At 68.2% G+C, this 55,264-nt stretch carries 55 protein-coding genes (2 of these 55 cut by a window edge); 24 read left to right on the forward strand and 31 right to left on the reverse strand.

What is annotated here, in order from left to right; all coding sequences use genetic code 11:
* A protein-coding gene (locus tag RTA_RS13990) for an MFS transporter (RefSeq protein WP_013902069.1) crosses the window boundary here: on the reverse strand, positions 1 to 182 show its beginning. 1,045 nt of this gene lie to the left of the window's left edge; only the first 182 of its 1,227 coding nucleotides appear in the window; it begins with the start codon at positions 180 to 182; the stop codon falls past the left edge of the window.
* Between the two features lie 88 nt (positions 183 to 270).
* Here RTA_RS13990 and RTA_RS13995 point away from each other — a divergent pair, with 88 nt between their 5' ends.
* Positions 271 to 1,002, forward strand: coding sequence for an ArsR/SmtB family transcription factor (locus RTA_RS13995; protein ID WP_013902070.1), 732 nt, complete (start codon positions 271 to 273; stop codon positions 1,000 to 1,002).
* Here the strand turns inward: RTA_RS13995 and RTA_RS14000 are convergent.
* The 6 genes from RTA_RS14000 to RTA_RS14025 form a co-directional block, all read right to left on the reverse strand.
* Positions 989 to 1,297, reverse strand: coding sequence for a hypothetical protein (locus RTA_RS14000; protein WP_041675594.1), 309 nt, complete (start codon positions 1,295 to 1,297; stop codon positions 989 to 991). The two genes, RTA_RS13995 and RTA_RS14000, sit on opposite strands and share 14 nt — an antisense overlap.
* Before the next feature lie 7 nt (positions 1,298 to 1,304).
* Complete coding sequence (locus RTA_RS14005) at positions 1,305 to 2,489, reverse strand: aminotransferase class V-fold PLP-dependent enzyme (RefSeq protein ID WP_013902071.1); 1,185 nt, start codon at positions 2,487 to 2,489, stop codon at positions 1,305 to 1,307.
* A gap of 72 nt (positions 2,490 to 2,561) precedes the next feature.
* On the reverse strand, positions 2,562 to 3,434 hold the full coding sequence (gene bla, locus RTA_RS14010) for a class A beta-lactamase (RefSeq protein ID WP_013902072.1): 873 nt from the start codon (positions 3,432 to 3,434) through the stop codon (positions 2,562 to 2,564).
* A 2-nt stretch (positions 3,435 to 3,436) separates the two neighbouring features.
* On the reverse strand, positions 3,437 to 3,691 hold the full coding sequence (locus RTA_RS14015; protein ID WP_041675595.1) for a DUF3297 family protein: 255 nt from the start codon (positions 3,689 to 3,691) through the stop codon (positions 3,437 to 3,439).
* Between the two features lie 73 nt (positions 3,692 to 3,764).
* Positions 3,765 to 4,190: a VOC family protein gene (locus RTA_RS14020; protein WP_013902074.1), complete on the reverse strand. Its 426-nt coding sequence runs from the start codon at positions 4,188 to 4,190 to the stop codon at positions 3,765 to 3,767.
* Between the two features lie 95 nt (positions 4,191 to 4,285).
* The gene (locus RTA_RS14025; RefSeq protein WP_013902075.1) at positions 4,286 to 5,284 is read right to left on the reverse strand and encodes a YcjF family protein; all 999 of its coding nucleotides are present in this window, start codon (positions 5,282 to 5,284) and stop codon (positions 4,286 to 4,288) included.
* Between the two features lie 157 nt (positions 5,285 to 5,441).
* Here RTA_RS14025 and RTA_RS14030 point away from each other — a divergent pair, with 157 nt between their 5' ends.
* The 4 genes from RTA_RS14030 (at position 5,442) to RTA_RS14045 (ending at position 9,024) form a co-directional block, all read left to right on the forward strand.
* On the forward strand, positions 5,442 to 6,020 hold the full coding sequence (locus RTA_RS14030) for a transcriptional regulator (protein WP_226986077.1): 579 nt from the start codon (positions 5,442 to 5,444) through the stop codon (positions 6,018 to 6,020).
* A complete protein-coding gene (locus tag RTA_RS14035; protein WP_013902077.1) occupies positions 6,013 to 6,420 on the forward strand; it encodes a hypothetical protein in 408 nt (135 codons plus the stop codon). The genes RTA_RS14030 and RTA_RS14035 overlap by 8 nt, the downstream gene beginning before the upstream one ends.
* Positions 6,421 to 6,902: 482 nt before the next feature.
* Positions 6,903 to 7,874, forward strand: coding sequence for a CvpA family protein (locus RTA_RS14040; protein WP_013902078.1), 972 nt, complete (start codon positions 6,903 to 6,905; stop codon positions 7,872 to 7,874).
* A 103-nt stretch (positions 7,875 to 7,977) separates the two neighbouring features.
* The gene (locus RTA_RS14045) at positions 7,978 to 9,024 is read left to right on the forward strand and encodes an SDR family oxidoreductase (RefSeq protein WP_013902079.1); all 1,047 of its coding nucleotides are present in this window, start codon (positions 7,978 to 7,980) and stop codon (positions 9,022 to 9,024) included.
* Here RTA_RS14045 and RTA_RS14050 read toward each other — a convergent pair.
* Positions 9,021 to 9,623, reverse strand: coding sequence for a carboxymuconolactone decarboxylase family protein (locus tag RTA_RS14050; protein WP_013902080.1), 603 nt, complete (start codon positions 9,621 to 9,623; stop codon positions 9,021 to 9,023). The genes RTA_RS14045 and RTA_RS14050 overlap by 4 nt on opposite strands.
* Positions 9,624 to 9,703: 80 nt before the next feature.
* On the opposite strand from RTA_RS14050, the gene RTA_RS14055 reads away from it, so the two are divergent.
* Together RTA_RS14055 and RTA_RS14060 are read left to right on the forward strand one after the other, a co-directional pair.
* Positions 9,704 to 10,078 (forward strand): hypothetical protein, encoded by a 375-nt coding sequence (locus tag RTA_RS14055; RefSeq protein ID WP_013902081.1) that lies wholly within the window; start codon positions 9,704 to 9,706, stop codon positions 10,076 to 10,078.
* 91 nt (positions 10,079 to 10,169) lie between these two features.
* Positions 10,170 to 10,388, forward strand: coding sequence for a hypothetical protein (locus RTA_RS14060; protein WP_041675597.1), 219 nt, complete (start codon positions 10,170 to 10,172; stop codon positions 10,386 to 10,388).
* Here RTA_RS14060 and RTA_RS14065 read toward each other — a convergent pair.
* Complete coding sequence (locus tag RTA_RS14065; RefSeq protein WP_013902082.1) at positions 10,349 to 11,092, reverse strand: potassium channel family protein; 744 nt, start codon at positions 11,090 to 11,092, stop codon at positions 10,349 to 10,351. The genes RTA_RS14060 and RTA_RS14065 overlap by 40 nt on opposite strands.
* An 88-nt stretch (positions 11,093 to 11,180) precedes the next feature.
* Here RTA_RS14065 and RTA_RS14070 point away from each other — a divergent pair, with 88 nt between their 5' ends.
* From RTA_RS14070 to RTA_RS14085, 4 genes are all read left to right on the forward strand, one after another.
* A complete protein-coding gene (locus RTA_RS14070) occupies positions 11,181 to 12,017 on the forward strand; it encodes an AraC family transcriptional regulator (RefSeq protein WP_013902083.1) in 837 nt (278 codons plus the stop codon).
* 40 nt (positions 12,018 to 12,057) lie between these two features.
* Positions 12,058 to 12,756: a B3/B4 domain-containing protein gene (locus tag RTA_RS14075; RefSeq protein WP_013902084.1), complete on the forward strand. Its 699-nt coding sequence runs from the start codon at positions 12,058 to 12,060 to the stop codon at positions 12,754 to 12,756.
* Positions 12,757 to 12,887: 131 nt separating this feature from the next.
* Positions 12,888 to 13,541, forward strand: a complete 654-nt coding sequence (locus RTA_RS14080) for a hypothetical protein (RefSeq protein ID WP_041675598.1) — start codon at positions 12,888 to 12,890, stop codon at positions 13,539 to 13,541.
* A gap of 31 nt (positions 13,542 to 13,572) precedes the next feature.
* Positions 13,573 to 14,436, forward strand: a complete 864-nt coding sequence (locus tag RTA_RS14085) for an SAM-dependent methyltransferase (RefSeq protein ID WP_013902086.1) — start codon at positions 13,573 to 13,575, stop codon at positions 14,434 to 14,436.
* On the opposite strand, the gene RTA_RS14090 is transcribed toward RTA_RS14085, so the two are convergent.
* Positions 14,426 to 14,824, reverse strand: coding sequence for a TspO/MBR family protein (locus RTA_RS14090; RefSeq protein ID WP_013902087.1), 399 nt, complete (start codon positions 14,822 to 14,824; stop codon positions 14,426 to 14,428). The genes RTA_RS14085 and RTA_RS14090 overlap by 11 nt on opposite strands.
* A 58-nt stretch (positions 14,825 to 14,882) precedes the next feature.
* Between RTA_RS14090 and RTA_RS14095 the strand changes: the two genes are divergently transcribed.
* The 4 genes from RTA_RS14095 (at position 14,883) to RTA_RS14110 (ending at position 17,356) form a co-directional block, all read left to right on the forward strand.
* A complete protein-coding gene (locus RTA_RS14095; protein ID WP_041675599.1) occupies positions 14,883 to 15,446 on the forward strand; it encodes a hypothetical protein in 564 nt (187 codons plus the stop codon).
* Positions 15,447 to 16,050: 604 nt separating this feature from the next.
* Positions 16,051 to 16,374, forward strand: a complete 324-nt coding sequence (locus RTA_RS14100; protein ID WP_013902089.1) for a hypothetical protein — start codon at positions 16,051 to 16,053, stop codon at positions 16,372 to 16,374.
* 139 nt (positions 16,375 to 16,513) lie between these two features.
* Positions 16,514 to 16,807, forward strand: coding sequence for a hypothetical protein (locus RTA_RS14105; RefSeq protein ID WP_013902090.1), 294 nt, complete (start codon positions 16,514 to 16,516; stop codon positions 16,805 to 16,807).
* A gap of 132 nt (positions 16,808 to 16,939) precedes the next feature.
* Positions 16,940 to 17,356 carry an RcnB family protein gene (locus RTA_RS14110; RefSeq protein ID WP_013902091.1) on the forward strand — a complete coding sequence of 139 codons (417 nt, stop codon included), beginning with the start codon at positions 16,940 to 16,942 and terminating at the stop codon, positions 17,354 to 17,356.
* A gap of 26 nt (positions 17,357 to 17,382) precedes the next feature.
* On the opposite strand, the gene gshA is transcribed toward RTA_RS14110, so the two are convergent.
* The 3 genes from gshA to RTA_RS14125 all read right to left on the reverse strand — a co-directional run bounded on the left by gshA (position 17,383) and on the right by RTA_RS14125 (position 20,225).
* Positions 17,383 to 18,936 (reverse strand): glutamate--cysteine ligase, encoded by a 1,554-nt coding sequence (gshA, locus tag RTA_RS14115; RefSeq protein WP_013902092.1) that lies wholly within the window; start codon positions 18,934 to 18,936, stop codon positions 17,383 to 17,385.
* Between the two features lie 139 nt (positions 18,937 to 19,075).
* Positions 19,076 to 19,321 (reverse strand): translation initiation factor IF-1, encoded by a 246-nt coding sequence (gene infA / locus RTA_RS14120; protein WP_013902093.1) that lies wholly within the window; start codon positions 19,319 to 19,321, stop codon positions 19,076 to 19,078.
* A gap of 232 nt (positions 19,322 to 19,553) precedes the next feature.
* The gene (locus RTA_RS14125) at positions 19,554 to 20,225 is read right to left on the reverse strand and encodes an alpha/beta hydrolase (RefSeq protein WP_013902094.1); all 672 of its coding nucleotides are present in this window, start codon (positions 20,223 to 20,225) and stop codon (positions 19,554 to 19,556) included.
* A 101-nt stretch (positions 20,226 to 20,326) separates the two neighbouring features.
* On the opposite strand from RTA_RS14125, the gene RTA_RS14130 reads away from it, so the two are divergent.
* Both RTA_RS14130 and RTA_RS14135 read left to right on the forward strand, forming a co-directional pair.
* Complete coding sequence (locus RTA_RS14130; RefSeq protein ID WP_041676442.1) at positions 20,327 to 20,686, forward strand: HPF/RaiA family ribosome-associated protein; 360 nt, start codon at positions 20,327 to 20,329, stop codon at positions 20,684 to 20,686.
* A 92-nt stretch (positions 20,687 to 20,778) separates the two neighbouring features.
* Positions 20,779 to 21,591 carry a TIGR00266 family protein gene (locus RTA_RS14135; RefSeq protein ID WP_013902096.1) on the forward strand — a complete coding sequence of 271 codons (813 nt, stop codon included), beginning with the start codon at positions 20,779 to 20,781 and terminating at the stop codon, positions 21,589 to 21,591.
* 16 nt (positions 21,592 to 21,607) lie between these two features.
* Here RTA_RS14135 and RTA_RS21020 read toward each other — a convergent pair whose 3' ends face one another.
* The gene (locus RTA_RS21020) at positions 21,608 to 21,775 is read right to left on the reverse strand and encodes a hypothetical protein (RefSeq protein WP_158307839.1); all 168 of its coding nucleotides are present in this window, start codon (positions 21,773 to 21,775) and stop codon (positions 21,608 to 21,610) included.
* 386 nt (positions 21,776 to 22,161) lie between these two features.
* Here RTA_RS21020 and RTA_RS14140 point away from each other — a divergent pair, with 386 nt between their 5' ends.
* Both RTA_RS14140 and RTA_RS19840 read left to right on the forward strand, forming a co-directional pair.
* On the forward strand, positions 22,162 to 22,602 hold the full coding sequence (locus RTA_RS14140) for a DUF4864 domain-containing protein (protein ID WP_013902097.1): 441 nt from the start codon (positions 22,162 to 22,164) through the stop codon (positions 22,600 to 22,602).
* 93 nt (positions 22,603 to 22,695) lie between these two features.
* Positions 22,696 to 23,292 (forward strand): hypothetical protein, encoded by a 597-nt coding sequence (locus RTA_RS19840; protein ID WP_013902098.1) that lies wholly within the window; start codon positions 22,696 to 22,698, stop codon positions 23,290 to 23,292.
* Positions 23,293 to 23,383: 91 nt separating this feature from the next.
* Here the strand turns inward: RTA_RS19840 and RTA_RS14150 are convergent, their stop codons facing one another.
* The 4 genes from RTA_RS14150 to RTA_RS14165 all read right to left on the reverse strand — a co-directional run bounded on the left by RTA_RS14150 (position 23,384) and on the right by RTA_RS14165 (position 26,310).
* A complete protein-coding gene (locus tag RTA_RS14150; RefSeq protein ID WP_013902099.1) occupies positions 23,384 to 24,007 on the reverse strand; it encodes a L,D-transpeptidase in 624 nt (207 codons plus the stop codon).
* Positions 24,008 to 24,148: 141 nt separating this feature from the next.
* Complete coding sequence (locus tag RTA_RS14155; RefSeq protein WP_226986078.1) at positions 24,149 to 24,940, reverse strand: hypothetical protein; 792 nt, start codon at positions 24,938 to 24,940, stop codon at positions 24,149 to 24,151.
* A gap of 107 nt (positions 24,941 to 25,047) precedes the next feature.
* The gene (locus RTA_RS14160; RefSeq protein WP_013902101.1) at positions 25,048 to 25,299 is read right to left on the reverse strand and encodes a hypothetical protein; all 252 of its coding nucleotides are present in this window, start codon (positions 25,297 to 25,299) and stop codon (positions 25,048 to 25,050) included.
* Positions 25,300 to 25,392: 93 nt separating this feature from the next.
* Positions 25,393 to 26,310, reverse strand: coding sequence for a DUF808 domain-containing protein (locus tag RTA_RS14165; RefSeq protein WP_041675601.1), 918 nt, complete (start codon positions 26,308 to 26,310; stop codon positions 25,393 to 25,395).
* A 63-nt stretch (positions 26,311 to 26,373) separates the two neighbouring features.
* Here RTA_RS14165 and RTA_RS14170 point away from each other — a divergent pair, with 63 nt between their 5' ends.
* Positions 26,374 to 26,697, forward strand: coding sequence for a 2Fe-2S iron-sulfur cluster-binding protein (locus RTA_RS14170; RefSeq protein WP_013902103.1), 324 nt, complete (start codon positions 26,374 to 26,376; stop codon positions 26,695 to 26,697).
* Here the strand turns inward: RTA_RS14170 and RTA_RS14175 are convergent.
* Positions 26,676 to 26,861 (reverse strand): hypothetical protein, encoded by a 186-nt coding sequence (locus RTA_RS14175; RefSeq protein ID WP_041675602.1) that lies wholly within the window; start codon positions 26,859 to 26,861, stop codon positions 26,676 to 26,678. The genes RTA_RS14170 and RTA_RS14175 overlap by 22 nt on opposite strands.
* Before the next feature lie 99 nt (positions 26,862 to 26,960).
* On the opposite strand from RTA_RS14175, the gene RTA_RS14180 reads away from it, so the two are divergent.
* Positions 26,961 to 27,677 carry a c-type cytochrome gene (locus tag RTA_RS14180; protein WP_013902104.1) on the forward strand — a complete coding sequence of 239 codons (717 nt, stop codon included), beginning with the start codon at positions 26,961 to 26,963 and terminating at the stop codon, positions 27,675 to 27,677.
* Positions 27,674 to 28,948, forward strand: a complete 1,275-nt coding sequence (locus RTA_RS14185; RefSeq protein ID WP_013902105.1) for a cytochrome c — start codon at positions 27,674 to 27,676, stop codon at positions 28,946 to 28,948. The genes RTA_RS14180 and RTA_RS14185 overlap by 4 nt, the downstream gene beginning before the upstream one ends.
* A 42-nt stretch (positions 28,949 to 28,990) precedes the next feature.
* On the opposite strand, the gene RTA_RS21370 is transcribed toward RTA_RS14185, so the two are convergent.
* The 10 genes from RTA_RS21370 to hda form a co-directional block, all read right to left on the reverse strand.
* On the reverse strand, positions 28,991 to 41,365 hold the full coding sequence (locus RTA_RS21370; RefSeq protein WP_158307840.1) for a calcium-binding protein: 12,375 nt from the start codon (positions 41,363 to 41,365) through the stop codon (positions 28,991 to 28,993).
* 581 nt (positions 41,366 to 41,946) lie between these two features.
* Entirely contained in the window at positions 41,947 to 42,735 is a 789-nt protein-coding gene (locus RTA_RS20785; protein WP_143762983.1) for a hypothetical protein, read from the reverse strand.
* A 20-nt stretch (positions 42,736 to 42,755) separates the two neighbouring features.
* Complete coding sequence (locus RTA_RS14205; protein ID WP_013902107.1) at positions 42,756 to 44,120, reverse strand: HlyD family type I secretion periplasmic adaptor subunit; 1,365 nt, start codon at positions 44,118 to 44,120, stop codon at positions 42,756 to 42,758.
* Complete coding sequence (locus RTA_RS14210) at positions 44,117 to 45,997, reverse strand: peptidase domain-containing ABC transporter (RefSeq protein WP_438865682.1); 1,881 nt, start codon at positions 45,995 to 45,997, stop codon at positions 44,117 to 44,119. The genes RTA_RS14205 and RTA_RS14210 overlap by 4 nt, the downstream gene beginning before the upstream one ends.
* Positions 45,998 to 46,273: 276 nt before the next feature.
* Positions 46,274 to 47,524, reverse strand: coding sequence for a glycosyltransferase family 4 protein (locus RTA_RS14215; RefSeq protein WP_041675605.1), 1,251 nt, complete (start codon positions 47,522 to 47,524; stop codon positions 46,274 to 46,276).
* Between the two features lie 180 nt (positions 47,525 to 47,704).
* Positions 47,705 to 47,947, reverse strand: a complete 243-nt coding sequence (atpE, locus tag RTA_RS14220; RefSeq protein WP_013902110.1) for a F0F1 ATP synthase subunit C — start codon at positions 47,945 to 47,947, stop codon at positions 47,705 to 47,707.
* A gap of 41 nt (positions 47,948 to 47,988) precedes the next feature.
* A complete protein-coding gene (gene folK / locus RTA_RS14225) occupies positions 47,989 to 48,483 on the reverse strand; it encodes a 2-amino-4-hydroxy-6-hydroxymethyldihydropteridine diphosphokinase (protein ID WP_013902111.1) in 495 nt (164 codons plus the stop codon).
* Positions 48,484 to 48,487: 4 nt separating this feature from the next.
* On the reverse strand, positions 48,488 to 50,071 hold the full coding sequence (pcnB, locus tag RTA_RS14230) for a polynucleotide adenylyltransferase PcnB (protein WP_013902112.1): 1,584 nt from the start codon (positions 50,069 to 50,071) through the stop codon (positions 48,488 to 48,490).
* Complete coding sequence (locus tag RTA_RS14235) at positions 50,068 to 50,745, reverse strand: histidinol-phosphatase (protein ID WP_013902113.1); 678 nt, start codon at positions 50,743 to 50,745, stop codon at positions 50,068 to 50,070. The genes pcnB and RTA_RS14235 overlap by 4 nt, the downstream gene beginning before the upstream one ends.
* A complete protein-coding gene (gene hda, locus RTA_RS14240; protein WP_041675606.1) occupies positions 50,742 to 51,416 on the reverse strand; it encodes a DnaA regulatory inactivator Hda in 675 nt (224 codons plus the stop codon). The genes RTA_RS14235 and hda overlap by 4 nt, the downstream gene beginning before the upstream one ends.
* A 78-nt stretch (positions 51,417 to 51,494) precedes the next feature.
* Here hda and purM point away from each other — a divergent pair, with 78 nt between their 5' ends.
* Entirely contained in the window at positions 51,495 to 52,529 is a 1,035-nt protein-coding gene (purM, locus tag RTA_RS14245; protein ID WP_013902115.1) for a phosphoribosylformylglycinamidine cyclo-ligase, read from the forward strand.
* A 124-nt stretch (positions 52,530 to 52,653) separates the two neighbouring features.
* The gene (locus RTA_RS14250) at positions 52,654 to 53,496 is read left to right on the forward strand and encodes a nucleotide-binding protein (protein WP_013902116.1); all 843 of its coding nucleotides are present in this window, start codon (positions 52,654 to 52,656) and stop codon (positions 53,494 to 53,496) included.
* A 20-nt stretch (positions 53,497 to 53,516) separates the two neighbouring features.
* Here RTA_RS14250 and RTA_RS14255 read toward each other — a convergent pair whose 3' ends face one another.
* Positions 53,517 to 54,368: a SirB1 family protein gene (locus tag RTA_RS14255; protein ID WP_013902117.1), complete on the reverse strand. Its 852-nt coding sequence runs from the start codon at positions 54,366 to 54,368 to the stop codon at positions 53,517 to 53,519.
* Between the two features lie 56 nt (positions 54,369 to 54,424).
* On the reverse strand, positions 54,425 to 55,264 hold the 3' portion of the coding sequence (gene murJ / locus RTA_RS14260) for a murein biosynthesis integral membrane protein MurJ (protein ID WP_013902118.1). The gene runs 726 nt beyond the window's last position; the window shows 840 of its 1,566 coding nt (coding positions 727–1,566); the start codon falls outside the window, past its right edge; the stop codon is at positions 54,425 to 54,427.

The raw sequence follows: 55,264 nt of genomic DNA on the forward strand, positions 1-55,264 counted from the left end.
GTGACGGCCGCGGACACCAGCTGCATCGACCAGCCGGTCTGCACCGCCACCGCATGCAGGAAGACGGGCGGCCCGTAGAAGCCCACGCCCCAGCCGAAGACGGCGATGACGAACGCCGCCGGCACGATGCGGCCACGCTGCGAAGCGGGTGCGGTGGTGGCGGGATGCGGTGCGGCGGCCATGGCGCAATGATCGGCCCGCCCCGGGGCCCGATGGTTCGCTGCGCAGCGAAGTGCCAGGCGTGCGGCTGCGGCACACTCGCCCCTGCCCATGAACACCAACCAGATCGCCCGCATCGCCGCCCTGGTGGGCGAGCCCGCGCGCACCGGCATGCTGCTGGCGCTGATGGACGGGCGCGCGCTCACGGCGCACGAGCTGGCCGCCGCCGGGCACGTCACGCCGGCTACCGCCAGCCGGCACCTGGCGCTGCTGGTCGAGGCCGGCCTGCTGCGCCTGGAGCGGCAGGGCCGGCACCGCTATCACCGCCTGGCCTCGGCCGAGGTGGCCCGCGTGCTGGAGGGCATCATGCAGCTGGCCGCGCAGGCGGCGCCCGCGCCCCGGCGGGTGGCCACGGGTCCGCGCGATGCCGCCCTGCGGCTGGCGCGCACCTGCTACGACCACCTGGCCGGCGCCATCGCGGTGGCGATGGCCGAGAGGCTGGTCGAGGATGGCGCGGTGGTGATCGACGGCGATGCCGCGCACGTCACCGATCGGGCGGCCACCGCGCTGGCCCGGCTGGGGCTGGCGTCCGAGGCGGTGAATGCCGGCGGCCCGGGCAAGCGCCCGCACTGCCGCCCCTGCCTGGACTGGGGCGAGCGCAGGATGCACCTGGCCGGGCGGCTGGGCGCCCTGCTGTGCTCGCACTGCCTGCAGCAAGGCTGGCTGCTGCCTCAGGCCGGCAGCCGGACGCTGGCGGTCACGCCCCGCGGCGCGACGGCGCTGCGCGACTGGCTCGGCACGGCGCGCTGGGACGCCCTGCTCGATCCGGTCAGAGCAGCGTGATGGCCTGGGCCCGCACCACCAGTTCCTGCTGCGCGAAGCGGCGGCACAGCGCCTGGCGGTAGCCGGCCCACCAGGGCGCGTCCAGCCCGTCCACCATCACCTCGTAGACCACGATGTCGTCGCGGCTCACCTGGCCCTGGTCTTGCGACCACAGCCCGGTGGCCGGGGCACGGCTGTAGGCGGTGAGGCCGCCGAATTTGTCCACCAGCTCCTGTCGCACGGGGTCGAACAGCTCGCGCCCGAAAGCCCGGCCCCGGTTGTCGTACACCGGCAGCAGGATCTGCACCAGGTGCATGGCGGGCTCAGGTCAGGACGGTGCTGGCGGTGGTCGCCGCTTTCGCCGGGGTGGCCGGCGCGCGCAGGCCGATCCGGTCCAGCGCGGCCTCGAGCTGTGCCACGGTGCGCTCCACCTGGTGCCACTTCTCCAGCCCGAACAGGCCGATGCGGAAGGTCCGGAAGTCGGCGCCCTCGTCGCACTGCAGCGGCACGCCGGCGGCGGCCTGCAGGCCCTGCTCGATGAACTTCCGGCCGGACTGGATCTCGGGGTCGCTGGTGTAGCTGACCACCACGCCGGGGGCCTTGAAGCCCTCGGCGGCCACGCTGGGCAGGCCGCGCGACTCGAACAGGGCGCGCACCCGGCGGCCCAGCTCCTGCTGCTCGGTGCGCACCTGGGCGAAGCCGTAGGCCTGGGTCTCCTTCATGGTGTCGCGCAGGCGGGTGAGCGGGTCGGTAGGCAGGGTGGCGTGGTACATGTGGCTGCCGCCCTCGTAGGCCTCCATCACCTGCAGCCACTTCTTCAGGTCGCAGGCGAAGCTGCTGCTGGCGGTGCCGTCGATCGCCTGGCGCGCCCGCTCCCCCAGCATCACCATCGCGCAGCAGGGCGAGCTGCTCCAGCCCTTCTGCGGCGCGGAGATCAGCACGTCCACGCCGGTGGCCTGCATGTCCACCCACATCGCGCCCGAGGCGACGCAGTCCAGCACGAACAGGCCGCCCACCGCGTGCACCGCCTCGGCCACGGCCTGGAGGTAGTCGTCCGGCAGGATCATCCCGCTGGCCGTCTCCACGTGCGGCGCGAAGACCACCGCCGGCTTCTTCTCGCGGATGGCGGCGGTCACTTCGGCGATGGGCGCCGGGACCCAGGGGGCGGTGGCGCCGCCGCCCTGCTGGCGCGCCTTGAGCACCGCGTGCGAGGCGGGGATGTTCCCCATCTCGAAGATCTGCGTCCAGCGATAGCTGAACCAGCCGTTGCGCAGGACCAGCACGTCCCGGCCGCCGGCGAACTGGCGCGCCACCGCCTCCATGCCGAAGGTGCCGCTGCCCGGCACCAGCACGGCCGAACGGGCGCGGTACACCTCCTTGAGCATGGAAGAGATGTCGGTCATCACGCCCTGGAAGCGGCGCGACATGTGGTTGAGCGCACGGTCGGTGTAGACCACCGAGAACTCGAGCAGGCCGTCGGGGTCGATCTGGGGCAGCAGTCCGGGCATGGTGGTGGGCAGGGCTGGAGAGGGCAGGCCAGCTTAGCACCGGCCGCCGCCGGCCGGGGGTGCTCGTGCGGACTAGCCGCCGCGGGTGAGCTGCCGGGCCACGCCGGCGATGACCGCGTTGCGCGCGCCGTCGGGCGCCTGGGTCTCGGTCAGGTACACGGCCGCGATGACGGGCGGGCGGCCCGGTGGCCAGAAGATGCCGACGTCGTTGGTGGTGCCGCGCGCGCCGCTGCCGGTCTTGCTGCCCATGCGCCAGCCCGCGGGCAGGCCGGCGCGCAGGCGCTGGCCGTTGGTGACCGTGGCTTCCATCCAGCGGCCCAGCTGCTCGCGGCTGCGCGGGGACAGGGCCTCGCCCACCAGTGCGGCACGCAGCGCCCCGGCCATGGCGCGCGGGGTGGTGGTGTCGCGCGGGTCGCCGGGCGTGGCCTCGTTGAGCTCGGGCTCCCAGCGGTCCAGCCGGGTCATTGTGTCGCCCAGGCCGCGGACATAACCCGTCAGCGCCGCGGGGCCGCCGAAGCTGCGCAGGATCAGGTTCGCGGCGGCGTTGTCGCTGGTGGCGATGGTGGCCTCGCACAGCGCCGCCAGGGTCATGCCCTCCTGGCTCCCGGCGTGCTCCCCGGTGACCGGTGAATGAGGCAGCAGGACCTCGCGGCCGAAGCGGATGCGGCGGTCCAGCCGCTCCTGCCCGGCATCCACGCGGTGCAGCACCAGCGCCCCGGCCAGCCACTTGAAGGTGCTGCACATCGGGAAGCGCTCATCCAGCCGGTGGCCGTCCAGCCGGCCGTCGGCGGTGTCGAGCACGGCCACGCCCAGACGGCCGCCGACCGTGGCTTCCAGGTCGCGCCAACCGGCCTGCGCCTTCGCGGTCCGGGCGCAGGCCGGCAGCGCACCGGCGGCGACAGCGAGGATGGCGGCCAGCTCCAGGCCGAAACGGCGGCGCTCCATGCTTACTTGTAGAACGCCTCGACCTGGCCCTTGAGGGTGATCAGCAGCGGCCGGCCCTTGCGGTCCAGCGTCTTGCCGGCGGGCACCTTGATCCAGCCCTCACTGAGGCAGTACTCCTCCACGTCGAAGCGCTCCTTGCCGTTGAAGCGGATGCCGATGTCGCGCTCGAACACGGCGGCCACGTGGTGCGGGCTGCGCGGATCGACGGACAGGCGGTCGGGCAAGGCGGGCGGGGTCGGCGTCGGTGCGTCGGTCATGGGGCAAGAGGGGGAGGCGAACAACGGCCACCATTGTCCCGCATGTGGCCGCCCGGGCCGCGCTCCGCGTGCCCTACAAGGCCGGCGACTGCAGGCTTCCCACCATCCAGGGGGTGCCGAAACGGTCCGTCAGCATGCCGAAACCGTCGGCCCAGAAAGTCTTGCCGAAGGGCATGGTGACCTGGCCGCCTTCGGCCAGGGCGTCGAATGTCTTGCGTGCTTCCGGCGCCGTGGCGTAGTTGAGCGAAACCGAGAAGCCGGCCATGGGCTGGTGCGGCATGCCGGGCGGCAGGTCCGAGGCCATCAGCCGGCGGCCGTCGAGCAGCAGGCTGGCATGCATGATCAGGTGCTTGTTGCGCTCGTTCGTGCCCGGCATGGGGTCGGGCGACTGGCCGAAGGTCATCATCGTCTCCAGCTGGGCGCCCAGCGTGCGCTCGTAGAAGCGCATCGCATCGGCGCAGTTGCCATTGAAGAACAGGTAGCTGTCGAGCTGAGGCATGGCGGTCTCCGGTGGGTTGAGGTAGGGGCGGACGTCCCGTCCCTACCCTACGACGGACGCAGCTGCCTGGAATCGACAACAACCCGATGCGGACCCTAGCGCCCACGCACCATGGCCATCACCTTGCCCACGTCCAGGGTGCGGGCCTGCTGCTGCATGGCCGGCAGGTAGCGGCCCTGGATCTGCTGGGCCTCGTTGGTGATGCTGGCATAGGTCTCCTTGAGCATCTGCGTGGAGAGCTGGCGGCCGCCGGCGTAGTAGCGCTTGGCCACATGGCCCAGGGCGTAGGTGGCGGCGAAGCTCATGCCGCTGCTCACCGCCTGCCTTCCCAGGCCGCCCAGCAGACCGCCGCCGGCGCGGCCCAGCAGGCCGCCCAGCAGCTTGCGGCCGGCCTGCTCCAGGTACTGCGAGGTCAGGCCCACGCCCACCGTGGCCAGGAAGTCCTTGATGTGGCCCTTGTCCAGTTCGTAGCCGTAGGCCTGGCCGATCCGCCACACCAGCCGCATCTGCAGCGGGATGATGGCCATGGTGGACAAGGTCTCGGGCAGCAGCTCCAGCGCGCCGTTGGTGATGGCGGCGTTCAGGATGGCCTGGTCCAGCTCGGTCTCGTTCACGGCGGGCTGCCTGACCGTCGTGGAGGTGGCCGCAGCGGCAGCCACCGCGGGTGTGACCACCGGCGTGGAGGTGCTCACCGGTGCCGGCAGGGGCCCGCCCAATGGCGCCTCGGCCAGGGCTTCGGCGTCCTCGGTGAAGTGCTGGGCCACCCCCTGGTCCAGGCCCAGCGCGCGGCGCACCTCGGCCAGAAACCGCTGCTCGGGGACGGACTGCGCGCCGTCGGCGTCGCACACGCACACGGCCATCTCGTAGGCCAGCAGGCGCGAATCGGGGCTGGTCAGCTGCGCCGCCACGCCGGGGACGTCGATGCGTTTCATCAGCACGTCCTGCACCAGCGTGGGCAGGTGCACGCCGTCGGACTGCGACAGCGCCTCGGCGATGCGCCTGACCTCGGCGCGCTCGCGCTCGTGCTTGTCGCCGTCGACGAAGGCGGCCAGCAGGCTGAGGGAGACGATGGCTCGGGTTTCGGTCTCGGTCACGGCGTGTCCTTTCTCTGGCGATGCAAACGGGAGCGCCGACAATTGGGTGAGGTGCTTCGACAAAGGTTCCGCTGACCACACCTCCTCAACGAAACCCATACTGGGTATCATCAACCCCGAAATGGGTACAAAAAAATCCGCCTCCACTTCCATCAACTTGGCCGACGCACTCTTTCCCAAGGTGCGGCAACGCGTCCTGGGTCTCCTTTACGGCAATCCCTCCCGCAGTTTCTTTGCCAACGAGGTGATTGCGCTGGCGCAGTCGGGCACGGGTGCCGTCCAGCGGGAGTTGGCCGACCTGTCGGCCGCAGGCCTTCTCAGGGTCACCGCCATCGGCAATCAAAAGCACTACCAAGCCAATGCGGAAGCGCCCGTCTTCGCCGAGCTGCGTGGGCTAGTGCTCAAGACATCCGGATTGGCTGATGTACTACGGAATGCATTGGTGCCTTTAGCGGGGCAGATCCACGCCGCATTCGTCTACGGATCCATTGCCAAACAGCAGGACACCGCCACCAGCGACGTGGATGTGATGATCATCAGCGACAGTCTTGGTTATGGAGAGCTCTTCGGCATTCTGGAGGGCACGGCCGGCGGATTGGGCCGCAAGATCAACCCAACCTTGTACAGCCAGGCGGAGCTGTCCAAACGCATCGAGCAGGACAACAGCTTCGTCACGCGCGTGCTCAAGCAGCCCAAGCTGTGGCTGCTGGGATCTGAGGAGACTCTGAATGGCTGATCCACTGAGCAATTTGGCAGGCCCTGGCAAATCGCTTCGAACCGAGCCGCCCGATGAAAAGGAAATTGCGGGCCTGCAGCGCACCGGGCGGGCACGGCTGAATGATGCGCGCAATCCCGTGCTGGCTCTGGAAAGCCGCTTCGACCTGGCGTACAACGCGGCGCACGCGCTGAGCCTTGCGGCATTGAGGCGCAAGGGCTTCCGGCCAGCCAACAGGTACATCGTCTTCCAGGTACTGCCTCATACCCTGGGTCTTGGTGTCGAAGTCTGGCGTGTCCTGGACAAGTGCCACGGCATGCGCAACTCGGGCGAGTACGAAGGTGAACTCGATATCGATGAGCGGCTTGTGATTGACCTCATCAAGGCAGCCGAAGCTGTGGCAAACGCCTTGCCACAATAGCAGAGGCTCTTACCGGCCGAGAGGAAAGTATTTTTAGGGAATCATTCCTCGTCATACGGGACGAGCGCGCCCCTGTTCGCGGAGAAAGTCTCCCTTCGGTAAGACTCTTACCAAACCTAAGGAGGAGCGCGCTTCCCCTCGTTCGCGAGAAAGTCTCCCCCGGGAGCCGGCTCCCCGGCTCGGGTCGTGAGCGTGCTTCCCCCGTTCGCGGGGGGAAGTCTTCCAAGCACAAATCTGGGAGACTCTCCCCACAGAGCGTGCGCCCCCATCGTTCGGGAAGACGGTCTTATTCGGGAAGACTGTCTTCCGGGGGACAGTGTCCCCCGCTGTTTCTTTGTGGGAGGACGTCTCCTCATTCGGGAAGACTGTCTTCCAAACCTAGAGCGTACGCTCCATCGTTCGGGGAGACGTCTCCCCGCAGCGCTCGCCCTGGGTTCCGGTCCTACGCCCGCGCCCAGCACGGCTGTCGATACTCGGCGGCCATGGACTGGACCATCCTCAACCCCATCGACTGGGGCCTGCTGGCCGTGGTGCTGCTCAGCGCCGTCGGCGGCTGGCGCTGGGGCTTCATCACCTCCACCCTGCACCTGCTCACCCTGGCGGCCAGCCTGGTGATCGCCTTCCTGGCCTACCCCTGGCCGGCGGCCTGGATGCAGGCGCACTGGCCGGCGCTGGACGTCTGGCTGCAGCCCATCAGCTTCGTGCTGTGCTTCGTGCTGGCGCACCTGGCGCTGGGCGCCGGGGTGGTGCGGATCGCCCGCGCGCTTCCGCCGCAGGCGCACCGGCACGGCCTCAACCGGCTGCTGGGCCTGCTGCCCGGCACGGCAAACGGGCTCATCAACGCCACGGTGGTTGCGCTGCTGCTGCTCACGCTGCCGCTGATGGAGGGCCTGAGCCGCATGGCGCGCGAGAGCGCGTTCGCCAACCTGCTGTCGGAACCGGCGCAGGCGATCGAGGCGCGCCTGTCGCCCATCTTCGACCCGGCGATCCGCCGCAGCCTGCAATCGGTGACCGTGGACCCGGCGACGCGGCAGCGGGTCGACCTGCCGTTCCGCGTGACCGACGCGCGGCCGCGGCCCGACCTGGAGGCGCGCATGCTGGAGATGGTCAACGCCGAGCGCGCCGCGCACGGGCTGACGCCGCTCAAGGCCGACCCGGAAGTGGTCGGCGTCGCGCGCGACCACAGCCGCGACATGTTCGGGCGCGGCTACTTCTCGCATGTCACGCCCGAGGGCGCGACGGTGGGCGACCGCATGCGCCGCGCGAACGTGCGCTACCTGCTGGCCGGCGAGAACCTGGCGCTGGCGCAGACGCTGCAGGTCGCGCACGCCGGCCTGATGAACTCGCCCGGCCACCGCGCCAACATCCTGCGCCCGCAGTTCGGCCGCCTGGGCATCGGCGTGCTGGACGGCGGCGCGCGCGGGCTGATGGTGACGCAGAACTTCCGCAACTGAAACAAGGCGCGGGCACGCGCCGGGCAACCGCACCGTCCTACAAACGGCCGAGGCCGGCCGATGGGAGATTGCCGCCTTCCAGCCCAAGAAGGACGAACACCCCATGGCCTCCGATCCGACCGACCGCCCGGCTTCGCGCCGCGACGCACTCAACCTGCTGGGTGCTGGCCTGGCCAGCACGCCGGTGCTGCTGGCCGGCGCTGCCGGCGCGCAGCCGGCCAGCGGCCAGGCTGGCGGCGCGCCTGCGCCATCGCAGCAGCAGCAGCCACGCGCCCTGCGGGACCCGCGCAATGCCCACGCCCGCCCGCCGTTCCCGCCGCAGGAACAGCCCTGGCCGGGCCTGGCCAGGAACATGAACCCGCGGCCCGATCATGGGGAGAACAGCTACAGGGGCTCGGGTCGCCTGGCAGGCCGCCGCGCCCTCGTCACCGGCGGCGACTCGGGCATCGGCCGCGCCGCGGCCATCGCCTATGCGCGCGAGGGTGCGGACGTGGCCATCAACTACCTGCCCGCGGAAGAGGAAGATGCCCGCGAAGTGGTGCAGCTGATTCGCGCCGCCGGCCGGCGCGCGGTGGCCCTGCCGGGCGACATCCGCAACGAGGCGTTCTGCCGGCAGCTGGTGGAGGACGCGGCCAAGGGCCTGGGCGGGCTGGACATCCTGGTGAACAACGCTGCGCGCCAGGCCGCGCAGCCGTCGATCCTGGACATCTCCACCCAGCAGTTCGACGACACGCTCAGGACCAACCTGTACGCGATGTTCTGGATCACCAAGGCCGCCGTGCCGCTGATGCCGCCGGGCGCGGCCATCATCAACACGGCATCCGTGGTGGCCTACGACCCGCCGGCCCAGCTGCTGGACTACTCGACCACCAAGGCCGGCATCGTCACCTTCACCAAGGGGCTGGCCAAGCAGCTGGCCGAGCGCGGCATCCGCGTCAACGCGGTGGCCCCCGGTCCCTACTGGACACCGCTGCAGCCCAGCGGCGGGCAGCTGCCCGGCGAGCTGCCGAAGTTCGGCGCCCAGTCCCCGCTGGGCCGGCCGGGCCAGCCCGCGGAGATCGCGCCGGTGTTCGTGCAGCTGGCCGCCGCGGACCTGAGCTTCACCACCGGCAGCGTGTTCGGCAGCACCGGCGGCCAGGGCGGGCCCTAGCCCTCGGATCGGCCGTGCTTGCCCGGCCCCCAGCCCTGCCCACCCACGGCCTTGGCGGCCACCTCGGCAGGCACGGGCTCCAGCGGCGTCGCCATGCTGTCGTTCCAGCGGTTGAGGAAACCGAACATCGCCACCACGCCCAGGATCTCCACGATCTCGCCCTCGCTCCAGTGCACGCGCAGGCGCGCGAACAGCTCGTCGGTCACGTCGTTGGGCTGGGCGGCGGCGGCCAAGGCGAAGTCCAGCGCGATGCGCTCGCGCGGCGTGTACAGCGGGCTCGAGCCATAGTTCCACACGGCTGCCAGCTTCTCGTCGCTGATGCCGAAGTTGTGCGCGCCCAGCAGCGTGTGCGCCTGGCAGTACAGGCAGCCGGCGGCCTTGCTGGCCACATGGCCCAGCAGGCGGCGAAAGCCCAGGTCCACCTCGCCGGCCGGGTCCATCACCGCCGCATTGAGCTGGGCGAAGGCCTGCACCAGCCGGGGCTTGCGCTGCATGGTCAGCACGCTGTTGGGCGTGAAGCCCAGCGTGGACAGGAAGAAATCGAAATGGCTCTTGAGCTCGGGAGTGGTCTCGGGCGGCAGCGGCTGCAGGCGGGGCATGGCGTCTCCTGGCGGAGCGGCGAGCATAGCGGGATACCGTCCTACAAATGGCCGAGGGCGGCGGGTGGGAGATTCCCGCCATGGCCAATCCACCCGTCGCCGATGTGTCCGAGGGCGCGCCGCCGCGGCAGCTGTTCACGCTGTACACGGTGGGCGGGCGCATCTACTGCAGCAACGTGGACCAGAAGCTGGTCGACCTGGGCGCCCTCGCTTCGCGCGAAGACGGCCTGTGCTACGTGCTGGACGGCAACCAGCTCACCGGCTACGGCCTGCCCAGCCAGGAGGCCGCGCTGCGCGAGATCGCCGAGCGCATCGACTTCCTGTGGCTGGACGGGCAATTCACGGCGCTGGCCGACGTGCGCGGCCAGGATGGCCTGAACCTCGAGCGGGCAACGCGCCTCGATGTCGCCCTGCATGTGCCGCAGCCGGGAGAGCCGGTTCACTTCACCGGCTGATCCTTCGTAGCCGTCCGGCACGCGCACGGGAAGTCGTCCGACAGCCGGATTGCGCGCCGCAACATGCAATGGCTGGGCAAGGAGGATTTCCATGAGCCAACAAGCCCTCATCCGTGGCGAAGTGTCGTTCCGTGCCGGCGACGGCGTGCTGATGCCGATCCCGCCGGGCCCGGTCGAGATCGAAGTCGCCGACGACAGCGTAACGCTGGGCTGGACCGACGGCCAAGGCAATGCCGGCTCGACCGCCATCACCCGCGACGAGTACGAGCGCTACGTCCGCGAAGGCGGCATCCGGCCGCTGGAAGGCTGAGCCGGCGCGCCGGCTTCGCTGGCCACGAAGAAGGTCGCCAGCGTGGCCGTGACATAGCCGAAGATGGTGAAGCCGTAGGTGGCCAGCACCAGGCACAGCAGGCGGCCCTCCGGGGTGCGCGGCCAGTAGTCCGATCCCATAGTCACCAGCAGCATCGCAGTCCACCACAGCGCGTCGCCATAGCTGCGCAGCCCCTCGCCCGGCCCGCCGGTACCGCCTTCGAACGCCAGGATGCCCGCGGCGCCCGCCACCAGCACCACCAGCGTGAGCAGCATCACGTAGCCGAAACCGCGCCGGCGCAGCGTGGCCGCCAGCGAGCGCATGCCACGGTTGAGCGAAGTCAGCAGCCGCAGCAGGCGCAGGCCGCGTGTGGCCCGGGCCGCGCGCAGCAGGCGCAGCGAACGCAGCACCCGCAAGCCGCGCAAGGCCGGCAGCGCCAGCGAGACCAGCGTCAGCAGGTTGCGCCGCAGGAAGCGTGGCTTGTCCGGCGCCAGGACCAGCTTGACCGCGAAATCGAGCACGAAAACCGCCCAGATGAGGTGGCCGGCGAGCTCCAGCCCGCGATGGCTGTGGCCCGCGAGGTCCAGCGCGACCAGCACCAGCCAGACCAGGCCCAGCACCGCCATCGGCCCCTCCAGGCCCGCCTCCAGCCGGCGCAGCAGGCTGCTGCGCTGGCAGCGGATGTCGAGGTTCAGGTCCTGCATCGGCGTGTCTCCTTCCTGGGTGGACCGGCATGATGAAGCCTTCCAGGCGCGCCGTGGCCGTCCCGCGCGCGGCCGGATAATCCGCCGCATGGCCCTCGCTTCGCCGCCACTGCACCACTGCCGCGTCTTCGCCACGCCCTGGCCCGGCGTGTATGCCACCCATACCGACAGCGGCCGCCACTTCGGCCGGCATTCGCATGCCACCTTCGGCTTCGGCCTGCTGGAGGCCGGGGCCCAGCACTCCGCCAGCGGCCGCGGCGCGGTGCAGGCCTACGCCGGCGACCTCATGACCACCAACCCCGGCGAGGTCCATGACGGCCGCCCGCTGGGCACACCGTCGCGGCGCTGGCGCATGCTGCACCTGCCGGCGCAAGTGCTGGCCGCCACCGCCGGCGTACCGGCCGAGGTCGCGCTCACCCGGCCAGTGCTGCGGGACCCGGCGCTGGGACGCGCCGTGCGGCGGCTTCTGGACAGTGTGGAAGGCTGGGCAGCCGGCCGATGCGAGGCCCTGGCCTGCGAAGAGGCCCTGGTGGGGGCCTGCGCCGGGCTGCTGGCCGGCCATGGAACGATCGCGCCCGTACTGGCGGCGGACGCGGCGCCAGTGGCCCGGGCGCGCGAGCGGCTGGCGGACGACCTGGCGCAGCCGCCCTCGCTGGCGGAACTGGCCGCGCTGGCCGGCCTGGGTCGCTTCCAGCTGCTGCGGCGCTTCCGCCAGGCCTATGGCGTGACGCCCCATGCCTGGCTGCAGCAGCAGCGCGCCGAGCGGGCGCGCGGCCTGATCGCCCGTGGCCTGCCGCTGGCCCAGGCCGCAGCGGCCAGCGGTTTCGCCGACCAGAGCCATATGACGCGCCTGTTCACCCGGCAGTTCGGTTTCACGCCCGGCGCCTGGCGGCGCGCGGCGGCGCCTTTGACCCGGCCGCAATAACGTTCAAGACCGGCCGGGGCCGCCGAGACACAGTGGGCCCATGCACTTCAGCCACAGCCCCGGCCTCTGGGCCGATTTTCCCGAACTCGTGCCCGGCGTGCTGTGCGCCACGGGTCTCCATGCCCCGGCGCAGGTGGACGCCGCCGTGGAAGGCTTCCAGGCGATCGCCCGCTCGCGCCTGGCGGCCGTGGGCAGCGAATCCGAGTTGCCGGAGGTCCAGGCCTGGCGGCGTGCCTTCTCGCGCCTGGGGCTCAAGCCGACGCAGTACCGCTGCGCTGCCGAGTCGCTGCTGCGGCGCTTCAAGAAGGAAGGCACGCTGCCGCGCATCCATCCGCTGATCGACCTGTGCAACGCGGCCTCGCTGGCCTTTGCCATCCCGGTGGCGGTCTTCGACGTCGCGCAGGTGGCCGGCTGGCTGCAGGTGCGCCGCGCCGGCGGCCAGGAGAACTACCTCGCCTTCAGCGGCGAGACCGAGCGGCCGGAGCCCGGCGAGGTGGTGTTCGCCGATGCGCAGGACCACGCCCATGCCCGGCGCTGGACCCACCGCCAGAGCCGGTTGTCGGCGATTCGCAACGAAACGGCGGGCGTGCTGATCGTCGCCGAGGGCCTGCATGCCACCGCCGCCGGCGACGTGCCCCGGCTGCTCCAGGCCCTCTCACAGGCCCTGGGCCAGGCCTGGCCGGTGTCCCCCATCTCCCGGGTGCTCACGGCCCAGGCGCCGCGATTCGACTTCGGCTGAGGCCCGCGTCCCCATTGCGCGCCGCGGGGGCGCCTGCTGTAATCGTTTCCAGAAGTTCGTTGGAGGGGTTGGAGATGGGTCGGCACGGGGAGCCACGGGCGGGCGGACAGGAAGCCCGCCCGTGGCTGCGGATGGCTGCCCTGGCGCTGGGCCTGGGCCTGGCGCTGCTGGCACTGCCGCCGCTGGTGGCCTCGGCCGCGCCGGGACTGCGGTCGCTGGGCCAGGCGCTGCAGCTGCCGGCCTCGGCCCTGCTGTTCGCGAGCGGGCTGCTGCTGGTGCTGCACCTGGCCACGCGCGCCCGGCCTGCTGAACCGCAGCAGCAGGAGGAGTCCGGGATGTTCGGCCGCGACTCCACCGATTTCGCTTCCCGCTTCGACACCCGCACGCCGGACGGCGACACCCTGGCCGGCTTCTTCGCCCACCGCGGCGGGCGGGCACCGGCCCGGCAATGGTGCCCCCAGGTGTTCCAGGACATCGAGTGGCGCCGCCTGGAAGCGGTGCGCGAGGCACTGCAGGCCCTGCTGGCGCGCGAAGCGCAGCCGGGCGCCCAGCCGCAGGACCTGGGCGAGCTCGACGACGACGGCCTGCTGGCGCTGATCGCGCGCCGCACCCCCGGGCAGCAGGCCGAACTGCTGCGGCTGGCCTACGAGGGCGAGTACTGGCGGCCGACCTGCACCAGCTGCGGCCTCAAGATGGTCGAACACGGGCCGGGCCGGGGCGGCGCCGGCTTCTGGGGCTGCGCCGCCTCCCCGCGCTGCCGCACGACCTTGCCGCTGCGCCGCTGAAGGGCGTCGCCGCCCGTGCTAGGGTGGCGGGATGCCCGGTTCCCGCTTCCTCCGCACCGTCCTGTCCGGCCTGCTGGCCGCCCTGCCCCTTCTTGTCTTGCCGCTGGCGCCGGCGGGCGCGCAGCCTGCCGAAGAGGTACCCTTCGTCGTCTCGCCCGACAACGTCACGCTGGAGATGCTGCGCCTGGCCGGCATCGGGCCGGGCGACCACCTGATCGACCTGGGCTCGGGCGACGGCCGCATCGTGATCGTGGCGGCCCAGCGCTTCGGCGCCACCGGCCTGGGCGTGGAGATCGTGCCCGAGCTGGTCGAGCGCAGCCTGCGCAGCGCGCGCGAGGCCGGCGTGGCCGACCGGGTGGCGTTCCGGGTGCAGGACCTGTTCGCCACCGACCTGTCGCCGGCCAGCGTGGTCACCCTGTACCTGCTGCCGGAGTTCAACCTGCAGCTGCGCCCGCGCCTGCTGCAGCTCAAGCCCGGCACGCGGGTGGTCTCGCACGACTGGGACATGGGTGACTGGACGCCCGACCGCACCACCGTCGTGGCCGTGCCGGACAAGAAGGTCGGCCTGGAGAAGTCGAGCAGGATCCACCTGTGGACCGTGCCGGCGCGGGTCGAGGGGCTGTGGTGCGGCACCGGCCTGCTGCAGGGCTCCAGCCTGCGGCTGGCGCAGCGCTACCAGGTGTTCGAGGGAACGCTGCTGCACCGCGGCCGCGAGCGTCCGCTGCAGGGCCGTGTCGAGGGCGCGACCGTGCGCACCGTGGCAGGGCGCTATGGCGAGCTGGCCCTCACGCTCGCGGGCGACGAGCTGCGCCTGGCCTCGGCCGAGGGCGTGCTGGCATTGGCGAAGGGCACCACCTTCCGGCGCAGCACGGCGGCGTCCTGCGCTAGCGGTTGAGCCAGGTGATGGACAGCTGCAGCACGGTCGCGAACACCACCCAGGCCAGGTAAGGCAGGTTGGCGAGGACGACCCAGCGCGCCCGCGGGGCGATGGCCCGCAGCGCCCACAGCAGGGTGGCGAGCACCAGCAGGATGTCGATGGCGGCCAGCAGGTTGTTCTGCAGCACGAACTGCAGCGGCATGAAAGCCAGGTTGAACGCCAGGTTCAGCACGAACGGCAGCGCCGTGCGCCACGGCAGGCGCCGGCGCAGCGCCTGCAGCAGCACCCAGCCGAAGCTGATGGCGATAACGAGGTACAGCAGGGTCCAGACCGGGCCGAACAGCCAGGCCGGCGGAGCGAAGAAGGGCTTGTCGAGGTTGGCGTACCAGGCTGCGGCGTTGTCCATGGCACGAGCTTAACGGCCGGCCACGGACCGGTGGTTGCGCGCCACAATAGCCGCAGACATGGATAGACGCACTGCCTTGTGCCTGACCGCCGGCCTGGCGCTGGGAGCTGCCGCCTGCGCGGCCACCGGCGCCCAGCCCCGCTACACCATCTCGGCCGGAACGCTGCAGCGCGCCGCGGCCGAGCGCTTCCCGCTGCGCTACCCGGTGGCGGGGCTGATCGAGCTGGAGGTGGCGCCGCCGCAGCTGACCCTGCGGCCCGAGCGCAACCGGATCGCCAGCACGCTGCCGGTGAGCGCCGCCGGTCCGGCCCTGCAGCAGCGTTATGGCGGCCAGCTCGACCTGGAGTTCGGACTGCGCTACGAGCCCAGCGACCAGACGGTGCGCGCCCACCAGCTGGAGGTCCGCTCGCTGCGCCTGCCGGGGCTCTCGCCGGGCGCGCAGGCGCTGATCAACGGCTACCTGCCCGCGCTGGCGCGCGAAGCGCTGGGCGACGTGGTGCTGCACCAGCTGCAGCCGGGCGACCTGGCGCTGGCCGACGGGCTGGGTTTTCAGCCGGACACGCTGACGGTCACCGCTGACGGGGTGGTGGTGGGTTTTGCGCCGCGCACGGGGGCTCGTTAGCTTCTCTTTGCTCCTGCGGAGTGGCTGGAGTGATTCCTCGTTTCCCCCCCTTTTCCCCCCCGCCCCTCTTCGCCCCCCGCTGGGGCGAAGAGGGGAGCTTTGATCTGGTTTCGTCGCGCCGGCTACGGAACTACAGGCCACCTTCGCCACCTCCGCGGGGTACCACGGCCCGGGCGCTGCAGTCCTAGTTAAAGGCTGCCACCCGTGCGCGGAGCCGCGAGCCAGCGCGCAAAGCGCGGCTGGCTCGTAGGGGAGCGCGGCATTCCGTCTCCTTGTCTCGTCCTGGCCTGCGCTTGCGCGGCCAGCGGCTCCGAGCCTGCCCGCCTCGAAGCGCGTCCAACAGCAGGTTCGCGCCGTGGCGTGCTGGGGCGCACCGCGACCTCACCTCTGTAGCCCGTAATCGGCGCGCGCGGACAAATCCAGGCTCCCCTCTTCGCCCCGGCGGGGGCGAAGAGGGGCGGGGGGAGAAGGGGGGAAAAGCTAGGTGTAGGACACACACTCATCTTCAGCATGGCCAATGGACAAGTCCCTCCACCAGGAACAAAGTCCAGAGGCACCGACTCTCTCTCGAGAACGCGCGCCGCGACCGCGCCAGGAGCTTCCCGTGCAGGATATGGCCTTCCGCACCTTGCTGTACCGGTACTTCTTCTTCGGATGGCTCTTCAAGGACGTCAGCCGCGGCAACCTGCTCGAACGCGCCGCGGCCTGGCGCCACAACCAGGCCCAGGCCCACTGGCTCCCCACGTACATGCGCCGCTGGCTGGGCTGCGGCCTGCTGCTGTACGGGCTGGGCGGCGCCGTCGAGTGGCTGCTGGGCTCGCCCGGCCTGTCGGCCTTCTTCTACGTGCCCAGCGCCCTGAGCGTGCCGGTCAACGCGGTGATCGGCGCCGTCTGGCTGGGGCTCAAGGCCTTGCCCGGTCCGTTCTGAGCCTGGGCGCGTACGGCCGCGCAGGACTGCTTCCTACAGCCGGGCTGTTGGCCTTTGCGAACAATGGAATGACCGCTCCCGTGGCGCGCCGGCTCAGGCCCCGCCCGCGGGTTTCCAAAGTCCCATCGGGAGAGCCATCATGCTGAAGACCACCACCCTCGCCGCCGCCCTCGTGTCGCTGGCTGCCGCCGGCCTGGCCGGCTGCGACGTGCAGAAGACCCAGGAAGGCAACGTCACGGTGCCCAAGTACGAGGTGGAGAAGACCCAGTCCGGCAACGTCACCCTGCCCGGGTACAAGGTCACGCCGCCCGACGTGCAGGTTTCGACCACCGAGAAGAGCGTCACCGTGCCCAACGTGGACGTGAACGTGAAGAAGGAAGAAAAGAAGATCGAGGTGCCCACCGTCCAGGTGAAGCCGGCGCCCGACCGCTGATCACAGGGCGCCAATGACCGGCGCCGCGGGCCGACACGCGACCGACACGCAACTTTGCACTAGGTCGCCGGCCGTTAGCGCCGCGTTCAACTCGGCGGCGGACACTGCAGTCTCCACGACAAGGAGCTGCACATGAAATCCACCGTCCTCCTGAGCGCCATCGCCGCGGCCGCGCTGGGCTTCAGCCCGCTGGCCGCGGCCCAGGGCCCCGGCCGCGCCGGCTGGGGCGCCGAGCGCCAGGACGCGCAGCGCGAGCTGCGCGAGGCCCGGCGCGACGTGCGCGAAGCCCGGCGCGACCTGCGCGAGGCGCGGGACGACCGCCGTGATGCCCGCCAGGATGCCCGGCGCCTGGCCGCACGGGAGGCGCGCTTCCACCGCGGCGGCTACCTGCCCCATGAGTACCGGCAGCGGCACCACGTGGTGCACGACTGGCACGCGCGGCGGCTGTACGCGCCCCCGCGGGGCCACCAGTGGGTGCAGGTGAACGGCGACTACGCGCTGGTGGCGGTGGCCAGCGGCCTCATCGCCCAGCTGCTGCTCGGCCGCTGAGCCTTAGAGGCAGCGCGACCGCCTGGCTACACGGCGGCCAGCGCGGGGGTCACCGCCGCGCGGGTCAGGCCCAGGCGCTCGGGCGAGATGTACTGCTGCCGGTAGTGCTCGAACGGCAGGCTGTCGCCCGCCTCGATCTCGCGCTGGTGCCGCAGCGATTCGCGGCTGAGCATGGCGTAGTGCGCCTGCTGCGCGCCGCCGAAGGGCAGCGCCAGCAGCTTCATGCGCGTGTGCTGCGAATGCGCCAGCGTGAAGTCCAGGAAGGAGTTGCCGAAGTCCTGCTGCATCACGGCCAGCACGCGGGCCGAAGGCAGCAGGTCGGGCTGCTCCACCAGCGCATGCGCGGAGCGCAAAGCATCGGTGTAGTCGGAGGTCCGGTGCGCGGCGTCCAGCGCGGCGGCCACCGGGTCGAACTGCGCCAGCAGTTCGGCCGCCCAGTCGGCAAGCGCCACCTCCTGCGTGCCGCGCTCCAGCCGCAGGCCCGGCTCGCGGCCGAAGGCGGCGGTGAGGTGCTGGTTGCGGCCGATCTGCGCGATCTCCTGCGGCGTGTCGGGCGGGCTGTCGGCCAGCAGGCAGTGCAGCAGGAAGATGTCCAGCAGCCGCATGGTCTGCGCCTTGATGCCCACCGGCACGAAGGGATCGAGGTCCAGCAGCCGCACCTCCACGTACTCGACACCGCGCTCGCGCAGCGCGTGCAGCGGCCGCTCGCCGGGGAAGATCACGCGCTTGGGGCGGATGGTGCCGTAGAACTCGTTCTCGATCTGCAGCAGGCTGGTGGCCAGCTGGTTGTACTCGCCGCCGGGATTCATGATGCCGATGGACTCGTACGCCGGGTAGGGCCGGGTCAGGGCTTCCTGCAGCGACGCGGCGTAGCCTTCCAGGCCGTTGTAGCTGACGGCCAGGCGGGCCTGCGCCTCGCTCTGGTAGCCCAGTCGCCCCATGCGCAGTGAGGTGCCGTGCGGCATGTACATGGTGCCGTCGGCCAGCGGCTGCAGCCCGTGGTCGCGGCCCGCCACGAAGGACGAGCACAGCGCGGGCGACGCGCCGAACAGGTACAGCAGCAGGAAGGCGTGGCGCCGGAAGTTGCGGATCAGGGCGAAGTACTGGTCGCTGCCCAGCCCCGGCATCGACCAGTTGTAGTGGATGCCCGAGATGGTCTGCATGCGCCGGCCGTAGCGGTGCGCCAGTCCCATCCGGTAGACGCTTTTGGCGCGGCCCACGTTGGAGGAGCCGTAGCGCCCGATGGGGATGGTCTCGTCGGCCGGCAGCCGGCACGGCATGCTCGACACCCACAGCATCTCCTCGCCCAGCGCACGGTAGGTGAACTGGTGGATGCGCATCAGCTCTTCCAGGCAGGTCTCCGGCGTGGCATGCACGCCGGTGATCAGCTCCAGCTGCGACTCGCTGTAGTCGGTAGTGATGTGCGGATGAGTGAGGGCCGATCCCAGGGCCGCGGGGTGCGGCGTGAGGGCCAGGTCACCGGCCGCCGTGGCGCGCAGGCTTTCCTTCTCGACGCCGCGTCGGATGCCCTTGAGCCGCTCGGGGCCCAGCGCTGCGAGGGAAAGCTTGGGACTGCTCATGGATGTCTCTGGGCCCGGAAGTTAACACCTTTGCGCAAAACCTGCTGGCAGCAGCCCCGCCCTGCCGGCACGCCGGCGCAAAGGGATCACGGCAAAAAAAAAGCCGGCGGCAGCCGGCTTCTTCCATGGGGCCGCAGGCTCAGCGCTGCGGCGGGCCCGACCGCCCCTGGATGTGGCGGAAGGTGATGCGCCCCTTGGTCAGGTCGTAGGGGGACATCTCCAGCGACACGTTGTCGCCCGCGATGATGCGGATGTGGTGCTTGCGCATCTTGCCGCCGGTGTAGGCGATCACCTGGTGACCGTTGTCCAGCGTGACGCGGAACCGGGAATCGGGCAGGACTTCGTTGACCTGGCCCTTCATCTCAATCAATTCTTCCTTGGCCATGGGCCTCTCCTTGGTTGGCCGCCTTGCGGCTCGGTGGCAGCAGGAGGCGTGGGCTCCTGCGTGGCCCGCAGCGGGCCGGTGACGCGACGGGCCGAGGCTGGCCCTGGAAGCTTCGCAACAAGCCCGCTGCAGCGGGCCGCGTCATGTGCGACAGCCAGGATTGTAGTCGGCCGCGGGTCGTGGAGGCGCTGCCACCCGCAATGGCCTTGCCGGGCGGACGGAATCTGGCGGGTCAGTCGCGCGCCAGCACCTTCAGCAGCCAGCGGTTGATGTCCTGGATCTCCTGCGGGGACACCGAGTGGGCCATCGGGTACTCGTGCCATTCGACCGAATATCCCAGTGCGGCGAGGGCGTCGCGCGAGGCGGCGCCGCGCGCGATGGGGACGATGTTGTCGTACTGGCCATGCCCCATGAAGACGGGCGTCAGCGCGTTCGCATGCGCGCGCTCCGCCGCGGTGGCGGCGGCCAGCGGCAGGTAGCCGGACAGGCCCACGATCCCGGCCAGCCGGTGCGCATGGCGCAGGCCCGTGAGCAGCGCCATGGCGCATCCCTGGGAGAAGCCCGCCAGCACGGTGCGCTGCGGCGCGATGCCGCGCTCGCGCTGCGCCGCCAGCAGCGCGTCGACCGCCGCCAGCGAGCGGCGCAGCCCGGCTTCGTCCTCGCGCCGCACGAGGTCGGCGCCCACGATGTCGTACCACGCGCGCATGGGGTAGCCGTTGTTGATGGTGACCGGCATGACGGGCGCGTGCGGGAACACGAAGCGCACCGGGCCGACGGCGTCGAGCCGCAGCTCCTGGGCGATGGGCACGAAATCGTTGCCGTCGGCCCCCAGGCCGTGCAGCACGACGATGGCCGCCGACGGCTGCGGGCCGGTTTCGATCTCGATGGTTTCCAGGGCGCTCATGGATGCTCTTGTACGGTCTGACATGGACTTCGCCATTGTCCTACAGCACCGGCACGCAAGGACTCGGCAAACTGGTCCCAACCTACGAAAGGATCATCACCATGCAAGTGCAGGTCAACACCGGGAACGGCGTGGAGAGCAAGGAGAGCCTGGAGCGCTGGGCCACCGACCACCTGCAGGAGGCGCTGTCGCGTTTCGAGCAGGACATCACCCGGGTGGAAGTGCAGCTGTTCGACGAGAACAGGGGCAAGGGAGGCTCGGCCGACAAGCGCTGCATGCTGGAGGCGCGCCTCACCGGCCGCGAGCCGGTGGTCGTGCATCACCACGGCGAGAACCAGGATGCCTGCTTCCGGGGCGCCACCCGCAAGCTGCTCCACGCCCTGGAGCACACGCTGGGCAAGCTGGACCGCGAGCACCGCGACCGCGAAACCATCCGCCGCGACCCCAGCGCCATCGCCTGAAAACGCGGCCAGCCCCGCAGGGGCAAGCCGCGCCGGCACAGTGGGCCTTCGCCACCATCGCCGCGTCTTTCATCGGCGGCAAGGAGCCTGACATGGCCATGGACGTGATCGACTACGACATCCGCGGCGCGGAGATGCAGTTCGTCGAGCTCGAACTCGACCCGGGAGAAGCCGCCATCGGCGAGGCCGGCAGCATGATGTTCATGGACGCCGCCATCGCCATGGACACGGTGTTCGGCGACGGCCGCGCGCAGCAGGGCGGGCTGTTCGGCAAGCTCATGGGCGCGGGCAAGCGGCTGGTCACCGGCGAGTCGCTGTTCACCACGGTCTACACCAACCACGGCGCCGGCAAGCAGCGCGTGGCCTTCGCCGCGCCCTACCCCGGCAAGATCCTGCCCATGAACCTGCGCGAGTTGGGCGGCAGCCTGGTCTGCCAGAAGGACTCGTTCCTGTGCGCGGCGCGCGGCGTGTCGCTGGGCATCGCGCTGCAGCGCAGGCTCTCCGCAGGCTTCTTCGGCGGCGAGGGCTTCATCATGCAGAAGCTCGAAGGCGACGGCCTGGCCTTCGTGCACGCGGGCGGCACCGTGGTCCGGCGCGAACTGCAGCCCGGCCAGACCCTGCTGGCCGACACCGGCTGCGTGGTGGCCTACACCCCGGGCGTCGGCTTCGACATCCAGTACGTGGGCAAGGTCAGGACCGCCCTGTTCGGCGGCGAGGGCCTGTTCTTCGCGCGTTTGACCGGCCCCGGAACGGTGTGGCTGCAAAGCCTGCCGTTCTCGCGCCTGGCCTCGCGCGTCTTCGCCGCCGCACCCCAGCGCGGCGGCTCACGCGAGGAAGGCTCGGTCCTGGGCGGCCTGGCCGGCGGCGCCCTGCTGGGCGGCATGCTCGGCGGCGACGAGGAGTAGCAGCCCGCGCGCAGGCTCAGTTGCCGTAGAGGCGGTTGTGCCGGTGAGCCGGGCCGTGGTAGCCCAGGAATGCCGCCTCATCCGGCGCGGACGCGGCCGGTTCGCCGGGGCCCGCCGGGGCGGGAATGCCGGCGCAGGCGCTCAACAGGGCTGCGGCCCCGAGCCAGACAAGCCATCGCTTCATGATCGTTCTCCTAGCCTCACCTTAGGCCATCCCATGCATGGGCGCAGTAGGAGCCCTGCGGCCAAGCCGCGCGGAGCCGGCCTACAGCGGGTCAGGCAAGCCGCTTTCGCGGTGCCGGCCCTGGGCTGCCCACACTGGCTTTCATGCCAGCCGGGCACCGCGCTTTAACGACAGGTCTCACACTTTCGCGGCTTGCCGCGAAACGTACGAACATTGTCCAGTGGGCCTGGCTGGATGCCTGCGCGGCCCTCCCGCGCCTGCTCTGCCTGCTTCCCTGAGCACGCCTACGACGCGCCGCGCGGTGCGCCTACACGGTCCAGCTTGACGCCTGTCTACGCTCACGGAACACCTTCGATCGATTCGTTCCGCCGCCGCCGGAGAGCCCCATGAACCTGACCGTCATCCGCTTCTTCAACCTGATCGTGATGGCCCTGCTGGCCACCGCGCTGCATGCCCAGCAGGCGGACCTGGTGGCCGAAGAGGATGCCGAGAAGGTGCGCCAAGTCATCGTGACCCAGCTCGACGCGCTGTCCCAGGACGACGCGGACCGGGCCTTCGCGACCACCACGCCGTCGGTGCGGGCCGCCCTGGGCAGTTCGGGCCGTTTCCTGGCCATGGTGCGCGGCGCCTATCCCATGGTGTACCGCCCGAGTTCGGTCAGCTTCCACAAGCCCGAGAAGGACGAGGAGACGGTGCTGCAGCTGGTGGAGATCAAGGACAGCGATGCCAAGTCGTGGCTGGTCGTGTTCGCGCTCGAGCAGCAGCCGGACCGCAGCTGGCGCATCAGCGGCTGCCTGGTGGCGGAGAACCGCTGGCAAACCATTTGATCCGAGGAACGGAACGCGGAAAAGAAAAAGCCGGGCGAGCCCGGCTTTTTCATGCGGACGAGCCTCTCAGCTTAGTTGCGGTCGGCGCGCATCGTGCGGCTGCCGGACGTGCCGGAAGTGCCCGAATCGGTCGAGCCGGCGCCCATGGTGGAGCTGCTGCCCGAACCCGAGGTGCCGCTGGAAGAACCCATGGTGCCCGAAGAGCCGGTGGAGCCGGATGCGCCGGACGAACCGGTCGTGCCCGAACCGGACGAGCCCGAGGCGCCCATGGTCGAACCGGACGAGCCGCTGGTGCTCGGCGAGGCGCTGCTGGACGAGCCGCTGGTGCTCGGGGAAGCGCTGGACGAGCCGGTGCTGCCGGTCGAGCCGCTGGCGCCCATGGTGCTGCTGGAGCCGGAGCTGCCAGAACCCATGGTGCTGCCGCTGGAGCTGCCGCTCTGGGCCGACGGCGTGCCGGTGGTGCCCATGGGGGTGCCCTGGCTGCTTTGCTGGCCAGCGGCGGTGCCGGTGCCAGAGGCGCCGGTGCTGCTGGTGCTGGGGGGCGTGCCCTGCGCGATGGCGGTGCCGACGATGGCGACGGCGGCTACGCCCGCGAGCAGGCCTTTCAGTTGGGTCGATGCAGTCATTAGGAAGACTCCTTCATTAGCTTGGATGATCGGCCGGCAACATCGCCAGCTAATGCAAGCCTAAAGAGTCCCCTCGTGCGGCACGTCAGTTCCAGCCATCAGCTGCTGTCGGACGGAGCCCGTCTCAACGGCAATTCGTCACACATGCAACCTGATCACATCGCTTCGAGAAAATCGCGCACCGGCCGCTTCTCGGGCAGCACATACACGACGCCGCGGACGCGGCCCAACAGCGGCTCCACCACCTTCTCGTAGAAGGCCACGGGCACCACGACGCAGCCCAGCGACGCGCGGTTGTCGGCGGGCGTCGCCGAGGCCAGCCGCGCCTGGCGCCGCTCGCGCGCCGATCCCGGACGCAGCCGGTGGATCGCCAGCGCGGCTCCATAGTCGAACCACACCACGGGCTCACCGTCGATGTTGCGCCCAGGTGCCGAGGCGAATCGCCCGGCCGGCGTGGTGCGTTCGTGCAGGCCCACGTCGCCGGTCTGCGCACGCTGGCCCACGCCCGGCGTCGAGTGGTCGCCGGGCGTCGCGCCGAGCAGGACGGGCGTGCTGCCCACCAGCCGGCCGCCGGCCTCGAAGACGAACAGCTGCGCCGCCTTCTTGTCCACGATGGCGAACGGCCTGCCTGCGGCATCGTCCGTCTCCATCACCCACTGCGCCATCTCGCGCGTGTCGACGGGCATGCCGCGCCTGCCCTTGTCCGCACCGGCGGCAGCGGCCACCGTCATGCCGCATGCCAGCCACCAGGCCGCCAGGGCCCTGGCCTTCCAACCCATTGTTCGAGTCCCCGCAGAGAAAAGAGGTGCGCGTCGGCACCCGGTGGCCGGCGCTGGCGGCCAGCCAAAAAAACGCTGCGGATGCTAGCCGCTGATGAGCGGCGTCACAAGGCTTTGTAACGGTAACAGGCCGTGATGGGATCAGCGTTGCGCGAGCTGGGTGGAGGCGGGCACCTCGTAGGCGCCGAAAAAGGCCGCTGCCGGCCGGGTCTCCGGCAGCACGTAGACGATGGCGCCGGTGCTGCGCACCGCGGGCCGCAGCACGCCTTCGTAGAACGCCACGGGCAGGTTGATGCAGCCGTAGGAGATGCGGTTGTCCTCCGGCGTGGGCGAGGCCAGTCGCTCCAGCCGGCGTTCGGCCTTGACGCTGGCGCGGACGCGGTGCATGGAGACGGCAGCGTCGTAGTCGACCCAGATAATGTCCTCGCCCTGGGTGTTCATGCCGGGTTCGGCGACGAAGCGGCCGGCCGGGGTGGTGCGCTCCTCGGGCAGCACCTGCGCGATCGGCTTGTCCCCCACGCCCGGCACCGTGTGGTCGCCCACGGCGGACCCCAGGAGCGCCGGTGTGGCGCCGCGCAGCTGGCCCTGCGGATCGAACAGGTACACCCTGGCGGCCTTCTTGTCGATCACCACCATGGCGCGCTGCCCGTTGTCGCCCGAGTGCAGCGCCCAGTTGGCGATCTGGCGCGCCTCGGGCGAGGCCGGCTCGCCGCCGAAATCGGCCAGCCGGGGCGGCTGCACGCCGGCCGGCGCCGCCTTGGCGGCCGCTTGCGGCGTGGCGCGAGACGGCGCAGCAGGCGTCGTGAAGTGCCGCATCGGCGCCCACAGCAGCGCCAGCGCCGCCGCGCCCAGCAGCAAGCCCTTGCGCAGCCCGTCGCTGAACTCGGAGGAATCGGCGCGGCGGGAGGGTTCCTGGGAAGGGTCGGGTCGCATGCTCGGCAGGCTAGGCGCGGCGAAGGCCGCGCCGGGTGCGCGGATGGCGGCACAGCGTGTAGGACCACTTCCGACGTGCTGCTGGGCAGCCGCTGCGGCCTTGCGGATCAGGACGCCGGCGTCTCGGTCTTGAACACGCCGCGGATGTTCAGCGCCGCCAGCGCGACCTGCAGCGCGATCAGCGCATAGGCGCCGTCATGCACGCCCCACGCCACCCACAGGGCATTGCTGACCAGGAAGGTCCAGAAGCCGATGTTGCGCCGCGTCTTCTTGTTCGATGCGACCAGCCAGGCTGCGAGGATGGTGGCGACCATGGCCGGCCACTGCACCAGGTCGATCCACTCGGAAGACATGTCCATGGGCACGGCACCCTACCGGCGCCGATGGCCGCCGGCCGCCAGCAGGCGGCGGCCCGGGCTGTAGGACGCGGCGCCTTGCGCAGGCGCGCGCGCTCAGGCCGCAGCGCGCCTGCGCGTGGCCCGCCGCACCAGCGAGACGGCGGCCAGCACCAGCGCGCCTGCCACGATGCCGACCAGGGCGTCAATGGCCATGCCGCCCACCGCGCCGGCCGCGCCCGGCCAGGCCTCCAGCCAGTGCTCCACCGCATGCGCCAGCGGCGGGATGCCATGCAGCAGGATGCTGCCGCCCACCAGGAACATGGCCGCCGTTCCGGCGACCGACAAAGCCTTCATCAGCCAGGGCGCGGTCTTGAGGATGCCGGCGCCGACCGCCCGCGCCGCGCCGCCGGCGCGCTGGCTGAGATACAGGCCGAAATCGTCAAGCTTGACGATGGCGCCCACCAGGCCGTACACCCCCACCGTCATCAGCACGGCGATGCCCACCAGCACCGACAGCTGGGTGATGAAAGGGCTGTCGGTCACGGTGCCCAGCGAGATGACGATGATCTCCGCCGACAGGATGAAATCGGTGCGCACCGCGCCCTTGATCTTGTCCTTCTCCAGGGCCACCACGTCCACCGCGGGATTGGCCAGCGCCTGCGCCAGCTCGCGGTGGTGGGCCTGGTCCTCGGAGGGGCTGTGCAGGAAGCGATGGGCCAGCTTCTCGAAGCCTTCGTAGCACAGGAAGGCGCCGCCCACCATCAGCAACGGCACCACCGCCCAGGGAAGGAAGGCGCTGATGGCCAGCGCGGCCGGCACCAGGATCAGCTTGTTGAGCGCCGAGCCCTTGGCCACCGCCCACACCACCGGCAGCTCGCGATCGGCGGTGAGGCCGGTGACCTGCTGCGCGTTCAGCGCCAGGTCGTCGCCCAGCACGCCGGCGGTCTTCTTGGCCGCCACCTTGGTCAGCACGGACACGTCGTCCAGCAAGGTGGCGATGTCGTCCAGCAAAGCGAAGAAGCTCGAGGCCATGGCGGATGCGTGTGAGGGTGGTGTGGCGGGCCGGGCCCGGGCAGGCGCTGATTATGATGGGCCATGGTCGACGAGGGGCCCCACGGCTTCGAGGTGCGCATCGGCGCGCACGGACCCCGCTTCGAAGTCGCCGCGGGGCAGACGCTGCTGCAGGCGGCCGAGAGCCGCGGCATCGCGATGCCCAGCTCCTGCCGCAACGGCAGCTGCCGCACCTGCATGCAGCGGCTGGAGGGAGGCCGCGTCGGCTACCGCATCGCCTGGCCCGGCCTGCTGGCCGAGGAAAAAGCGCAGGGCTGGATCCTTCCGTGCGTGGCCTATCCGGCCTCGGACCTGGTGCTCAGCCCCGGCCCCTCCGGCAGCGGCGCTCAGGAGTTGCCGGTGGTGTAGGGGCCGCGCGGAGCGCGGCTGCGCTCGCCGGGCGGCCGGCGGTCGGCCTCGGGGTTGGGCTCGTGCTGCACCGCGTTCGAGCCTTCCGAATCGCTGCCGATCTCGGGCTCGGGCTTGGGGCGCGGCGGGATGACGTCGGGCGCGGAGGCGGGTTTGGGTTCCATGGCGGTGTGCGGGGGTTGCAGCCACTCTAGGAACGCCGCCGCGCGGCAACTGTAGGACAGCGGCGTGAATGCCCACGCGCGCAAGCCGCGCGGTGCATGATGCGGGCCGTGAAATTCCTGGCCCGCCTGCTCCTGCTGCTCGCCGCCCCGCTGGCGGCCGCCGCGCCGACCTTCGAAGACAGCATGGCCCAGCGCACGCTGGCCTGCACCGCCTGCCATGGCGAGCAGGGCCGCGCCGGGCCGGACGGCTACTACCCCCGCATCGCCGGCAAGCCGGCCGGCTACCTCTACAACCAGCTGCTGCACTTCCGCGACGGCCGGCGCCACTACGGCCTGATGACGCGGCTGCTGGAGCCGCTGTCCAATGCCTACCTGCTGGAGATCGCGCAGCACTTCGGCCGCCTGGACCTGCCCTACCCGGCGCCGGCGCCCACGCGCGTGGCGCCCCAGCTGCTGGAGCGCGGACGCGTGATCGCGCTGCAGGGCGACGCCGCCCGCCAGCTGCCCTCGTGCGCCCAGTGCCACGGTGCGGCCCTGACCGGCGTGCTGCCCAACGTGCCTGGCCTGCTGGGCCTGCCGCGGGACTACCTCAACGCCCAGCTGGGCGCCTGGCGTGCCGGGCAGCGCCGGGCCCACGCGCCCGACTGCATGGCCCAGATCGCGCGCGAGCTCGCGCCCGAGGACGTCAACGCGGTCACGGCCTGGCTGGCGGCCCAGCCGCTGCCAGCCGACACCCGTCCCGCGGCCCGGCTGCCCGCGCCCGCGCCGCTGGCCTGCGGCAGCGCCGCCTTGCCGGCCGGCCCGGTCAAGCCATGAAACGCCTTCTCGGCTTGCTGGTGCTGGTGGCGGTGCTGGCCGTGGCCTGGGTAGCCTGGGTGAACCTGCGCGAGGACGGCATGCAGGAGACAGCATTGCCGAGCGGCGCGACAGCCGCCGAGGTGGTGGCGCGCGGCGAGTACCTCACCCGGGCCGGTAACTGCATGACCTGCCACACCGACCGGGGCGGAACCCCTTATGCCGGCGGTCGGCCGATCGACACGCCGTTCGGCATGCTCTACGCCAGCAACCTGACGCCCGATGCGGGCACCGGCCTGGGCCGCTGGAGCACGGCCGATTTCTGGCGCGCCATGCACCACGGCCGCTCGCGCGACGGGCGGCTGCTCTACCCGGCCTTCCCCTACCCCAACTACACCCAGGTGCGGCGCGAGGACGCCGACGCCATGTTCGCCTACCTGCGCACGCTGCCGCCGGCGCGCCAGCCGAACCGGCCGCACGAGCTGCGCTGGCCCTACAGCACGCAGTCCGCGCTGGCGGTGTGGCGGGCGCTGTACTTCCGCTCCGGCGAGCACCGCGACGAGCCGGCGCAATCGGCCGAATGGAACCGTGGCGCCTACCTGGTGCGCGGGCTGGGCCACTGCTCGGCCTGCCATGCCACGCGCAATGCCCTGGGGGCCAGCGACATGATGGACCTGTCCGGCGGGCTCATCCCGATGCAGGGCTGGTACGCCCCCTCGCTCGCCGACTCGCAGGAGGCCGGTTTGCAGCGCTGGAGCACGCAGCTCGCGGTGGAGCTGCTGGGCACCGGCGTGGCGGAAGGCGCCTCCGTGCTGGGACCGATGGCCGAGGTGGTGCTGCACAGCACGCAGTACCTGGCGCCGCAGGACCTGCAGGCCATGGCGGTGTTCCTGCGCTCGCTTCCTGACGATGCCGTGCAACCCCAGGCCAGGTCGCCCGCGCCCCCGCCGAGCGCCGCCATCGCGGAGCACGGCGCCCGGCTGTACGGCCAGCACTGCGCCCAGTGCCATGGCGAGCAGGGCCGTGGCGTGGCGGGCGCCTACCCCCCGCTCGCGGGCAACCGGGCGGTGGCCCTGCCGGTCACGGCCAACCTGGTGCAGGTGGTGCTGTACGGCGGCTTCCCGCCCGCGACGGCCGGCCATCCGCGCCCTTTCGGCATGCCGCCCTACGCGACCGTGCTGAGCGATGCCGACATCGCCGCCGTGCTGACCCACCTGCGCACGTCCTGGGGCAACGCCGCGCCGCCGGTCACCGAGCTGGAGGTGGCGCAGCAGCGGGACACCCGCCGCTAGGACGGCAGGTCCCTCCGTGCTCGGTCTTTGCTGCGGCGCCTATTAACCCTGAAGATTTGCAAGCCGCAGGTCCGCGACGTTCTCAATGCGCGCCACCGTTTGCAGATCAGCTGGACGGCTCGACGAGTTGCTCTGGATGAGCGTCAGCGAAGTAGCCTGTGCCTCATCGCCCAGGCCAGCTGCACTGTCCATGACCAGCGCAGGTTGCAAACCGGCCCAAGCGTCAACTGCAATCCACCGGTCGGCAATCGGCGGGCTGTTCACTCTCGTCCCCGCACTGCCCTGCTTCATTGCCAGGGTGTCCGCGTCGATCAAGCTGGCGGACGGCGTGCCCTGCGTCGCCGTTTTGCCCGCATCGGTTGTGGCATCACCCTCGACAGTGGACAGGTCCATGCTGAAGGCGCTGAAGCTGGCACTGGTCAAGTTGTCCCCTGACGTCGCGAAGCTCTCCTCCGCATAGACCGTCTCGCTCGACGCGGTGATAGTCTCCGCGACCGGCTGTTCCGTGGTCGCGTAGCTCGCACCGCCGACCCCTGTCGTGCCACCCTCCGGCGCCAAGTAGTAGGACTCTGCACCCGCAAGCTCCACGATATCCTGCGCCCTCACGCCGAAGGCCGCATCCGTCAGTTGTGTCGTTGCGGTTAAGTAGTCGGTATGGGCAACGGTGCTGTCCTGTGCGTACATCCAGGCGAGCCGCCCGCCAATCGCCTGCGCATCGCTGGAAGCGATCAATGCGCCGGCCAACATCGTCTCTTCCGGTGCCCATTCTTGTAGTGACGGGTTTTCCGCCATGGCCATGTCGAAAGCGGCGACCACCTGTGTGAAGTCGAAGATCTTGACTTGCGCGTCGCGCAGCACGTCGCCCGAGCCCGGCGCGTAGTCCGTCGTGCCGGGTAGTACCATTTGCAGGGTGCTAACGCCCTGCTTGCTGGCGTCTTCGTACCAGCCTTGCAGTCGCAGCGCGTCGGCAGTGCCGTCTACCTTCACTACCAGATCAGTACCTTCCCGGGCCAGCCGTAGCTCGCTGTACTGCACATGGCTGAGGGAGAGCGTGTCGTTGCGCACGCTGTCTACGCCAATCACGATATCGGCACCGTCGCCCTTCTTGAAGGCTATGACGTCGGCGCCGCCGCCCAGCGTCAGCGTGTCGCTGCCGGTGCCACCGGCGAACAACTCGGAAGCGGCACTGCCGCGCAGGCTGTCGCTGCCGCTGCCACCGTCAAGCGCGGCGCTGCCGCTGCCATTCACCAGTGTGTCCGTGCCCCCGAACCCGGCGACGACGTCCCCGCCCGCGCCGCCATCCAGCGTATTGGCTCCGGCGTTGCCCCGCAGGATGTTGTTCCCTTGGTTGCCGGTGCCGGAAAGGTCCGCTGCGCCGGTCAAGGTAAGCACTTCGACGTTCACGCCGAGGGTAACGGACACCGATGCCCGGAGCTCGTCGTAGCCTTCGCCCATGTACTCGGCCACCCAATCTGCCGTGTTGTCCACGACGTACGTGTCGTTGCCGGCACCGCCGATCAGGGTGTCGGCGCCCGCGGCGCCGTCCAGCACGTTGTTCTCTGCGTTGCCGAGGATCGCGTTGTCCAGGTCATTACCCGTTGCGACGCGGGCCGCCCCGGCCAGTTGCAGGTTCTCCAAGTTGGCACCGAGGACGAGATCGACCGAACTGATGACGGTATCGCGGGAAGAGTCACTGACGTCCTCCACGACGACGTCGCCGGCATCGTCCACCTGGTAGGTATCCGCACCGGTGCCGCCGACCAGCAGGTCCGCTCCCGCGCCCCCATCCAAGCTGTCGTTTCCGGCGGCGCCGGTCAGCGTGTTGGCACCGCCGTTGCCGACCAGCACGTTGTCGCCTGCATTGCCCGTGCCCTGGATGGCTGCCGTTCCCGTGAGCGTCAGGTTTTCCAGTTCGGCATCCAGCGTGAAGGTGATGGCACTGTTCACCGTGTCGCGGCCATGCGCCGCGTTCGGAGTCTCGAGCACCACGTCGCCGGCCTGGTCCACGAAGTACACGTCGTCGCCGTCGCCACCCTGCATGGTATCGGCGCCGCTGCCGCCATCGAGGACGTTGTGGAATGCATTGCCGGTGATTACGTTGTCCAGCGCATTGCCGGTTGCGTACACGGCGAAGGTTCCCGTCAGCGTGAGGTTTTCGAGGTTGTCGCCAAGCACGATGTCGCGTCGGCTGCGCACTGTGTCCATACCCTCGCCAGCGTTCTCCACCACCACGTCGCCGTCGTTGTCCACCACATAGGTATCGTCGCCGGTACCGCCGATCAGGGTGTCGGCACCGAAGAGACCGTCGAGCGTGTCGTCGCCCTCCAGCCCGGCCAGGGTGTTGTCATTGACATTGCCAGTGATGGTGTTGTCCAGTGAATTGCCCGTTCCCGCCTGCGGCGCCGGGCCATTCAGCGTCAGGTTTTCGAGCTCTTCGCCCAGCGTGTAATCGATGGAGCTGAGGACGGTATCGACGCCCTCGCCGGCGTTCTCGATCACGATGGTGAATCCGTCGCGCACGTAATAGGTGTCGTTGCCGCCCGCTCCGCGCAGGGTATCCGCGCCGCCTTGCCCGTCCAGCAGGTTATTGGCCGCGTTGCCGGCGATCACGTTGGCGGCGTAGTTGCCCGTCCCGCTGACGGCGTCGGCACCAGTCAGCGTGAGATTCTCGACGTTGGCGCCGAGCGCCTGGCTCACCGAGCTCATCACGGTATCCGTGCCCTCGCCAGCATTCTCCACCGTGACGTCGCCCGCGCCGAGCACGTACACGTCGTCACCCAGACCGCCCGCGAGCACGTTGGCTGCGCTGTTGCCCGTGAGCACGTTGTCCAATTCGTTGCCGGTTCCGTTCGCTGCCGCCGTGCCCGTAAGCGTCAGGTTCTCCACTTCCGCCGCCAGGGTGTAGGTGGCATTGACCTGCACCGTGTCAACCCCGCCGTCCGCAGCCTCGAGCACGGCATCGCCGGCGTCAATCACGTAAGTGTCGTCACCCAAGCCGCCATAGAGACTGTTGCTGCCGCCGTTCTGAGCATTCAGCACGTTGGCGCCTGCAGTACCGCGCCCGACGCCTGTTCCCAGCAGCGTGAGGTTCTCGACCGACCCCTCCAGGTTGTAGCCATCCGTCGAGGTTCGGACCGTGTCGATGCCCTCTCCGTCGTTCTCGATCACCACGTCGGCAAACGAATCGAGGACGTAGGTGTCGTCGCCCGTGCCGCCGACCAGGGTATCGGCTCCGGCTCCCCCATCGAGAGTGTCGTGGCCGTCGTTGCCTCGCAGCGTGTTGCCGGCGCTGTTGCCAGCGATCACATTGCTCAACCCGTTGCCCGTACCATCGATCGCCGACGAGCCCAGCAAAGTCAAGTTCTCCACGTTGGCCGCCAGCGTGTGGGTGACGGAGGCGTTGACAATGTCCGTCCCTTCCCCGGCGTTCTCCCGCACATCGTCGGCGGCATCATCCACCACGTACGTGTCCGAGCCCAGCCCGCCCTCCATGGTGTCGGCGCCACTGGCGCCGTCCAGGACGTTGTTCAAGGCACTTCCTGTGAGCCGGTTCGCAAGGTCATTGCCAGTGCCGGAGTAAGCGTAGTTCCCGGCAAGCACAAGGTTCTCGAGATTGGCGCCGAGCGTCCAATCGGTGTCGACGCGCACGGTGTCCGTACCCGCGCCGGCTTCCTCCACCACGGTGTCCCCATAGCTCACCACATAGGTGTCGTCTCCGAGGCCGCCGGCCAGGGTGTTGTAGGCATAGCTGCCAGTCAGCGTGTTCGCCAGCGCATTGCCGGTTCCCTTGACGGCGTAGTCCGTCAACACAAGGTTCTCGACGTTATCGCCCAAGGTGTAGTCGATGGAGGAGCGCACCGTGTCCGCGCCTTCGCCAGCCAGCTCGATCACGGTGTCGAGCGCGCCGACCACATAGGTGTCGTCCCCCTGGGCGCCACGCAGCACGTTGGCCGCCGTGTTGCCGGTGAGCATGTTCGCGCCGTCATTGCCGGTTCCGTCAATCGCGGAACTTCCTGTCAACGTCAGGTTCTCCGCATTGGCCGAGAGGGTGTATGTCACCGAGCTCTGAATCGTGTCGGTGCCTTCACCTGCGTTCTCGATCACCGAGTCCGCGATGTTGTCGACAACGTACGTGTCGTTGCCCGCAGCACCTTTCATGGTGTCCGCGCCGGCCCCACCATCCAGCACATTGTTCTGCTGGTTTCCGGTCAATGTGTTGTTCAGCGCGTTGCCTGTGGCGTTGACCGAGCTGGCGCCAGTGAGCACCAGGTTCTCGACGTTCGCCGAGTTGGCCAGCGAATAGCTGATACCCGTCTCGATGGTGTCGACTCCCGCGTTCGCACTCTCTACGACGGAGTCCCCCCAGCTGATCACGTACGTGTCGTCGCCCAGGCCACCGGACAGCACGTTGCTGCCGCTGTTGCCGGTCAACACATTCGCCAGCTCGTTGCCGGTACCGCTGATGCTGGCTGATCCGGTGAGTGTGAGATTTTCGACGTTCGCGCTCAGTGTGTAGCTGGACGATGCAGTGACGGTGTCGATGCCTTCGTTCAGGTTTTCGGTGACCACGTCGCTGGCAGTGACGATGTAGGTGTCATTACCCGTCCCGCCGTACAGCCTGTTTATGTAGTCCCCATTGCCCCAGTTGCTTCCGTCCAAGGTGTCATTGCCCGCCATGCCGTAGAAGTCACCGTGGCCAGCAATCCTGTTGTCCAGGCCATTGCCGTTGCCGGTCCCGCCGTAGATGTTCAGGTTCTCCAAGTTGGCGCCCAGCGTGTACGTGCCGCCGGAGGGCGAGACCACCTCCACGGTATCGATTCCCTCGTTCAGGTTTTCGGTGATCGAGCCGGTCCCGTAGTAGAGGTAGTAGTAGTCGTCGCCTAGGCCGCCCTGGAAAGTTGCCGAGACGCTGTTTTCCCAGATCTCCAGCCGGTCGTTGCCGAGGCCCCCGATCATGGTGGCGTTTGCCCCGCCTTGGATCGTGTCGTTGCCGGCTCCCCCGTCCAACCTGTCCGCGCCCGCGCGGCCGATGATCCTGTTGTTGCCGGCATTGCCGATCAGGATATTGTCGCCATCATGGCCTTCCAGCGAGCCGCTGTAGGTTCCCGTCATTGTGGCGTTCTCGATATAACCCACGTAGCGGTAACCACCGCTGTAGTAGTAATAGCTCATCAGAGAGATGTTCAGTTCTCCCTCGACGCGATCAATGCCGCTGCCGTCGTACTCGAAGACCGACACGAAATTGCTGGTGTCCCAGTTTTCGACGTCGCAGTCCATCTCGGGCGCGTTCAGCACGTACACGTCGTCGCCTGCACCGCCGTGCAGCTCGCCGCCCGCACCGCCGTACAGCGTGTCATTGCCGCCACCGCCATAGACCTTGTCCGGGCCCGCGCCCCCGTCCAGGATGTTTGCTCCATCATTGCCGGTGATCAGGTTTTTTCCCGCATTACCGTAGCCATTGACGGCAGCCGTGCCGGTGAGCGTCAGGTTTTCCACATTCGCGGCGAGCGTGTGGGTGGCGGCGGTCTGGATGGTGTCGGTACCCTCATCGGCGTTCTCTACCACGACCGCACCCGCTGTGAGGACGTAGGTGTCGTCACCGGCTCCGCCGGCCAGCGTGTCGCTGCCGCCTGCGCCGTTCAAGGTATCGTTGCCGCCGTTCCCGGTGAGCACATTGGCGGCACTGTTGCCGATGAGGGTGTTGTTCGTGTCGTCACCGGTGGCATTCACGCTGCCCGTGCCCAGCAGGGTGATGTTTTCGATGTTGCCGCCCGAGACGAAGCTCAAAGTGGTTTGGATCGTGTCCGTTCCTTTTCCGGCGCTCTCGACCACCACGTCACCGGCGTTGTCCACCGTATAGGTGTCGTCACCCAGACCGCCGCTCATTGTGTCCGCCCCGGCGCCGCCATCGATCGTGTTGTTGCCGGCGCTGCCGACGATCACATTGTTGAGGGCATTTCCGGTCGCGTTGAGCGCCGCCGTGGCGGTCAGCACCAGATTTTCCACGTTCGCGGAGGTCGCGATCGAGTACGACACATCCGCGCGGACCGTGTCGTCGCCCTCGCCGGCCGCTTCGACGACCGTATCGCCGGCACTCACGATGTAGGTGTCGTTCCCCTTACCACCGGTCAGCACGTTCGCCGCGCTGTTGCCGGCAAGAATGTTGTCCAGTTCGTTGCCGGTGCCGTTGATCGCGTTGGCTCCGGTGAGCGTGAGGTTCTCCACGTGCAGCCCCAGCGTGTACGTCACCGAGCTCATCACCGTGTCAATGCCTTCTCCTGCGGTCTCGGTCACCGTGTCACCCGAGCCGATGAAGTAGGTGTCGTTGCCCTGCCCGCCTACGAGCACGTTCGCCGCGCTGTTCCCGGTCAGCACGTTGTCCAGGGCGTTGCCGGTGCCGTTGATCACCGACGTGCCCGTCAGCGTGAGGTTCTCAAGGTTGCTGCCAAGCGTGAATGTCACGCTGCTCTGGACCGTATCGACACCCTCGTTTACGTTCTCGGTGACCACGTCATTCGCGCCGATCACGTAGGTGTCGTTGCCTGCGCCGCCTGCCAGCGTATTCGCCGCGCTGTTGCCGGTCAGTACGTTGTCGAGCGAGTTTCCGGTACCGTCAGCCGCGCCGGTGCCGGTCAGCGTCAGGTTTTCGATGTTGGCCGACAGCGTGTAAGTGACGCTGCTCTGGACAACGTCCGTGCCCTCACCTTCGTTCTCGACCACAACGTCGCCGGTTTCTGCCACGATGTAGGTATCGTCACCGCCGTTGCCGATCATCGTGTCGTTGCCGGTCAAGCCGCTCAGCGTGTTGCTCAGGCCGTTGCCGGTGAGGACGTTCGCCAGCCCATTGCCCGTGCCAGTCGTCGCCGCGCCGGTGAGCACCAGGTTCTCGACGACATTGGTCGTGCCGAGGGTGTAGTTGAACGACGTCTCGATGGTGTCGGTGCCCTGGCCCGCAACCTCCGTTACCGTGTCGCGGGAGTCGTCGATGACGAAGTAATCGTTGCCCGCACCGCCGGTGAGCGTGTCCGTGCCGCCGCCGCCCTCCAGCCGGTCGTCACCGTCACCTCCGCTCAAGGCGTTGTTGGCAACGTTGCCGATGATGACGTTGCCGAGAGCGTTACCGGTCACACCGACACGGCCGCTCCCCGTGAGGGTCACGTTCTCGACGTTCGCCCACAGGGCGCTCACGCCGATGTCCGTCTGCACGGTGTCAGTGCCTTCGTCGGCGTTCTCGACCACGGAGTCCCCCGTGGACATGACGTAGTAGTCGTTACCGGCTCCGCCCGCCAGGACGTTGGCGCCGGAATTGCCCGTCAGCGTGTTGGCCATGGCGTTGCCGGTGCCATTGACCGCTGCCGTCCCGGTGAGGGTCAAGTTTTCGACGTTGGCGCTCAAGGTGTAGGTAACGGAGCTTTGGACTACGTCAACTCCTTCCCCCGCGCCCTCGACCACCACATCGCCGCTCTCCGACACGATGTACGTGTCGCTTCCGGCGCTGCCGGCCATGGTGTCGTCGCCGGCCATGCCGCTGAGCGTGTTGTCGTAAGCGTTGCCGGTGATCACATTGGCAAGGCCATTGCCCGTGCCTGTGGTGGCGCCCCCCGCGAGCACCAGGTTCTCGGTGCTAGCGCCCAGTGTGTAGTTATAGGCAGCCTGGACGGTATCCGTGCCCTCGCCCGCGTTCTCCACCACCACGTCGGTGGTGCTGTCGACCAGGTAGGTGTCGTTACCGATCCCACCCACCAGCGAGTCGGAGCCCGCGCCGCCATCCAGCGTGTCATTGCCGAACCAGCCGGTCAGCGTATTGGACCCGCCGTTGCCGACGATCGCGTTGTCCAGCGCGTTGCCCGTCCCCGCCAGCGCCGATCCCGTCAAGGTCAGGTTCTCCACCTCACCGGACAGGCTGTAGCTGACGGAGCTCCGGACCGTGTCCACGCCCTCGCCAGACAGTTCGCTCACGGCGTCCGACGCGTTGTCCACGAGGTACAGGTCGTTGCCGGCGCCGCCGGTCAGCGAGTCGATGCCGGCACCTCCATCGAGCGTGTCATCGCCAGCCAGGCCCGAGACGGTGTCGTTCCCGCCCAAGGCGTTGATGCTGTCGGCGCCCGACGTGCCACCGAGGACGTCGTTGTCTTCCGTGGGGACGAAGCTCACGAGGGTTTGGATCGTCGCTGCGTCCCATACCGTGCCGTCGGCGAACTGCACCTGCTCGATCGAGCTCGCTGTGGCGAAGTAACCTGACACTCGCACCTGATCACCGGTGCCGTGGAGGACCAGCGTCAGGTCGTTGCCGCTGCGTTGGACGGCGATATCGCTGGCGGCTATGCCCGCCGCGAAGACGATGCGATCCATCGTCCCCGTCGCCTCCGTTTCATTGACGACCGCGTCCGCCTGCCCACCCCGGGAGAAGAGGTAGGTATCGTCGCCGGCGCCACCATCGAGCCGGTCGTAGCCGGCGGCTCCATCGAGCGTGTCGTTCCCCACAGCGCCCACCAGGGTGTTGTCGTACATTCCGCCGGTCAGCACGTTGTCGAGGACGTTGCCAGTGCCCCAGCCGCTGTAGCGGATGGTCAGGTTCTCGAGGTTCGCGCCGAGGGTGTAGTCGTACTCGCTGATGACCGTGTCACGGCCTTCATTCGCATACTCGACGATTGTCGCCCCAGGTGTGTTGTAGGTGTCGTCGCCTGTGCCGCCGTAGACGCTCTCGGCGTAGTAGGCGTTCAGATTCAGCCTGTCGTTGCCGGCGCCGCCATACAAAACCGTCCCCGAGTTGCTGCTGCTGGTGATGGTGTCGTTGCCATCACCCCCGTCCACCGTGGCCCGGCTGTTCGCGAAGATGGTGTCGCTGCCGCCGTCGCCGTAGGCAAGGCCTCCGTGCACGGTGATCTTGTCGTCGCCTTCGCCGCCGCGGACAGTGTCGACCCCCCACGCGGCGTCGATCGTGTCGCTGCCGCCGAGGCCGTCGATGGATTCGTTGCCGCCCGTGCCGAATATCTCTTCCGAGCCCTCGGTGGTGCGCGCGAAGAAATCGTGGAGGTTCCACACGACACCGTCCGCGAACTTCACCTGGAAGACGCCGCGATTCGAGATCACCGCGCCTTCTACCCTCAATTCATCAGGAGAATTCTGAATCGTGAGGATCGCATCCGTGCCGTCGCGGCGAACGCTGACGCTCGACGAGGATACCGACGCGTCAACCATGATCGCGTTGACGTCGATGTTGTTGGTTTCGTCGGAGACGAAGGTCTTGCCGGTCCGCAGACCCCATTCATAAGTGTCGCTGCCACTGCGACCGTAGAAGGTGCCGCCGGTCACGGAAGGCGCAAAGGTGTCGTTCTTCGTCGTCCCATACGGCGACATGACCGATCCAAGCGCGCCCGCAACGTACATGGGGGTGGTGTCCGGGGTCCAGGTGGTGCCGTCCGCGAACTTGACCTGCTCCACGCGGTAGTCGTAGTAGTAGGTGTAAGAGTAGTTGTTCGGGTTGTAGACGCTTCGGGTGATCGCGTGGTAGTTCTTGACGCGGATGGCGTCGTCGGTGCCCTTGATGCGGTAGACCTGGTCCAGCCCATCCCGGTAGGCATAAACGTCGCCCGCGGCGACGTCGGCGAACTGCAGGACGTCGGTAGCTCCGCCGTTCTGCTCATAGTTGTAGATCGAGTCGTGGCCGCCACCGCGGCTGAAGACGTAGGTGTCCACGCCGGCATCGCCCTGCAGGCTGTCGTTGCCGGCGCCGCCATCGAGGGTGTCGAGGCCGTCCATTCCGAACAGCACGTCGTTTCCTTCGCCGCCATACAGCACGTCGTCACCGATACCCGCCTGGAGTTCGTCCTGGCCTCCGTCACCGTGCAAGGTGTCATTGCCAGCGTCGGCCACGACGAGGTCCGCACCGTCGCCGCCACTCACTACATCGTTGCCGTCACCGCCCTGGACTTGGTCGTTCCCTGACTCACCGTCCAAAGTGTCGTTCCCTGCCTTACCAAAGAGGAGATCGTCTTCGGTGCCGCCATACAGCACGTCTGCTTCGGTCCCCCCTTGGAGTTCGTCACTGCCGCTCTCGCCGTCCAGGTAGTCGAGCCCGGCAAGGCCGAACAACTGGTCATTCCCTGCGCCGCCAAATACGCTGTCGTTCCCGTTGCCGCCGACCAGGGAATCATTGTCGTCGCCACCGTCGAGATAGTCGTCGCCATCTTCTCCAAAGAGGCGGTCGTTGCCCGCGTCACCGCTTAATTGGTCATTTCCTGTTCCGCCCTGCAGTTCGTCCTTTCCGCCGCCGCCATACAAGGTATCGTCACCTTCGCCTGACACAAGCAGATCATTGTCTTCCTCTCCGTCGAGGTAGTCTTTGCCCGCCTCCCCATGCAGGGTGTCGGCACCACCGCCACCGAACATCTGATCGTCGCCCGCATAGCCGCGGAGGTAATCGTCGCCCGCCTCGCCGTCTAGATAGTCGCTGCCGTGCTGCTCAACCGAAATCCAGTCAGCGTCGCCAAATAGGGTGTCATTACCGTCGCCGCCGAAAAGCTCATCATCAAGGCTGCCGCCGACCAACTCGTCGTTGCCATCTTCACCGTCGAGGTAATCCCTACCCGTCATCCCATCGGAATAACTCGCGTCGCCATAGAGCACATCATTGCCCCTGCCCCCGAAAAGGTCGTCGTCGCCGCCCTCGCCTTGGAGCCAATCGTGGCCGTCTTCCCCGTCCAGGTAGTCGTTCCCAGAAATGACGGTACCGGCACCACTGTCATACGTAAGCTTGCCGTACTCCCCGGTTAGTTGATCATCGCCAGTTCCGCCAAACAGCATGTCGTCGCCGCCCTGACCGCCCAGAGAGTCGTTCCCGCTCTCCCCGTACAGCACGTCGTCCCCGTAGAGCCCGGCGAGAAAGTCATTACCTTCACCTCCGTAAAGTACGTCGGCCGCGCCCGCGGAAGGGTTATCGATGGTGACTGGACCCCATATGCGGTCAAACGGGTTGCCGTAGTCGGTCACGGTCCAGTCGAAACTGGAAGCCGTGTAGTCATCGTCACCGTTCATCACATCCGCGCCTGCTCCTCCCACGAGGACGTCACGCCCGTCGCCCCCGAACAGGACGTCGTTGTCGGAGCCAGCGATGACGACATCGTCGCCCTTACCGCCGTTCAGCCAGTCACCCTTGATCCCGCTGCCGCTCTGCATGTTTCCATCAGCAGTGGCTTGAGGCAGACCAATCTCCACATTAGCGAAGAGCCGGTCTGCACCAGCGCCCCCTGCAATGATGTCGGCGCTCGCGCCGCCTTCGATGATGTCATCGCCAGCCATCCCTAGGATCGAGTCACGTCCGCCGAGTCCCTCGATGCTGTCGTTGCCAGTGCTACCTGAGAGGGTGTCCTCACGGTTTGGAGCAGAGTTGCCGGCGGGATTGCCCCATTCGTCTTTGAGTGGTTGGTCAGGGTTGGGCCCGTAATCCTTGTCACCAATAATCGTCACGGTCGGTGCCACCAGTTGCTCGCCGAGCGTGATGCCCCATTCCGCGGGGTCGAAATCCTCGCCCAATTCAATGATCGAGCCATCGGCGAGTTCGATACGCCAGGGACTATTGTGGGTGAGGACCACGCTGCCGGTAGCGTCTCGCCACACATTAGACGTGCCATCCTTCGTCATCAACCCACGGAACCCAAATGGGAGTCCATTGTTGATGACAAGCCGGCCTCCGTCAGGGTCTACGATTCTGTCGTTACCGTCTCCGGTGTTCCAGACGTACAAATCATCGCCAAGTCCTCCATACAAGGTGTCTGCACCTGTGCCCCCCTCCAGTACATCGTCACCTCCCATCCCGATCACTACGTCGTCGCCCGTGCCGGCTCTCAGGTCGTCGCTACGATCATCTCCCACCAACAGGTTCTTATCGAGGCCAAGACCTTTGCCGTTGTCGCCGGTGGCATCGAGCACATTGCCACCCATGTTGGGCCCACGGAAGTAGATGGCGGCCGGGTTCCAATTTCCTGGAACTAGAGGCGATTCGCCAAATGGGAGTTGAGCATTAACCCATGTGATGAACGCGTCGCGTGCGGGGCTCAAACTGGCAGTAAGCGGATCTACCTTTCCATCATCTAGTGTGTGCGCGACCCTAGAACCTTCAGCTATGGCGAGTTCAAGACCGGTCCTCCCAGAGGCCAGCTGAGTACCTTTAATGCCATCAGGCGTAAGACCGTAAAGAGCTTCATAAGCATAGATTGTCGTGCGCCGCTTCTGCAGCATCTCATAGACAGCTTTGGCTTCAGCTTGCGTAGCAGCAGCTGGATCGTCGTAGAGGCCGATGACTTCAGCTTCAATAAATCGCCGCTTGGCAATACCCGTCAACTTGTCGCCGTTGGAGTTATAGCGAATCTCAAACCAAGCCTCGGCCCGATCACCGTTTCGGAATGCACGCGCCAAGCCAGGTCCGAGTAGGTCGGGAACGCCGTCTCGATTCTTGTCTTGGCTGTTCCAAGAAAGCGAAAACAGTGCAGCTCGCTCTCGAGATTGCGGGGTAGTAGTTAACCCATACTTAATTTCCCAAGCAGTAATGCCGTCCTCGTACCGTGGTGCGATACCTCGGAATGCATTGACAATCTCCGACTGCGTTAGTGTGAAGTTAATACGTTTTGCACTTCCATTAGTCGTTACTACGCTGGGATCAGTGGCCCATTTCGCCATGACTGAGTCCAAGGCGGGAAGGAGAGTAGAGGCCGCTTGCCCTTGGAGATATGCTTGGCTTAGCGTTGACCGTATCTGAGCAATATAAAGCTGATGTGCAGGATTCGGTAAGTCGAAGCCCATCTCTTCGAGTACCTCGTCAAGATTCCTCGCAACTCGCAAATTAAAGCCAATGCCCAGGGTGGGGATTTGCTTGCTGTCTAAGTATGGACGTGTCTGAGGTGTACCGCCTTCCTCAAGCTGCAGCAGTAAGTCGTATCGAACGCTCAAGTATTGAGCAGTCGTAAGTGAATGTGGCGTGATCATGATTCCCCCCCTGTTTACCGTATGTACTCAACCTCGCAGACTGCGCCAGCGTTGGCCGCATATCGACCGATGCCTGGACCTGATAAGCCTTCGTATAAATTGCCGCGATAAAGGTGTGCACGCCCTTGAAGCAGAACTATGTCCGAACCTTTCTGATTGAGGGTCTGCGCGTAATCAATGGCAAGGCGCTCGCCTAAATCCTCAACGACCATAAGTTTTGGGGACTGCCCTGGCATGAAAGTGTCGCGATGATCAGCAATGCATTGGCGGTCGCCAAGTCGATAAACCACCTCTTCTTTTTTGTCATAATTCAAATCAACCATCGCTCGCTGGAGATGAACTCGACCGGCATTGATGGCTGCGTCCAATTTCACCTTGAACTCTTGCCAGTTCTTCTCCCGTCGGACTTCTTCACAATCTCCTTTGCATTCCTCAGGCACGTGGAAATACGCGCGCGCCCACTGGGCGATCAGGTTGAGGTGCTTTTTTGGGTCCACATCCTCCCAATCTGGTCGTCCTAAATCTTTGCGAAAATCAGGATGCACTTTGAAGTCGCAGCGGAGTGCGGCATCTTCACAAAAGTGATTAAGGTTGTTTACGTAGACGCGGCACAACGGATAGCGCTGCCCTTCTATCAAGCGATAGCAGTGTTTAGATTTGCTGCCGCTGGCTAACGGTGGAGGCTTGGCAGCTTCCTCATATTCACCTTTAGGCTTTACTTGAACCTTGAATGCTGTGTCAGCTAGCGCAAGTGTCGGCGCCAAGCAAAAGTAAAAAGCTACTGCAGCTATGTTGAGTGCCATTGACCAACTTCTGTGATGACTCACCTTTCCCTCCCTGCTTCCTGCAAAGTCTTACTAACTGGGCTCAGCAAATATTCCATCACCGTTCGCTCGCCCTGATGAATTTCCGCGCTGGCTTGCATGCCGGCCTCCAGCTCGAATTTGCGAGCTCCGCTTTCGTCCTGCGCTTCGAGGTACTGCGTCTTCAGCTTGACCAGCGCCTTGTATCCCGCCGCCGTTGGTTGAGACAACATGCCGTCACTCACTTGCGCGGTCCGAGCTGTGGCCATACCTTGGGTGTCGGCGGCGATCGTCAACACAGTGCCATCCAGCAACCCATACTTCTGAAACGGATAGGCAGTGAGCTTCAGCTTGACGGACTGACCGGCGCGCACGAAGCCGATGTCCTCATTGCGCACCTGCACCTCCGCCAACAGGGTTTCGCCCCGGGGTACCAGCGTCAGCAGAACCATCCCGGGCTGCACCACGGCTCCTCGGCTGGTAGTTGCCAGATCCTTCACAACGCCGTCTTGAGGAGCTTTCAATTCCAGGAGCGCCTGCTTAAAAGCCGACTTGCGGTCTTCCTGATCCAGCCGCGCGAGGGCGGCTACGACCTCGGTGCGCTCCGATTGCAGTTGGCTGCGATAGTTGCTGGTGAGGGCGGACACCTTCTTGTCCTGCGCGGCAATTCCTTGGACGAGCCCTTCCGCAACCGCTGCCTGGCTCTTGAGGTCTTGCGCCTTCTCCAGCGCCTCGCGCTCCTTCTCGTTACCAGCCAGCGCGCTCAGGAAACCCTCATTGACCAGCTTGCGATGGGACGCGGCAGCTTGCTCGTAGCTCGGCAGCGTCACCCGTAGTTTCTCTGCTGTCTCCTGGGCCGCCTTGAGGTCCTGCTCCAGCCGCCGGCGCTGCGCCGCTTCCTGCGCCAGCGCGTCCTGGTAGGCCTGTGCGCGTTGAGCGCCTTGCTGCTGGACTTGGGCCAGCAGCGCCGGGCTGTCGCCGGCCTGGCCGATCATCGGCCTCCCGGCGAGTTCTGCGTCGATGCGCCGGAGCGTCAGACGCTTGAGCTGGAGCTCGCCGGTCAGGCTCTGGCCTTCTGCCTTCGCCAGCGTAGGATCCAGCCGGATCAGCGTCTGGCCAGCACGCACAAAATCGCCTTCGGCGACCAAGATTTCGCTGATCACGCCTGCCTCGGCAGGCTGGACGATCTTGACGTAGGTTTGCGGAACGAGCTTGCCCTCGGCGACTGCAACGATGTCCAGCTTGCCCACCATTGCCCACAGCAGCATCAGCGCGCACAAGGTCGCAACCGCTGCCAGCACCACCCGTGGCAGCTTCGCGGGCGGGCTTTCCTGGATGGCAAGCAGCCCGGGGGCGAACTCGATGGCCTGCGCGTCCAGCTTCATGCCTTGGCCTCCTCCTTCACCCGGGCGATCGCCTTGCGCAGCGCGCCGTCCCGCACGATGTAGACCTCGTCCACCTGCAAAGTACGCGGCATGGCATGGGTGACGAAGATCATGGTGACGTGCCCCTTCAGCTGGTTCACGGTGGCCGCAAAGGATTCCGCCGTGCCCACGTCCAACGACGAAGTCGCCTCGTCGAAGATCAGCACCTTGGGGTTCTTCAACAGCGCGCGCGCGATGGCGATACGCTGCTTCTGGCCACCGGACAGGCCTGCGCCGCGCTCGCCGATCTCCGTCTGGTAGCCGTTGGGCAATGACTCGATGGTCTGGTGGATCTCCGCACGGCGGCACGCCTGGACGACGTCCTGGATGCTGGCTTGCGGATTCGCGGCCAGCAGGTTGTCATAGATCGACCCGCTGAACAGCACCGTTTCCTGCGGGACCACGCCGAAGTTGCTGCGAAGCTCATTGGCCGATTGATGGCGAGCGTCGATGCCGTTGACCTTTACCGCACCTTCCGTTGCGCGGTAGAAGCCCTGCAGCAGCTTGGCCAGCGTTGATTTGCCGGAGCCGCTCGGCCCCATGATGGCGATGGCGCGGCCCGGCTCTATCTGCAGGTGCACGTTGCGATAAAGCCAGGGCAGCTCGTCGCCGTAGCGAAAACCTACGCCCTCGAGCTCGATTTTCCCCGTGGCGTCGCCTTGCCGTGCGGGCAGGAGGCTGTAAGGTTCGACCGGTGCGTTCATCAGGTCACCCAACCTTTGTACGGCCAGGCTCGCCTGCTGAAACTGCTGCCACAAACCGACCAGCCGCAGCATCGGCTGGCTGATGCGGCCGGCAAACATCTGGAAGGCCACGAGCATGCCGATGGTGAACGCCGTGCCGCCGGGGGTCGGGTTCATCACGATCCAGGCGCCGGCCATCAGCACCAGCACGGTCATCAGCTGCTCGAGGGCGCTGGCGACCGTGTTGTACGTGTTGCCGATCTGGCGCGTTGCGAATCCGGATTGCAGGTAAGCAGCCAGGTAGCCACCGTAGCGGGCATTGAGCAGCGGCTCCATCTGAAGGCTTTTCACGGTTTCATGGCCTGCCACGTGCTCCGTGAGGAACGCCTGGTTGCGCGCGCCCAGCATGAACTGCTCGTTCATCCGCCGCTGGAACACCGGCGCCACCAGGATGGACATCAGTCCGATCACGCCCAGGATGCCCAGCACGATCAACGTCAACGGTACTGAGTAGAAGAACATCACGGCCAGGGCGATCAGCAGGAACGGGACATCCAGCACAAGCGTGACCGCCGCCGAGGAAATGAACTCGCGAATCGTCTCGATGCCATTCATGCGGGCTGCGATGACTCCGGTTGGCCGCTTCTCGAAATAGCGCAACGGCAGTTTGAACAGGTGCTCGAAGACGCTGGCACCGAGCACCGCATCGACACGGTTGCCGGTGTGGAGGACGAGGTATTGCCGTATCCACCCCAGAATTGCGGTGAAAAAGACAAAGATGCCCATGGCGATTCCCAGTACCACCAGGGTGCTTTGGGTGCGATGGACGACAACTTTGTCGACGACGGCCTGGGTGATCAGGGGGAAGGCGAGCGACAGCAGTTGGAGAAACAGGGACGCGACGAGCACCTGCCGCCATACCGCTTTGTGCTTGAGGAGCTCAGGCACGAACCAGCGGAAACCGAAGCCCTGGCGCATGGAGGCCGCGTCGGTGTCGGCAGGAGCACGCACCGCCGGCGCGGCCTGGACGATGTACTCGGCGAAGAACTCGCCGAACTCCCCCTCGGCCCAGGTTTTCTGCTCCCCACCGCCATTCCACAGCTGCACGCCTTCCGTGCCGGCCTTCAGCACCAGCACGAACTCGCCCGAAACCATGAGCGCCAAAAGGGGAAATGCCTTGGTCCGCAGGTCTTGGGCCGGGCACGTTGTGCCACGCACGTGGAAACCGAGCAGCCGTAAAGCAGGCACGACGGAATCCGCGGCATGGGGCGGCGGAAAGCGCTGGCGCAGCAGCTGGGCGTCGAAAGGGCGGCCGTGATGCCGGCAGAGTTCTCCGATCAGGGCAGCGGCATCGAACGGTGGCGTTGGATGCACTGGCGTCGCGGGAGAGGATGAGGTCAGCTGCAAGATGCGTCCGATGCTGAGGGGCTGCTACGCGAATTCAGGGGCGAGTGATTCGACCCAGTTGCGTTGTTGGGGGAGGCACACCTGTCTTAGGTCATAACGGGCGACCGCGAATTCGCGCGCGCGTGCTCCGAGCCGTTGGCGGGCTGGCGCATCATCGAGCAGCTCACAAACGCGCTGGGCAAGCGCGGTGGTGTCGAAGAAATCGACGAGGCGGCCAGTCTCGTCCTCCTGGATCACCTCGCGGACCGGAGCCGTGTCGCTGCCGACGATGGCACACCCGCAGCTCATCGCCTCCAGCAGGCTCCAAGAAAGCACGAAGGGGTACGTCAGGTAGACGTGGACCGTGGACAGCTGCAGCAGTGCAATGAACTGGTCATATTCCAGCTTGCCCATGAAGTGCACGCGGTCCCAGTCGGCATCGCTGATGCGCGATCGCACCTCGCGGATGAAAACCTCTTTCCAGCTGCCGCCATCCGGAGGCGGCCCGCCATAGCTCACCTCATTGCCGCCGACGATCAGCACGCGAGCATCGGGGCGAGCCGAAAGCAATTGGGGCAGCGCGCGCATGAAAACGTGGTAACCCCGGTAGGGCTCCAGATTGCGGCTGACAAAGGTGACGATTTCGTTCGAACGGCTGAGTTCGACTTGGCGACCGCGTGCGTTGAGCACCAGGCGAACGTCAGGACGGGGCCTCACCACGCGTGTGTCGATGCCGTCATGCGCAACGGTGATGCGGGAGCGGAACGCTTCGGGAAAGGTGCTGGCCTGCCAAGCCGTGGGCGCCAGACCGGCGTCGGCGAACTCGAAGTGGAGCAGGTTGTTGGCGTTCTTCACCCGCAAACGGCTTGCCTGCAGGTCGCCGGCTCGGCTGAACTCCGGGTCGAAGCCAACGTCGGCGTTTTCCGTGCAGTAGTAGAACTCGCAATACATCCCCAATCGAGCCGCCGGCCACACGTCTTTGAGGAACAGGCTCTCCCCCCAGCCCGGGTGCGCGACGATCACATCGGGCATAAAACCCTGCTTTCTCAACGCCAGCGCCGCATGCAGGCAAGCCTCACCTCGAATGACCTTGGTTTCCAGGTCCGACACCCAGGGGTGAATCGAGCGGGCGGAGCCGCGGCGCGCTGCGTAAGGGACCACTCGCACCCCGTTCCACTCGCACGGCGCCATGTTGCGCATGGTCAGCGCCACTACCGTATGCCCGGAATGAGCCATGGCAGGCGCAAGGTGCCTGAACTGGCCTGGAAAGTTCTGGTGGACGAAGAGGATGTTCAAAGCAGCCGGGTTTCTAATGCATATTTATGCTTAACCCGTTTGTACTGCCGAGCCACTAAGCTTTAAAGGACGACCCCTGTCAATGCTGACAGGTACTCTTAAAAACACCACGCTGCCGTGCAACAGTCACAGTAAGACAGGTAAACCCTTGCAGACAAGCCCGACGCAATCCGGCAGCCGCTACCCGCCGAAGGGGTTGGCGAAGATCAGCAGCATCGCCACCCCGACGCCGATCAGGAAGTTGGCATCGATCAACCCGGCCAGCAGGAACATGCGGGCCTGCAATGGTTCCATCATCTCCGGCTGGCGCACCGCGCCATCGATGAAGCGCCCGCCGGTGAGGGCGATGCCCAGGCAGGCGCCGATGGCGCCCATCCCGATGATCAGGCCGGCTGCGATGGCGATGAGTCCGCTGTCGGTCATGGAAGCTCTCCTTCTGGTTGGATGAGCCCATGGTGGGCGTTTCAGGTCAGGCGGGCAATGACCTGGGAGGTCACGGCCTCCAGCCAGGGCCGCGGCACCAGCTGCGGCGCGATCTCGGCCAGCGGCACCAGCACGAAGGCGCGCTCGCGCAGGCGCGGGTGCGGCACCGTGAGGGAGGTGCTGGCGATGCGGCCCTCGCCGTACAGCAGCAGGTCCAGGTCCAGCGTGCGCGGCGCGTTGCGGAACGGGCGCTCGCGCCCGGCCGCCTGCTCCAGCCGCTGCAGCTCCAGCAGCAGCAGCGGCGCAGGCAGGCGGGTGTCCAGGACCGCCACGGCATTGACGAAGTCCGGGCCGCCGGCATCCACCGGCGCGCTGCGGTAGAGCGACGACTGGGCGCGCAACGCCGTCTGCGGCAGTGTCCCCAGCTGCCCGATCGCCTGGCGCACCGCGCCGGCCGCATCGCCCAGATTGGCGCCCAGGCCGACGTAGGCGGTGACGGGCTCGCGCAGGACAGCGCCCGCACCGCCGGCCGCCATGGCTTCAGGCCTCGCCGCCGCCGGCCTCGCCCGCCGGAGCGTCGGCACCTCCCGACGGCTTGCGGCGGCGCCGGCGGCGCTTGCGCGGCGCGTCGGCCGGCCCGGCATCGTCCGCCGCCTCGGCCGGCGGCGCGGAGCCGGCATCCTGCGCCGCGCCCGCCACGTCCACCGGCGGCCGGTCGACCGCCGGGCGCGGCACCCGCACCCGGCGCTGGCCCTTCTGCTGCTCTTCCCGCACCTGGGCCATCAGGTCCTCGCGCAGCGCGTCGCCGGCCTGGCTGAACTCCTGCCACCAGTCGGCCAGCACCACGTCCACCTCGCCGACCTCGGCGCGCAGGCGCATGAAGTCGAAACCGGCCCGGAAGCGCGGCTGCTCCACCAGGCTGTAGGGCGTGCTGCCCACGCGCTTGTCGAAGCGCGGCTGCATCATCCAGATCTCGCGCATGTCGGCCGCCAGCTTGCCGCGGCCGGAGACGTCGCCGATGCGGGCGTCGAAGACGTCGTCGATGGCGCCCTGCAGCGCCGGGAACGGATGCTCCTTGCGCGCCAGTCGCTGCGCCCAGCCGTCGCGCACGTCGGACCACAGCACGCAGGCCAGCAGGAAGCTGGGCGCCACCGGCTTGCCCTCGGCCACGCGGCGGTCCGTGTCCTGCAGGGCCGAGCGCACGAACGGCTGCTCGGCGCGCTCGACCACCAAGTCCAGCAGCGGGTAGATGCCCCGCGCCAGCCCCAGCGCCTTGAGCTGCACGATGGTGGCCAGCGCATGGCCGGTCTGCAGCAGCTTGAGCATCTCGTCGAACAGGCGGCTCTGCGGCACCTCGGCCAGCAGCGGCAGGCTGGGCGCGAGCGCCGCCAGGGTCTTGGCCTCGAGCTTGAAGCCCAGCGGGTGCAGCTTGGCGGCGAAGCGCACGGCGCGGATGATGCGCACCGGGTCCTCGCGGTAGCGCGCGGCGGCGTCGCCGATCATGCGCAGCGTCTTCTTCCTGGCGTCCTGGATGCCGCCGTGGTAGTCGACCAGCGTCTGCGTCTGCGGGTCGTAGTACATGGCGTTGATGGTGAAGTCGCGCCGCGTCGCGTCCTCCTCCTGCGGCCCCCACACGTTGTCGCGCAGCACGCGGCCGCTGGCGTCCACCGCGTGCTTCATGCCGGCCAGCTCGCCGCGGCTGGTCTTCTCGTTGCCGGCCACGGCCTCGGCGGCCTGGTTGTCCATGTGGGCGCGGAAGGTGGAGACCTCGATCACCTCGTGCTCGCGGCCGCGGCCGTACACCACGTGCACGATGCGGAAGCGCCGGCCGATGATGAAGGCGCGGCGGAACAGGCCCTTGACCTGCTCGGGCGTGGCGTCGGTGGCCACGTCGAAGTCCTTGGGCCGCAGCCCCAGCAGCAGGTCGCGCACCGCGCCGCCCACGATGTAGGCCTGGTAACCGGCCTCCTGGAGCGTGTGCACCACGTTCACCGCCCGGTCGTCCACCAGCGAGACGTCGATGCCGTGTTCCTGGGGGCCGACTTCCTGGCGCTTGCCGAACCTGGGTTTCTTGCCGCCGCCGGTGGTGGCGCCTATCAGGGCGTCGATGAATTTCTTGATCATTGGAAGAGGTCGAGTATGCGCCAGCCCCGCTCCCGGGCGATCTGCCGCAGCCGGGCGTCCGGGTTGGTCGCCACCGGGTGCCGCACCCGCTCGAGCAGCGGCAGGTCGTTGGTGGAGTCGGAGTAGAAGGTGGCTTCCACCTGCCCCCAGGCCAGGCCGCGCGCGGCCAGCCACTCGCCCATGCGTGCCACCTTGCCGGCGCGCATGGAGGGGATGCCCGCGATCTCCCCCGTGATCCAGCCGTCGGCGCCGCGTTCCAGCCGCACGGCGATCAGCTCGTCGACGCCGAAGGCATCGGCGATCGGCCGGGTGATGAACTCGTTGGTGGCGGTGACGATCACCACCTGCTCGCCCGCGGCGCGGTGCGCGTCCACCAGCGCCCGGGCCTGGGGCCGGATGGCCGGCCCGATCACCTGCCGCATGAAGTCCTGGCGCGCCGCCATCGCCTCGGCCGCGCCGCGGCGGCGCAGGGCGTCGGTGGCGAAACGCACGTAGTCGTGGATGTCCAGGGTGCCGGCCTGGTACTGCGCGAAGAACTCGTCGTTGCGGCGCTTGAACTCGGCCCGGTCGCACCAGCCTATGGCCTGGGTGAACTCGCCCCAGGCGTGGTCGGAATCGATGGGCAGCAGCGTATGGTCGAGGTCGAACAGGGCCAGCTTGGTCTTGGCGGTCAATGGTTCTCCAGCATCGAGCGGATCAGGGGGATGGTGATGGCGCGCTTGGTCTGCAGCGCGTAACCGTCGAGCTCGCCCAGCAGCTGCATCAGGCTGCCCAGGTCGCGCGAGAAGCGGGTCAGCATGAAGTCCATCACCTCGTCGGACAGGAACACGCCGCGGGCGTCGGCGGCCTGGCGCAGCACGGCGCGGCGTTCCGGCTCGGTCAGCACCTGCAGATGGAACACGTGGCCCCAGCCCAGGCGGGTGCGCAGGTCCTCGCGCAGCTTCAGGTCGGCCGGCGGCAGCTCGCCGGCGGCCAGCACGCCGCGCTGCAGCGTCTGGGCATTGACGAACCAGTTGAAGGCGGCGTGCTGCTGCACGGCGGTGTACAGGTGCACCTCGTCCAGCAGCACCACCGCCCAGCGCTCGCTGAACTCGGGCGGCTCGGCCAGGGAGGCGTCCAGCCAGCCGACGGACGCGCCCTGCTCGCGCAGCGCCTCGGCCACGGCCTTGAGCAAGTGGGTCTTGCCGCTGCCGGCCGAGCCCCACAGGTAGGTGGGCACCGGCGAGCGCGTGGGGCTGCCCGCCCACAGCTTGAGGTGGGTCAGGGCGGCGTCGTTGGGGCCAGGGCAGAAGCTCGCCAGCGTGGGGCCGCGGGCCAGGCCGATGTCCAGCGCAATCTGCTTCATGCGGGGCGGCAAGTAAAATCGCCGCAAATTCTATCGGGCCATCCGGAAGGCGCCTCCCGGCGCGCCGGCCCCGCCGCCATGACACAAGCCCCGCTCTCGTACAAGGACGCCGGCGTCGACATCGACGCCGGCGACGCGCTGGTCGAACGCATCAAGCCGCTGGCCAGGAAGACGATGCGCGAGGGCGTGCTGGCCGGCATCGGCGGCTTCGGCGCGCTGTTCGAGGTGCCCAAGCGCTACCGGGAGCCGGTGCTGGTCTCGGGCACCGACGGCGTGGGCACCAAGCTCAAGCTGGCCTTCGAGTGGAACATGCACGACACCGTGGGCATCGACCTGGTGGCCATGAGCGTCAACGACGTGCTGGTGCAGGGCGCCGAGCCGCTGTTCTTCCTGGACTATTTCGCCTGCGGCAAGCTCGACGTGGACACGGCCGCCGCCGTGGTCGGGGGCATCGCCCGCGGCTGCGAGCTGTCGGGTTGCGCCCTGATCGGCGGCGAGACCGCCGAGATGCCGGGCATGTACCCGCGCGGCGAGTACGACCTGGCCGGCTTCTGCGTGGGCGCGGTGGAGAAGTCGCGCATCCTCAGCGGCGCCGGCGTGCGCGCCGGCGACGTGGTGCTGGGCCTGGCGTCCAGCGGCGTGCATTCCAACGGTTTCTCGCTGGTGCGCAAGTGCATCGAGCGCGCCGCCGGGCAGCTGCCGGCCATGCTGGACGGCCGGCCGTTCCGCGAAGCGGTGATGGCGCCCACCCGCCTGTACGTCAAGCCGGTGCTGGCGGCGCTGGCGCAGCACGCCGGCATCAAGGCGCTGGCCCACATCACCGGCGGCGGCCTGCTGGAGAACATCCCGCGCGTGCTGCCCGCGGGCCTGGCGGCGCACCTGAAGGCCGGCAGCTGGCCGCAAAGCGAGCTGTTCGCCTGGCTGCAGGAGACCGCCGGCATCGCCCACCGCGAGATGAACCGCACCTTCAACAACGGCATCGGCATGGTCGTGGTGGTGGAGCCGGCCCAGGCCGAAGCCGTTGCGCAGACGCTGCGCACGCAGGGCGAGACGGTATACGAGATCGGCGCCATCGCGCCGCGCGGCCCGGGCGAGGCGGTCGAGGTCCGCTGACCGCCGTAGGCGGGCGCCGACCGTTGCGGCGCTACAAAACTCCTAGCGCCTGCGGCGCGCCTGTTCTGGACGTACCCCGGCTTTTGCCACACACTGGGCCGCTCAGGACGGAAGGAGGCTTTCCATGCCCGTGGTCGCAGTGGTCAACCGCAAGGGCGGCAGCGGCAAAAGCACGCTGGCCGCGCACCTGGCGGCGTGGTCCGCGCTGCAAGGCCATGCGGTGATGCTGGGCGACGTGGACCGCCAGCAGTCCAGCCGCGCCTGGCTGCGTCGCCGCCCCTCCACCCTGCCGCCGATCGCGCCCTGGGCGATGGACCACAAGAACGTGCTGCGCGTGCCCACCGGCATCACCCACGTGGTGCTGGACACGCCCGGCGGCCTGCACGGCTTCGAGCTGGCGCGCGTGGTGCTGTTTGCCGACGCGATCATCATGCCGGTGTGCCCCTCCATGTTCGACCGCGAATCGGCCGCCGGCTGCTATGCCGAGCTGATGACCCTGCCGCGCGTGGCCAGCGGCCGCTGCCGCGTCGCCGGCGTGGGCATGCGGATCAGCCCCCGCGGCACCGAAGCCATGCAAGCCTGGGCCCAGGGCGTGGGCCTGCCGTTCCTGGGCGTGCTGCGCGACACCCCGCTGTACGCGCGCGTGCTGGAGCGCGGATTGACGCTGTTCGACCTGCCGCCCGCCCACGCGGCCCATGACCTGGCCCAGTGGACACCCATCCTGGACTGGGTCAAGCCGGTGCTGGTTCCCGAGGCGGCCAACGACCCCTCGCAGAAAAGGGCCGGTTCGCGCCCGTCCAGCCTGATGCCGGCCCAGAACGCCCTGGTGCCCGGCTCCCGGATGGCCGCCGGAATGGCCGCCGCCCGGCCGCCGGCGCTGGACCGCACGCCCAGCCAGCGTCCGCCGCTGACCGCCGCATTGACCGACGGCCTGCGCCTGCCGGAATTCCTGAGGCTGAAACGCTGAGGGGGAAAGGGCCGCAGGCGCTAGCTGCGCGCCCGGCGTAAATCGGCCAGGCGGTCGGCGATGGCGTCGATGTCCAGCGAGTCCTGGGCGTGGACCAGGTAGGTCTCCAGGTCCAGCACGGCCAGCTTGGTGTGGCCCTGCTCGGCATGCGCGAGCCCGCGGTCGCGGTACTCGGCCCAGGCTTCGGGCAGCAGCACCAGCAGCCGGTCCTGCACCGCGATCAGGCGCTGCCAGTCCTCCTGCGCCCGGTGGATCTCCTTGAGGTTGCGCAGCATGCGGGCGATGATGTCGCGCGCCGGCGCCGCCTGCAGGTACAGGCCCAGCGGCACCTCGAACTCGCCGGTCAGCCCGCTGCGGCGCTTGTAGGGCTCCAGCCGCTCTGCCAGTTCCTCGCGCGAGAGCGACTGGCCGGTGAAGGGATCGATCACCACCTGGCCCTTGGGCAGGTTGACCTTCACCATGAAATGGCCCGGGAAGCACACGCCGCGGGCGTGCAGGCCCAGCCCCTGCGCCAGCTCGACCCACAGCACGGCCAGCGAGATCTGGATGCCGCGGCGGGTGCGCAGCACCACGTTGAGGTAGCTGTTGTCCGGATCGCAGTAGTCGTTGACGTTGCCGCCGAACGAGAGGTCGCGGAAGAAGAACTGGTTGAGCGCGCGCAGCCGCTGCAGCGGCGCGGCGTCGGCCGGCAGCCGGCGCTTCAGGCGGGCCAGCAACTGGTCGACGTCGCCAAGCACCTGCTGGACGTCGAGGTCGGGGTACTCGTCCTGCGCGATGCTGGCAGCGGCCTCCAGCAGCGGGAAATGGTCGTCGCTTTGCACCAGCGAGCCAAAGTACTCGAGGGGCGTAGGTGCCGTGAGGTTCAGCCGCATGAGGTCTTTGTAATGGACGGCCTGAGGGCCGTCAAGCAGCCCGCCGCGGCCAGGGGTCAGCGCGTGACAAACTGCCGCAGCTTCACGCCGGCCGCCCAGAGTGCTCCGAAATAGATAGCAAAAGAACCCAGCAAGGTCAAGGCCAGCAGGCCGACCCGTTTGTAGCCCTCGGCACGCAGCTGGACCCACGGGAAAGCCCCCGCCGCCCACATCAGGAACACCGCCAGCAGGGCCGTGGCCGCCAGCACCTGCAGGCCGAAGCGGCCCCAGCCGGCGCTGGGGGTCCAGCTGCCGCGGCGGCGCAGGCCGAGCAGCAGCCACAGGGCATTGACCAGCGCCCCCAGGCCGATGGACAGCGCCAGCCCGGCGTGCTGCAGCAGCGGCACCAGGGCCAGGTTCATCAGCTGCGTCAGCACCAGCACGACCACCGCGATGCGCACCGGCGTGCGCATGTCGCGGCTGGCGTAGAAGCCCGGCGCCAGCACCTTGATCGCCACCAGGCCCAGCAGCCCCGCACCGTAGCCGGCCAGCGCGACGGATACCTGCGTCACGTCGCGGTCGGTGAAGCGCCCATAGTGGAACAGCGTGGCCACCAGGGGCTGCGCGAACAGCAGCAGCGCCACCGAGCTGGGCACCGCCAGCAGCACCACCAGCCGCAAGCCCCAGTCCAGCATGGCCGAGTAGCGCTGCGGGTCGTTCGCCGCCTTGGCCGCCGCCAGCTGGGGCATGAGCACCACGCCCAGCGCCACGCCCAGCATCGCGGTGGGGAACTCCATCAGCCGGTCGGCGTAGAAAAGCCAAGTGACGCTGCCGGGCGCCAGGTAGGAGGCGATCTGCGTGTTGATCAGCAATGACAGCTGGGCCACGCTGACGCCCAGCAGGGCCGGCCCCATCAT

It is taken from the genome of Ramlibacter tataouinensis TTB310, from assembly GCF_000215705.1.
In the GTDB taxonomy this organism is placed as follows: Bacteria; Pseudomonadota; Gammaproteobacteria; order Burkholderiales; family Burkholderiaceae_C; genus Ramlibacter; species Ramlibacter tataouinensis.

Coding starts and splice junctions, on each gene's coding strand:
- RTA_RS13995 (WP_013902070.1), top strand. CDS start 271: ATGAACACCAACCAGATCGCCCGCATCGCCGCCCTGGTGGGCGAGCCC.
- RTA_RS14000 (WP_041675594.1), bottom strand. CDS start 1,297: ATGCACCTGGTGCAGATCCTGCTGCCGGTGTACGACAACCGGGGCCGG.
- RTA_RS14005 (WP_013902071.1), bottom strand. CDS start 2,489: ATGCCCGGACTGCTGCCCCAGATCGACCCCGACGGCCTGCTCGAGTTC.
- bla (WP_013902072.1), bottom strand. CDS start 3,434: ATGGAGCGCCGCCGTTTCGGCCTGGAGCTGGCCGCCATCCTCGCTGTC.
- RTA_RS14015 (WP_041675595.1), bottom strand. CDS start 3,691: ATGACCGACGCACCGACGCCGACCCCGCCCGCCTTGCCCGACCGCCTG.
- RTA_RS14020 (WP_013902074.1), bottom strand. CDS start 4,190: ATGCCTCAGCTCGACAGCTACCTGTTCTTCAATGGCAACTGCGCCGAT.
- RTA_RS14035 (WP_013902077.1), top strand. CDS start 6,013: ATGGCTGATCCACTGAGCAATTTGGCAGGCCCTGGCAAATCGCTTCGA.
- RTA_RS14040 (WP_013902078.1), top strand. CDS start 6,903: ATGGACTGGACCATCCTCAACCCCATCGACTGGGGCCTGCTGGCCGTG.
- RTA_RS14045 (WP_013902079.1), top strand. CDS start 7,978: ATGGCCTCCGATCCGACCGACCGCCCGGCTTCGCGCCGCGACGCACTC.
- RTA_RS14050 (WP_013902080.1), bottom strand. CDS start 9,623: ATGCCCCGCCTGCAGCCGCTGCCGCCCGAGACCACTCCCGAGCTCAAG.
- RTA_RS14055 (WP_013902081.1), top strand. CDS start 9,704: ATGGCCAATCCACCCGTCGCCGATGTGTCCGAGGGCGCGCCGCCGCGG.
- RTA_RS14060 (WP_041675597.1), top strand. CDS start 10,170: ATGAGCCAACAAGCCCTCATCCGTGGCGAAGTGTCGTTCCGTGCCGGC.
- RTA_RS14065 (WP_013902082.1), bottom strand. CDS start 11,092: ATGCAGGACCTGAACCTCGACATCCGCTGCCAGCGCAGCAGCCTGCTG.
- RTA_RS14070 (WP_013902083.1), top strand. CDS start 11,181: ATGGCCCTCGCTTCGCCGCCACTGCACCACTGCCGCGTCTTCGCCACG.
- RTA_RS14075 (WP_013902084.1), top strand. CDS start 12,058: ATGCACTTCAGCCACAGCCCCGGCCTCTGGGCCGATTTTCCCGAACTC.
- RTA_RS14080 (WP_041675598.1), top strand. CDS start 12,888: ATGGCTGCCCTGGCGCTGGGCCTGGGCCTGGCGCTGCTGGCACTGCCG.
- RTA_RS14085 (WP_013902086.1), top strand. CDS start 13,573: ATGCCCGGTTCCCGCTTCCTCCGCACCGTCCTGTCCGGCCTGCTGGCC.
- RTA_RS14090 (WP_013902087.1), bottom strand. CDS start 14,824: ATGGACAACGCCGCAGCCTGGTACGCCAACCTCGACAAGCCCTTCTTC.
- RTA_RS14095 (WP_041675599.1), top strand. CDS start 14,883: ATGGATAGACGCACTGCCTTGTGCCTGACCGCCGGCCTGGCGCTGGGA.
- RTA_RS14105 (WP_013902090.1), top strand. CDS start 16,514: ATGCTGAAGACCACCACCCTCGCCGCCGCCCTCGTGTCGCTGGCTGCC.
- RTA_RS14110 (WP_013902091.1), top strand. CDS start 16,940: ATGAAATCCACCGTCCTCCTGAGCGCCATCGCCGCGGCCGCGCTGGGC.
- gshA (WP_013902092.1), bottom strand. CDS start 18,936: ATGAGCAGTCCCAAGCTTTCCCTCGCAGCGCTGGGCCCCGAGCGGCTC.
- infA (WP_013902093.1), bottom strand. CDS start 19,321: ATGGCCAAGGAAGAATTGATTGAGATGAAGGGCCAGGTCAACGAAGTC.
- RTA_RS14125 (WP_013902094.1), bottom strand. CDS start 20,225: ATGAGCGCCCTGGAAACCATCGAGATCGAAACCGGCCCGCAGCCGTCG.
- RTA_RS14130 (WP_041676442.1), top strand. CDS start 20,327: ATGCAAGTGCAGGTCAACACCGGGAACGGCGTGGAGAGCAAGGAGAGC.
- RTA_RS14135 (WP_013902096.1), top strand. CDS start 20,779: ATGGCCATGGACGTGATCGACTACGACATCCGCGGCGCGGAGATGCAG.
- RTA_RS21020 (WP_158307839.1), bottom strand. CDS start 21,775: ATGAAGCGATGGCTTGTCTGGCTCGGGGCCGCAGCCCTGTTGAGCGCC.
- RTA_RS14140 (WP_013902097.1), top strand. CDS start 22,162: ATGAACCTGACCGTCATCCGCTTCTTCAACCTGATCGTGATGGCCCTG.
- RTA_RS14150 (WP_013902099.1), bottom strand. CDS start 24,007: ATGGGTTGGAAGGCCAGGGCCCTGGCGGCCTGGTGGCTGGCATGCGGC.
- RTA_RS14155 (WP_226986078.1), bottom strand. CDS start 24,940: ATGCGACCCGACCCTTCCCAGGAACCCTCCCGCCGCGCCGATTCCTCC.
- RTA_RS14160 (WP_013902101.1), bottom strand. CDS start 25,299: ATGGACATGTCTTCCGAGTGGATCGACCTGGTGCAGTGGCCGGCCATG.
- RTA_RS14165 (WP_041675601.1), bottom strand. CDS start 26,310: ATGGCCTCGAGCTTCTTCGCTTTGCTGGACGACATCGCCACCTTGCTG.
- RTA_RS14170 (WP_013902103.1), top strand. CDS start 26,374: ATGGTCGACGAGGGGCCCCACGGCTTCGAGGTGCGCATCGGCGCGCAC.
- RTA_RS14175 (WP_041675602.1), bottom strand. CDS start 26,861: ATGGAACCCAAACCCGCCTCCGCGCCCGACGTCATCCCGCCGCGCCCC.
- RTA_RS14180 (WP_013902104.1), top strand. CDS start 26,961: ATGCGGGCCGTGAAATTCCTGGCCCGCCTGCTCCTGCTGCTCGCCGCC.
- RTA_RS14185 (WP_013902105.1), top strand. CDS start 27,674: ATGAAACGCCTTCTCGGCTTGCTGGTGCTGGTGGCGGTGCTGGCCGTG.
- RTA_RS20785 (WP_143762983.1), bottom strand. CDS start 42,735: ATGGCACTCAACATAGCTGCAGTAGCTTTTTACTTTTGCTTGGCGCCG.
- RTA_RS14205 (WP_013902107.1), bottom strand. CDS start 44,120: ATGAAGCTGGACGCGCAGGCCATCGAGTTCGCCCCCGGGCTGCTTGCC.
- RTA_RS14210 (WP_438865682.1), bottom strand. CDS start 45,997: ATGGTTTCGGGCGAGTTCGTGCTGGTGCTGAAGGCCGGCACGGAAGGC.
- atpE (WP_013902110.1), bottom strand. CDS start 47,947: ATGACCGACAGCGGACTCATCGCCATCGCAGCCGGCCTGATCATCGGG.
- folK (WP_013902111.1), bottom strand. CDS start 48,483: ATGGCGGCCGGCGGTGCGGGCGCTGTCCTGCGCGAGCCCGTCACCGCC.
- pcnB (WP_013902112.1), bottom strand. CDS start 50,071: ATGATCAAGAAATTCATCGACGCCCTGATAGGCGCCACCACCGGCGGC.
- hda (WP_041675606.1), bottom strand. CDS start 51,416: ATGAAGCAGATTGCGCTGGACATCGGCCTGGCCCGCGGCCCCACGCTG.
- purM (WP_013902115.1), top strand. CDS start 51,495: ATGACACAAGCCCCGCTCTCGTACAAGGACGCCGGCGTCGACATCGAC.
- RTA_RS14250 (WP_013902116.1), top strand. CDS start 52,654: ATGCCCGTGGTCGCAGTGGTCAACCGCAAGGGCGGCAGCGGCAAAAGC.
- RTA_RS14255 (WP_013902117.1), bottom strand. CDS start 54,368: ATGCGGCTGAACCTCACGGCACCTACGCCCCTCGAGTACTTTGGCTCG.